Origin of the sequence: Aeromicrobium wangtongii, from assembly GCF_024584515.1 — a bacterium.
In the GTDB taxonomy this organism is placed as follows: Bacteria; Actinomycetota; Actinomycetes; order Propionibacteriales; family Nocardioidaceae; genus Aeromicrobium; species Aeromicrobium wangtongii.
In genome coordinates, this window is sequence record NZ_CP102173.1 from 2,134,542 (window position 1) to 2,192,212 (window position 57,671).

Annotated in this window: 48 protein-coding genes and 1 pseudogene (2 of these 49 cut by a window edge); 19 read left to right on the forward strand and 30 right to left on the reverse strand. The window is 70.0% G+C overall.

Annotation, left to right across the window (positions count from 1 at the left end):
• Window positions 1–1,208: the 3' portion of a geranylgeranyl reductase family protein gene (locus NQV15_RS10605; RefSeq protein ID WP_232399826.1), read on the forward strand. Its footprint begins 40 nt before the window's first position; the window shows 1,208 of its 1,248 coding nt (coding positions 41–1,248); the start codon falls outside the window, past its left edge; its stop codon occupies window positions 1,206–1,208.
• Window positions 1,209–1,258: 50 nt separating this feature from the next.
• Here NQV15_RS10605 and NQV15_RS10610 read toward each other — a convergent pair whose 3' ends face one another.
• Window positions 1,259–1,744 carry a hypothetical protein gene (locus tag NQV15_RS10610; protein WP_257125041.1) on the reverse strand — a complete coding sequence of 162 codons (486 nt, stop codon included), beginning with the start codon at window positions 1,742–1,744 and terminating at the stop codon, window positions 1,259–1,261.
• 148 nt (window positions 1,745–1,892) lie between these two features.
• Here NQV15_RS10610 and NQV15_RS10615 point away from each other — a divergent pair, with 148 nt between their 5' ends.
• Window positions 1,893–3,545: an FAD-binding dehydrogenase gene (locus tag NQV15_RS10615; RefSeq protein ID WP_232399828.1), complete on the forward strand. Its 1,653-nt coding sequence runs from the start codon at window positions 1,893–1,895 to the stop codon at window positions 3,543–3,545.
• Here NQV15_RS10615 and NQV15_RS10620 read toward each other — a convergent pair.
• A complete protein-coding gene (locus NQV15_RS10620; RefSeq protein WP_232399986.1) occupies window positions 3,531–5,654 on the reverse strand; it encodes a putative bifunctional diguanylate cyclase/phosphodiesterase in 2,124 nt (707 codons plus the stop codon). The genes NQV15_RS10615 and NQV15_RS10620 overlap by 15 nt on opposite strands.
• 87 nt (window positions 5,655–5,741) lie before the next feature.
• On the opposite strand from NQV15_RS10620, the gene NQV15_RS10625 reads away from it, so the two are divergent.
• Window positions 5,742–6,557, forward strand: coding sequence for an exodeoxyribonuclease III (locus tag NQV15_RS10625; protein ID WP_232399829.1), 816 nt, complete (start codon window positions 5,742–5,744; stop codon window positions 6,555–6,557).
• Window positions 6,558–6,631: 74 nt separating this feature from the next.
• Here NQV15_RS10625 and NQV15_RS10630 read toward each other — a convergent pair whose 3' ends face one another.
• Window positions 6,632–9,028: an immune inhibitor A domain-containing protein gene (locus NQV15_RS10630; RefSeq protein ID WP_232399830.1), complete on the reverse strand. Its 2,397-nt coding sequence runs from the start codon at window positions 9,026–9,028 to the stop codon at window positions 6,632–6,634.
• Between the two features lie 406 nt (window positions 9,029–9,434).
• On the opposite strand from NQV15_RS10630, the gene cspE reads away from it, so the two are divergent.
• On the forward strand, window positions 9,435–9,638 hold the full coding sequence (gene cspE / locus NQV15_RS10635; RefSeq protein ID WP_232399831.1) for a transcription antiterminator/RNA stability regulator CspE: 204 nt from the start codon (window positions 9,435–9,437) through the stop codon (window positions 9,636–9,638).
• A gap of 61 nt (window positions 9,639–9,699) precedes the next feature.
• Here cspE and NQV15_RS10640 read toward each other — a convergent pair whose 3' ends face one another.
• The 4 genes from NQV15_RS10640 to NQV15_RS10655 form a co-directional block, all read right to left on the reverse strand.
• Window positions 9,700–9,876 (reverse strand): hypothetical protein, encoded by a 177-nt coding sequence (locus tag NQV15_RS10640; protein ID WP_232399832.1) that lies wholly within the window; start codon window positions 9,874–9,876, stop codon window positions 9,700–9,702.
• 91 nt (window positions 9,877–9,967) lie between these two features.
• Window positions 9,968–10,555, reverse strand: a complete 588-nt coding sequence (locus NQV15_RS10645) for a sunset domain-containing protein (RefSeq protein ID WP_232399833.1) — start codon at window positions 10,553–10,555, stop codon at window positions 9,968–9,970.
• Between the two features lie 105 nt (window positions 10,556–10,660).
• A complete protein-coding gene (locus NQV15_RS10650; RefSeq protein ID WP_232399834.1) occupies window positions 10,661–11,776 on the reverse strand; it encodes a PQQ-dependent sugar dehydrogenase in 1,116 nt (371 codons plus the stop codon).
• A gap of 27 nt (window positions 11,777–11,803) precedes the next feature.
• On the reverse strand, window positions 11,804–13,165 hold the full coding sequence (locus NQV15_RS10655; protein WP_232399835.1) for a DUF7669 domain-containing protein: 1,362 nt from the start codon (window positions 13,163–13,165) through the stop codon (window positions 11,804–11,806).
• Window positions 13,166–13,355: 190 nt separating this feature from the next.
• Here NQV15_RS10655 and trxA point away from each other — a divergent pair, with 190 nt between their 5' ends.
• Window positions 13,356–13,733 (forward strand): thioredoxin, encoded by a 378-nt coding sequence (gene trxA, locus NQV15_RS10660; protein ID WP_232399836.1) that lies wholly within the window; start codon window positions 13,356–13,358, stop codon window positions 13,731–13,733.
• A gap of 44 nt (window positions 13,734–13,777) precedes the next feature.
• The gene (locus NQV15_RS10665) at window positions 13,778–14,098 is read left to right on the forward strand and encodes a putative quinol monooxygenase (protein ID WP_232399837.1); all 321 of its coding nucleotides are present in this window, start codon (window positions 13,778–13,780) and stop codon (window positions 14,096–14,098) included.
• Window positions 14,099–14,110: 12 nt separating this feature from the next.
• Here the strand turns inward: NQV15_RS10665 and NQV15_RS18130 are convergent, their stop codons facing one another.
• From NQV15_RS18130 to NQV15_RS10690, 5 genes are read right to left on the reverse strand one after another with little or no spacing between them, the layout of a single operon-like run.
• A complete protein-coding gene (locus NQV15_RS18130; RefSeq protein ID WP_306459341.1) occupies window positions 14,111–14,791 on the reverse strand; it encodes a lytic transglycosylase domain-containing protein in 681 nt (226 codons plus the stop codon).
• Window positions 14,792–14,831: 40 nt separating this feature from the next.
• On the reverse strand, window positions 14,832–15,650 hold the full coding sequence (locus NQV15_RS10675) for a dioxygenase family protein (RefSeq protein WP_232399838.1): 819 nt from the start codon (window positions 15,648–15,650) through the stop codon (window positions 14,832–14,834).
• Window positions 15,651–15,690: 40 nt separating this feature from the next.
• Window positions 15,691–16,152, reverse strand: a complete 462-nt coding sequence (locus NQV15_RS10680; RefSeq protein ID WP_232399839.1) for a hypothetical protein — start codon at window positions 16,150–16,152, stop codon at window positions 15,691–15,693.
• Window positions 16,153–16,180: 28 nt separating this feature from the next.
• Window positions 16,181–17,332, reverse strand: coding sequence for a serine hydrolase domain-containing protein (locus tag NQV15_RS10685; RefSeq protein ID WP_232399840.1), 1,152 nt, complete (start codon window positions 17,330–17,332; stop codon window positions 16,181–16,183).
• Window positions 17,333–17,354: 22 nt separating this feature from the next.
• The gene (locus NQV15_RS10690) at window positions 17,355–17,624 is read right to left on the reverse strand and encodes a DUF3253 domain-containing protein (protein WP_232399841.1); all 270 of its coding nucleotides are present in this window, start codon (window positions 17,622–17,624) and stop codon (window positions 17,355–17,357) included.
• 98 nt (window positions 17,625–17,722) lie between these two features.
• Here NQV15_RS10690 and NQV15_RS10695 point away from each other — a divergent pair, with 98 nt between their 5' ends.
• The gene (locus tag NQV15_RS10695; protein ID WP_232399842.1) at window positions 17,723–20,311 is read left to right on the forward strand and encodes a DEAD/DEAH box helicase; all 2,589 of its coding nucleotides are present in this window, start codon (window positions 17,723–17,725) and stop codon (window positions 20,309–20,311) included.
• 6 nt (window positions 20,312–20,317) lie between these two features.
• Here the strand turns inward: NQV15_RS10695 and NQV15_RS10700 are convergent, their stop codons facing one another.
• Window positions 20,318–21,577 (reverse strand): histidine phosphatase family protein, encoded by a 1,260-nt coding sequence (locus NQV15_RS10700; RefSeq protein ID WP_232399843.1) that lies wholly within the window; start codon window positions 21,575–21,577, stop codon window positions 20,318–20,320.
• Between the two features lie 88 nt (window positions 21,578–21,665).
• On the opposite strand from NQV15_RS10700, the gene NQV15_RS10705 reads away from it, so the two are divergent.
• Entirely contained in the window at window positions 21,666–22,607 is a 942-nt protein-coding gene (locus NQV15_RS10705) for a glycoside hydrolase family 6 protein (protein ID WP_232399844.1), read from the forward strand.
• An 8-nt stretch (window positions 22,608–22,615) separates the two neighbouring features.
• Here the strand turns inward: NQV15_RS10705 and NQV15_RS10710 are convergent, their stop codons facing one another.
• The 3 genes from NQV15_RS10710 to NQV15_RS10720 form a co-directional block, all read right to left on the reverse strand.
• On the reverse strand, window positions 22,616–22,981 hold the full coding sequence (locus NQV15_RS10710; protein WP_232399845.1) for a hypothetical protein: 366 nt from the start codon (window positions 22,979–22,981) through the stop codon (window positions 22,616–22,618).
• Between the two features lie 65 nt (window positions 22,982–23,046).
• A complete protein-coding gene (locus NQV15_RS10715; RefSeq protein WP_232399846.1) occupies window positions 23,047–24,600 on the reverse strand; it encodes a serine/threonine-protein kinase in 1,554 nt (517 codons plus the stop codon).
• Between the two features lie 64 nt (window positions 24,601–24,664).
• The gene (locus NQV15_RS10720; RefSeq protein WP_232399847.1) at window positions 24,665–25,633 is read right to left on the reverse strand and encodes an FhaA domain-containing protein; all 969 of its coding nucleotides are present in this window, start codon (window positions 25,631–25,633) and stop codon (window positions 24,665–24,667) included.
• 89 nt (window positions 25,634–25,722) lie between these two features.
• Between NQV15_RS10720 and NQV15_RS10725 the strand changes: the two genes are divergently transcribed.
• Window positions 25,723–26,460 (forward strand): hypothetical protein, encoded by a 738-nt coding sequence (locus NQV15_RS10725; protein WP_232399848.1) that lies wholly within the window; start codon window positions 25,723–25,725, stop codon window positions 26,458–26,460.
• A gap of 12 nt (window positions 26,461–26,472) precedes the next feature.
• Entirely contained in the window at window positions 26,473–27,039 is a 567-nt protein-coding gene (locus tag NQV15_RS10730; RefSeq protein ID WP_232399849.1) for a tetratricopeptide repeat protein, read from the forward strand.
• A 6-nt stretch (window positions 27,040–27,045) separates the two neighbouring features.
• Here NQV15_RS10730 and NQV15_RS10735 read toward each other — a convergent pair whose 3' ends face one another.
• From NQV15_RS10735 to NQV15_RS10765, 7 genes are all read right to left on the reverse strand, one after another.
• On the reverse strand, window positions 27,046–27,969 hold the full coding sequence (locus tag NQV15_RS10735) for an NADP-dependent oxidoreductase (protein ID WP_232399850.1): 924 nt from the start codon (window positions 27,967–27,969) through the stop codon (window positions 27,046–27,048).
• Entirely contained in the window at window positions 27,966–28,529 is a 564-nt protein-coding gene (locus NQV15_RS10740; protein ID WP_232399851.1) for a hypothetical protein, read from the reverse strand. Before NQV15_RS10740 ends, NQV15_RS10735 begins: the two co-directional genes overlap by 4 nt.
• A gap of 58 nt (window positions 28,530–28,587) precedes the next feature.
• Window positions 28,588–31,869 carry a DEAD/DEAH box helicase gene (locus NQV15_RS10745; protein ID WP_232399852.1) on the reverse strand — a complete coding sequence of 1,094 codons (3,282 nt, stop codon included), beginning with the start codon at window positions 31,867–31,869 and terminating at the stop codon, window positions 28,588–28,590.
• Window positions 31,870–31,878: 9 nt separating this feature from the next.
• Complete coding sequence (recD, locus tag NQV15_RS10750; protein ID WP_232399853.1) at window positions 31,879–33,690, reverse strand: exodeoxyribonuclease V subunit alpha; 1,812 nt, start codon at window positions 33,688–33,690, stop codon at window positions 31,879–31,881.
• A complete protein-coding gene (locus NQV15_RS10755; RefSeq protein WP_232399854.1) occupies window positions 33,687–37,061 on the reverse strand; it encodes a UvrD-helicase domain-containing protein in 3,375 nt (1,124 codons plus the stop codon). The genes recD and NQV15_RS10755 overlap by 4 nt, the downstream gene beginning before the upstream one ends.
• Complete coding sequence (gene recC, locus NQV15_RS10760) at window positions 37,058–40,405, reverse strand: exodeoxyribonuclease V subunit gamma (protein ID WP_232399855.1); 3,348 nt, start codon at window positions 40,403–40,405, stop codon at window positions 37,058–37,060. Before recC ends, NQV15_RS10755 begins: the two co-directional genes overlap by 4 nt.
• An 87-nt stretch (window positions 40,406–40,492) precedes the next feature.
• Window positions 40,493–41,134: a collagen-like protein gene (locus tag NQV15_RS10765; protein WP_232399856.1), complete on the reverse strand. Its 642-nt coding sequence runs from the start codon at window positions 41,132–41,134 to the stop codon at window positions 40,493–40,495.
• Between the two features lie 697 nt (window positions 41,135–41,831).
• Here NQV15_RS10765 and NQV15_RS10770 point away from each other — a divergent pair.
• Both NQV15_RS10770 and NQV15_RS10775 read left to right on the forward strand, forming a co-directional pair.
• Window positions 41,832–43,301 (forward strand): ADP-ribosylglycohydrolase family protein, encoded by a 1,470-nt coding sequence (locus NQV15_RS10770; RefSeq protein WP_232399857.1) that lies wholly within the window; start codon window positions 41,832–41,834, stop codon window positions 43,299–43,301.
• A 73-nt stretch (window positions 43,302–43,374) separates the two neighbouring features.
• A complete protein-coding gene (locus NQV15_RS10775; protein WP_232399858.1) occupies window positions 43,375–44,214 on the forward strand; it encodes an N-formylglutamate amidohydrolase in 840 nt (279 codons plus the stop codon).
• A gap of 133 nt (window positions 44,215–44,347) precedes the next feature.
• On the opposite strand, the gene NQV15_RS10780 is transcribed toward NQV15_RS10775, so the two are convergent.
• From NQV15_RS10780 to NQV15_RS10790, 3 genes are all read right to left on the reverse strand, one after another.
• Window positions 44,348–45,334 (reverse strand): hypothetical protein, encoded by a 987-nt coding sequence (locus NQV15_RS10780; RefSeq protein WP_232399859.1) that lies wholly within the window; start codon window positions 45,332–45,334, stop codon window positions 44,348–44,350.
• Window positions 45,335–45,460: 126 nt separating this feature from the next.
• Complete coding sequence (locus NQV15_RS10785) at window positions 45,461–46,945, reverse strand: MFS transporter (protein ID WP_232399860.1); 1,485 nt, start codon at window positions 46,943–46,945, stop codon at window positions 45,461–45,463.
• Window positions 46,942–48,261, reverse strand: coding sequence for a M20/M25/M40 family metallo-hydrolase (locus NQV15_RS10790; protein WP_232399861.1), 1,320 nt, complete (start codon window positions 48,259–48,261; stop codon window positions 46,942–46,944). Before NQV15_RS10790 ends, NQV15_RS10785 begins: the two co-directional genes overlap by 4 nt.
• Window positions 48,262–48,350: 89 nt before the next feature.
• Between NQV15_RS10790 and NQV15_RS10795 the strand changes: the two genes are divergently transcribed.
• On the forward strand, window positions 48,351–48,845 hold the full coding sequence (locus NQV15_RS10795) for a DUF1990 domain-containing protein (protein WP_232399862.1): 495 nt from the start codon (window positions 48,351–48,353) through the stop codon (window positions 48,843–48,845).
• Between the two features lies 1 nt (window position 48,846).
• Here the strand turns inward: NQV15_RS10795 and NQV15_RS10800 are convergent, their stop codons facing one another.
• Together NQV15_RS10800 and NQV15_RS10805 are read right to left on the reverse strand one after the other, a co-directional pair.
• Complete coding sequence (locus NQV15_RS10800) at window positions 48,847–49,230, reverse strand: DUF805 domain-containing protein (RefSeq protein ID WP_232399863.1); 384 nt, start codon at window positions 49,228–49,230, stop codon at window positions 48,847–48,849.
• 115 nt (window positions 49,231–49,345) lie between these two features.
• Window positions 49,346–50,584: a 13E12 repeat family protein gene (locus NQV15_RS10805; protein WP_257125042.1), complete on the reverse strand. Its 1,239-nt coding sequence runs from the start codon at window positions 50,582–50,584 to the stop codon at window positions 49,346–49,348.
• Between the two features lie 334 nt (window positions 50,585–50,918).
• Between NQV15_RS10805 and NQV15_RS18220 the strand changes: the two are divergent.
• From NQV15_RS18220 to NQV15_RS10830, 6 genes and pseudogenes are all read left to right on the forward strand, one after another.
• Window positions 50,919–51,035: pseudogene (locus tag NQV15_RS18220) on the forward strand (NERD domain-containing protein); the annotation flags it as partial.
• Window positions 51,036–51,175: 140 nt separating this feature from the next.
• Window positions 51,176–51,394 (forward strand): hypothetical protein, encoded by a 219-nt coding sequence (locus NQV15_RS10810; RefSeq protein ID WP_232399865.1) that lies wholly within the window; start codon window positions 51,176–51,178, stop codon window positions 51,392–51,394.
• Window positions 51,395–51,657: 263 nt separating this feature from the next.
• Entirely contained in the window at window positions 51,658–52,692 is a 1,035-nt protein-coding gene (locus NQV15_RS10815; protein WP_232399866.1) for a hypothetical protein, read from the forward strand.
• Between the two features lie 551 nt (window positions 52,693–53,243).
• The gene (locus NQV15_RS10820; protein WP_232399867.1) at window positions 53,244–53,843 is read left to right on the forward strand and encodes a DUF2510 domain-containing protein; all 600 of its coding nucleotides are present in this window, start codon (window positions 53,244–53,246) and stop codon (window positions 53,841–53,843) included.
• Window positions 53,844–54,005: 162 nt separating this feature from the next.
• A complete protein-coding gene (locus NQV15_RS10825; RefSeq protein ID WP_232399868.1) occupies window positions 54,006–54,437 on the forward strand; it encodes a hypothetical protein in 432 nt (143 codons plus the stop codon).
• A 69-nt stretch (window positions 54,438–54,506) separates the two neighbouring features.
• Complete coding sequence (locus NQV15_RS10830; protein ID WP_232399869.1) at window positions 54,507–55,970, forward strand: ADP-ribosylglycohydrolase family protein; 1,464 nt, start codon at window positions 54,507–54,509, stop codon at window positions 55,968–55,970.
• Here the strand turns inward: NQV15_RS10830 and NQV15_RS10835 are convergent.
• Complete coding sequence (locus NQV15_RS10835; RefSeq protein ID WP_232399870.1) at window positions 55,967–56,635, reverse strand: TY-Chap2 family putative peptide chaperone; 669 nt, start codon at window positions 56,633–56,635, stop codon at window positions 55,967–55,969. The two genes, NQV15_RS10830 and NQV15_RS10835, sit on opposite strands and share 4 nt — an antisense overlap.
• A protein-coding gene (locus NQV15_RS10840; RefSeq protein WP_232399871.1) for a nuclease-related domain-containing DEAD/DEAH box helicase crosses the window boundary here: on the reverse strand, window positions 56,632–57,671 show its 3' portion. Its footprint extends 631 nt past the window's final position; 1,040 of the gene's 1,671 nt are visible here — the last part of the coding sequence; its start codon lies beyond the right edge, outside the window; the stop codon is at window positions 56,632–56,634. Before NQV15_RS10840 ends, NQV15_RS10835 begins: the two co-directional genes overlap by 4 nt.

Consider the following 57,671-nt stretch of genomic DNA (forward strand, 5'->3'; position numbering starts at 1 on the left):
CCGGCCCCGCCGGCTCGGCGGCCGCGGCGTGGACGGCCCGCCTGGGGATGGACACCGTCCTGGCCGATGCGGCCACGTTCCCGCGGGACAAGACGTGCGGCGACGGGTTGACGCCGCGGGCGATCGCCGAGCTCGACCGGCTCGGTCTGGACGAGTGGGTCCGCGGCCACGGCACGAACCGCGGGCTGCGCGCCGCCGGCTTCGGCCAGGAGCTGCTGCTCCCCTGGCCCGGAGGGTCCCTGCCCGACTACGGCTCGGCGGTCCCCCGCACCGAGCTGGACGACAAGATCTTCCGCCTGGCGACGGACGCCGGAGCGACACCGTTCGAGGGCGCCCGTGCCGTCGACGTCGAGCGCGACGACACCGGCATGGTCACCGGGGTGGTGTTCCAGGTCGGCGCCGACCGGACCCGGCACACCGTCGCGTGCGAGCGGCTCGTCGTGGCCGACGGCGTCCGCTCCCCCCTCGGCCGGGTGCTGGGACGTGAGTGGCACCGCGACACCGCCTACGGCGTGGCCGGACGCTCGTACGTCAAGTCCGGTCGCAGCGACGACCCGTGGATAGCCTCGCACCTCGAGCTGCGCGGCGAAGATGGCGAGCTGCTGCCCGGATACGGCTGGATCTTCCCGCTCGGCAACGGCGAGGTCAACCTCGGCGTGGGCGCGCTGGCGACCGCCAAGCGTCCCGCCGAGCTGCAGATCCGCCCCCTGATGGAGTACTACGCGACGCTGCGTCGCCAGGAGTGGGACCTGACCAGCGAGCTGCGCGCCCCGACCAGCGCCCTGCTGCCGATGGGCGGCGCCGTGTCAGGGGTGGCCGGCCCGAACTGGATGCTGATCGGCGACGCCGCCGGATGCGTCAACCCGCTCAACGGCGAGGGCATCGACTACGGGCTGGAGACCGGCCGCGTGGCTGCCGAGCTGCTGCACGCGCGTGCCGACCTGGCCTCGGCGTGGCCCCAGCTGCTGACCAGCCAGTACGGCGAGGCGTTCTCGATCGCGCGGCGACTGGCCGGGCTCATCACGATTCCGCACCTGCTGCCGACCGCCGGACCGATCGGGATGCGCTCGCCCGCGCTGATGACCTTCGCGCTGCGGGTCATGGGCAACCTCGTGACCGACGAGGACCGTGACCTCACGGCCCGCGTCTGGCGCTGGGCCGGTCGCCGGTCCGTGCAGCTCGACGACCGTCCACCGTTCTCGTCCTGACGTGCAAAAGGGCCCGGCCGGAGCCGGGCCCTTTCACGGGTGGTGATCGATCAGGCAGCAGGCGGAGCCGGCGGGGTCGTGTGACCGCCGCGGTTGCCCTGCGGCAGCTTCTCGCCCGACGCCTTGGACGACAGGAAGGCGAACGCCGTCAACGCGATGCCCGCGATGAACAGGACCCAACCCGACCAGCCGGGGCCGACGTCGACGCGCGAGCCCAGGCCGCCGTCGGAGTAGGTGAACGCCCGCAGGATGAGCAGCAGCGTGCCCAGACCGGCTGCGCCGGCCGCGATGAGGCTCCACGGCACACCGGCCGGCAGGTTCTCCCCGGCGAACGCCTTGACCGCGATGATCGCGGTGGCGGCGATGAGCAGCAGCACACCGAGGGTGGCGTAGCTGTCCCAGGCGTTGGTTCCGGCGGAGAATCCTCCCGCGCTCACCGTGACGTAGCTTTCGAAGAACGACAAGATGAGGGCGACTGCACCAGCGATCATCGCCCCCTGTTCGAACTTGCCGATTGACTTGAAGTCAGTGGCCATAACGTGTTCTCTCCCAACGATCAATGATGTACGGCCCTGAATGTAGTGGCAACGAGGCACCTGCGACAGTCGATCAGCCCCGTGTCCCGGTATTGTTTACTGGCTGTCACCTGCGGGCGTGGCCGAGCGGTACGCCACAATCGGGCTCATGAATGCAGATGTGATCGTCGTCGGCGCCGGTCTGGCCGGACTCGTGGCCACCGCAGAGCTGGTGCAGGCGGGCCGCAGCGTCGTGCTGGTCGACCAGGAGGGCGAGCAGGGAATGGGTGGCCAGGCCTACTGGTCGTTCGGTGGGTTGTTCCTGGTCGACTCCCCGCAGCAGCGGCGCATGGGCATCAAGGACTCGGTCGACCTCGCCCTGCAGGACTGGGCCGGCAGCGCCCAGTTCGACCGCGACGAGGACCTGTGGCCACGTCGATGGGCCGAGGCGTACGTCCACTTCGCCGCCGGCGAGAAGCAGGCCTGGCTCAAGGAGAAGGGGCACAGCATCTTCCCGGTCGTGGGTTGGGCCGAGCGCGGCGGCGGCCTGGCCGGTGGCCACGGCAACTCGGTCCCCCGCTTCCACATCACCTGGGGAACCGGCCCCGGCATCGTCGAGCCGTTCGAGCGCATCGTCCGTGCGGGGCACGAGAAAGGGCTGGTGCAGTTCGCGTTCCGCCACCAGGTCGACGAGCTCATGGTCACCGACGGGGTCGTGACGGGGGTCAGCGGACACGTGCTGGAGCCGACGGACGCTCCACGGGCGGCGCCCACGTCCCGGACGACGATCGGCCAGTTCTCGATGACCGCGCAGGCGGTCATCGTCACGTCGGGCGGAATCGGCGGCAACCACGACCTCGTCCGCGCCAGCTGGCCCGCACGCCTGGGCACTCCCCCCGAGCACATGATCTCGGGCGTCCCGGAGCACGTGGACGGGCGCATGCTCGCCATCGCCGAGAAGGCCGGCGCCAGCCACGTCAACAGGGACCGCATGTGGCACTACGTCGAGGGCATCAAGAACTTCGACCCGATCTGGCCGATGCACGGCATCCGGATCCTGCCGGGACCGTCCTCGATGTGGCTGGACGGCGGCGGCCGGCGGCTGCCGGTTCCGGGGCTGCCGGGGTTCGACACGCTCGGGACGCTCAAGCTGCTGCGCAACAGCGGCCACGACCACTCCTGGTTCGTCCTCACCCAGGCGATCATCGAGAAGGAGTTCGCGCTGTCCGGTCAGGAGCAGAACCCCGACCTGACCGGCAAGAGCGTCCGGACGCTGGTCAAGGAGCGCCTCTCCAAGGGCGCCACCAGCCCGGTCGAGGCGTTCAAGTCACGCGGTGAGGACTTCGTCGTCGCCGACACGATCGAGGAGCTCGTCGCCGGGATGAACCGGCTGACCCCCGACGCCCCGGTGGACGTCGAGCTGGTGCGTCGCCAGGTGCAGGACCGTGACCGTGAGCTCGACAACGACTTCACCAAGGACCTGCAGATCGCGGCGCTACGCCAGGCCCGGTCGTACCGCGGCGACAAGCTGATCCGCGTCGCGAGCCCGCACAAGCTGCTCGACCCCGCCAAGGGACCGCTGATCGCCGTGCGCCTGCACGTGCTGACCCGCAAGTCGCTGGGCGGGCTGGAGACCGATCTGGACTCCCGCGTGCTCGGCGCCGACGGCACTCCCCTGCCCGGCCTGTACGCCGCCGGTGAGGTGGCCGGCTTCGGGGGCGGCGGCGTCCACGGCTACAACTCGCTGGAAGGCACGTTCCTGGGCGGATGTCTGTTCAGCGGCCGGGCCGCTGGTCGTGCCGCCGCCCTACAGGTCGTCTGACGCGCGCCACGACGCCTCGGAGCCGCCGATGTGCTCGATCAACTCCTCCGGCGGAAGTGCCGCGCTGTACCGGAATCCCTGGCCGACATCGCACGAGCGGGCCTGCAGGTACTCCTGCTGGGCCAGGGTCTCGACTCCCTCGGCCACGACGGTCATGCCCAGGGCGTGCGCCATCAGGATGATCGTGTCGACGATCGCGGCGTCAGTCCCCCCGGCGGCCAGGTCGGCGACGAACGATCGGTCGATCTTGAGCTTGTCGATCGTGAACCGCGACAGATAGGCCAGGCTGGAGAACCCGGTGCCGAAGTCGTCCACGACGATCCCCACGCCGAGCGAGCGGACCGTGTCCATCACGTCGACGACCTCACGGGGGTCCTCCATGAAGATGCCCTCGGTGATCTCCAGCTCCAGCTGCTCGGGCGGCAGGCCCGAGTCGGCCAGCGCGCGGCGCACGACGTCCAGCCAGCCGCGATCCTGGAACTGGCGCGGCGAGACGTTGACTGCCAGTCGCAGCGGAACTCCCGCTTTCGCCGACATCTCGACGACGTCCTCGCAGGCCCGGCGCAGCACCCACTCGCCGAGCTGGATGATCAGGCCATTGTCCTCGGCCGCAGGGATGAAGCGGTCGGGCGAGATGGAGTGTCCGTCCGCGGTCCGCCACCGGGCGAGTGCCTCGACCCCGATGACGTGGCCCTCGAGCAGGCACACCTGCGGCTGGTAGACCACCGACAGCTCCCGGCGGGTGAGGGCGTGCCGCAGCGCCGAGGCCATCTCGAGCTTGTCGTTCGTCTCGTCCAGCATCGAGCCCTCGAACCAGCGGTAGCTGTTCCGCGCCGATGACTTCGCGTGGTACATCGCGGTGTCGGCGTGCTTGAGCAGGGTGGCCGGGTCCTGACCCGCCTCGGGCGACCTCGCCACCCCCATGCTGGCGGTGACGACCAGCTCGTGCCCGAAGCAGATCACCGGTTCGAGGACGACCGACAGCACCTCGTCGATGCGCTTGCCGAGCCTCGCCGGGTCCTGCGAGCCGGTGAACACCAGCACGAACTCGTCGCCGCCGACACGAGCCACCAGGTCACTGGGGTGCATCACCGCGCTGAGCCGGGCAGCCATCTCGACCAGCAGCTCGTCCCCGACGTGGTGCCCGAGGGAGTCGTTGACCCGCTTGAAGTGGTCAAGGTCGATGAGGCCGACCGTGACGCCCACGCCGGTGCGGGCAGCGGTGCGCAGATCCTCGTCCAGACGCTCGAACAGCTTGGAGCGGTTGGGCAGGTCGGTCAGGAAGTCGTAGTCGGCCATGTGCCGGATGAATGCCTCGGCCTCACGGCGCTGGGTGATGTCGTACGCGACCGACAGGACACCCGCGATCCCGTCCTCGCCGTCGATCGGCGCGATCGACTCGTTGACCGGGATCGTACGGCCGTCCTTGCGGTGGTAGTCGACCTCGCGCTCGCCGCCCCCGTCGGTCCTGGCATCGACCAGGGGCAGGTCAGTGGTGTCGGTGCGCACGGCACTGATCGGCGAACCGATGAGCTCGTCGCGATCGAAGCCGAGCAGGCGTTCGGCCGCCGGATTGGCCGTGACGATCGTGCCATCGGGCTCCGAGGCGATGATGCTGAACGGCAGGCTGGCCAGGATCGAGGCGCGCAGGCGATCGGCGGTACGAGCGGACTCGGTGGCCTGGATCTGCAGCCGCTCGGAGATGTCGATGATCGAGGCGAGGACGTGGTGCTCCTCGTTGATCAGGATGGGGTTGAGCCCGATCTCGATCGGGAACTCGCGTCCGCTCGCGTGACGGCCGAACAGATCGCGACCGGCGCCCATCGATCGCGTGTCCGGGCGCTGGAAGAATCCGTCGCGGAATCCCACATGGCGCTCTCTGAAACGGTCAGGGATCAGCCGCTCGACGGTCATCTCGAGCAGATCGGCGCGGGAGTGGCCGAACAGGATCTCCATCTGCTGGTTGACCAGGGTGATGCGTCCCCGGGAGTCGACCATGACCATCGCATTGGGCGTCGCCTCGATGACCTGTCGCAGCATCATGCTGTCGTCGGCCGTCGCGCTGGAGCCCGAGCTCTTGCCGCGGGCAGCGCGCAGCCGGGACATCATCACGCCATCATTGTCCACGCCGCGAGGTCACCCCGCACCCACGCGACACATTCGCGACGCGTCGGAGCCGCCGACTAGGGTGAGCGCGTGCTTCGAATCGCCACCGTCAACGTCAACGGCATCCGTGCCGCCCACAACAAGACCCGCGGTCAGGCGACCGGCTTGAGCGAGTGGCTCGCCGAGCGCGGTGCCGACGTGGTGACCCTGCAGGAGGTGCGGGCACCCGACGAGATCGTGCACCAGATCCTGGAGCACACCGGCTATTCCGTGGTCCACACCGAGGCAGCCGCCAAGGGACGCGCGGGGGTCGCCGTGCTCAGCCGCACCCCGCCGGTGGCGCACCGCGTCGGCAACGGCGATCCGTACTTCGACGACTCGGGCCGCTGGATCGAGGCCGATGTCGTGCTGCCCGACGGCTCGACCCTGACGGCCGTCTCGGCGTACGTGCACTCCGGTGAGGCCGGCACCCCGCGCCAGGAGGAGAAGTACCGGTTCCTGGACCAGATGGTCGTCCGCATGGCCGAGATCAGGGCCACCGGGAACCACGCGGTGGTCACCGGCGACCTGAACGTCGGGCACACCGAGCTGGACATCAAGAACTGGAAGGCCAACCAGAAGAAGGCTGGATTCCTGCCCGAGGAGCGGGCGTACTTCGACCGCTTCTTCGGCGAGCTGGGCTGGGTCGACGTGCACCGCGCCCTCGCCGGACCGGTGCCCGGCCCGTACACCTGGTGGTCGATGCGCGGCAAGGCCTTCGACACCGACACCGGGTGGCGCATCGACTACCAGATCGCGACCCCTGAGCTGGCCGCCACGGCCCGCACGGCGACGGTCGACCGGGCGGTGAGCTGGGCGGAGCGGTGGTCCGACCACGCTCCCCTGGTCATCGACTACGACCTGTAGCCGCACCGCCCTCCTCGCACATGAAGGGAGGGCGTCCACCCCCCGGTGGACGCCCTCCCGATCGTGGGAACGGTCTAGTTGAACTTGACCTTCATGCTGGTGCCGTTCTCCTTCTGGACACGGATCTTGACACCGGCCGCGGGCAGCTTCACACCGTGGTTCGGCAGCTCGGCGTACCAGTACTTCTGGGTGTCGTCGAACAGCGGCTTGGCGGCCTGGCCACGGATGTAGCTGGGCTTGCCATTGGTGTGCAGCGTCATCGAGTCAGCCTTGTGCAGCGAGAACGGCGCGTCGTACATCTGGATGCGCGCTCGCCACGGTGCGCCGGTCGCGATGTTGATGATCGGCTCGGGATTGGCGTCGATGTACAGGTTGCGTCCCGTGCCCGGGTGCACATTGGTGTTGTTGTCCCGCTGGGAGGTGTCCCAGTAGGAGATCAACAGGCCGTGGCCGTACTTGTAGTGCTCGACCCAGTCCGGCTTGGTGTTGGCGAAGCCGAAGTTGTACGGACCCGTCTGCAGGTACTGGTCGTACGAGACGTACGACCGGTGACCGGCGATGTAGTAGTTGTCGTACAGATCGGTCGACGTCGGACCGACGATCGAGAACCCGTCGAAGGTCCACGTGGGGCCACCGTTCTCGGCACCATCGGCCAGCAGCGTCTCGGTGCCGGCCTTGACTGTCACGTCGTCGACGAACAAACCGGCCTCGGCAACGCCGCCGTCGGTCTTGTACAGGAAGCGCAGCTTGATCTTCTTGCCGTCGTACGCACCCAGCGGCACGTTGAGAGCGGCCCACGTCTTCTGCTCACCGGACAGCGCCGCGTTGCCCGAGGGGTCCAGCGGGATCGGCGTGCCGCCGACTGTCCCGTTGAGCGACTTCCACGTCGTCTCGCCCTCGGCCTGCGCCTGGACGTATGCGTAGTCGTAGCCCGCCTCGATCTCGTACCGGACCTTGGCGTCGAGCACGGCCGCGGTCTTGCCGGTCAGGTCGACGCTGGTGGTCATCGAGTTGTTGAGATCGTCCCCCGATCCGGAGAAGAACTGCTTGGTCCCGGAGGCAGGTGCACCGTTCTGCCTGATGATCTGCTTCTTGGGCAGCACGACGACAGCGGCCTGGGCCTTCTTGGTGTTGTACTCCTCCGGCCCGAGGTTCAGCGTCTTCTGCTGCTTGGTCGAGAGCGCCTCGTAGTCGAGCCAGCCGAGCTGCAGCTTGTTCCACGCGCCGAGGTCGCCCGGGCGGGTGCCCAGTGCCTCGCCGGCGGCATTGAGGCGGCTCTGGGCCATCAGGGTCCAGTACTCGTTGTTGTTGTCGCCGCCGCCGGAGGTGTCGTAGTCGTCCGGGAGACCGAGGTCGTGACCGAACTCGTGGGCGAAGACCGACAGGCCGCCGTTCTCGGGCTGGGCCGTGTAGTCGCCCACCCAGATGCCGGTGTTGCCGACCTGGGCGCCGCCGAGACGGTTCTGGGGCGGGCCGGTGAGACCGGCGTCGGTGCCGAAGGCGTACCAGCGGTGCGACCAGATGGCGTCCTCACCCTGCTGCGGATCGCCGTCCGCCTCGTCGCCACCTGCGTGGACGATCTGGAAGTGGTCGATGTAGCCGTCGGGCTCGTTGAAGTCGCCGTCACCGTCGAAGTCGTAGCGGTCGTACTGGTCGTACGAGGCAATGGTCTTCTTGATCTGGGCGTCGGTCCTGCCGGCCGCCTTCTGATCGGCGACCCACGCGGTCAGCGAGTCCTGGATGAGGTTCCAGACCGTCCTGTAGGACTCGTCGCGGCCGTAGCGCGCCTCGTTGTAGGGCACCTTGACCCAGTCCTGGACCTGGCCGTCGACCGTGTAGCGGCCTGAGGACTGCGTCTCGAAGTAGGTCTTGACCGACTCGACGCCGTCACCGCTGCCGAAGTAGAGGTCCTGGTAGTGCTTGCGGTTGTAGTTCTTCTGCCAGACGGTCGAGTTGTCCTTCGTCCGGTCGGGCTGGGGGATCTGGTTGTGCAGCGGGCCGTCGAACGTCGTCGGACCCTCCACGCTCGGGTCCGTGTCCTGGTCGGGGAAGTCGGGGTGACGCTGGTTGCCGAACTCGGTGAGGATCACGAAGATCTTGTCGGCGCGCTCCTGGCTGAGCTCGACGTACTGATCCTTCTTCTGGCTCTTCTGGATCGCCTGGCGCTGGTTCTTCGTGGCGCGCTTGTTGGCCAGAGCCGCAGCCTCGGCCGGGCTGTAGCCCTTGCCGACCTTGACCACCGATGCACCGTTCTTGTCGACGGGGGTGGCCTCACCATTGATGACCGAGGTCAGGCCGCTCTCACGCAGGGCGCGGCGCTTGTCCTCCAGCGGATTCGGCAGATCGTCCTTGCCGACCTTGCTCGGTTGGTCCTGAGCCTTGACCGAGGGTGCTTCGGCGGCCGTTCCCGGTGAGGCATAGGCCAGACCGAGCGACGCCGCGAGGGTGAGGCCCATGAGCCCCGATGTCACACGTTTCACTGTTCCCCCAACTGATTTGGTATCCAGACGTGCGGTCAGACGATCGCCCGCCGCAACCGGGCTCGCCCTTGTGGGGCAATCCCGCGCAACGCAGACAACTTAGGCAACATTCAGGGACGGAGGAAGTCTTGACTTTTGGCCCGATCGGACTATGGGGACTAGTCCGATCGGACCATTTCGCGGGTAAAGCCGTTCACGCAGAATTTTCTTTTTCCCTGCGCAATCTCTTGCCAAAACCGGTTCCGCTTGCCCTAGGCTGCATCCCAGTTGCACGACGTTGGCCGTACGAATGAATGAGTTTCCTCCCGGGGTGTCGAGTTCTTCTCGAAGGTTGGATGTACGTCGCGACGATCGCGCGCGAAGGTCGCGGGCGGCATCTCGCCAAGAGGAGAAGGACATGGCAACAGGAACCGTCAAGTGGTTCAACGCTGACAAGGGCTTTGGATTCATCGCCCCCGACGACGGCAGCGAGGACGTGTTCGCGCACTTCTCGGCCATCCAGACCAGCGGCTACCGCTCGCTGAACGAGAACCAGAAGGTCGAGTTCGACGTCGAGCAGGGCCAGAAGGGCCTGCAGGCCGCGAACATCCGCCCGGTCTGATCCAGGTGACAGCAAGAAGCCCCCGGAGCATCGCTCCGGGGGCTTCTTCGTGCTCGGGGACTCAGTAGTGTCCGCCCTCGTCCCAGGCGTGCCGGCCGAAATCGGCGCCGGCGCCGTCGGCCAGGTAGCTGACGTCGCTGGAGGGCCGGGCCGCGGCAGGCGCCAGGCGCTGCGCCGGGAACCGGCTGGACGTCTCGGCGAGCTGGCGGGAGTCGATCTCGAACGAGGACTCTTCCATTGGCTGTCTCCTTCAGCAGTGATGGCAGTGACATGAGGATATCCTCATGTTTGCCCCGCTGGGAGCCTTACTGACGGGTAGTCTTCGCGAGTCAGACCTTCGACTTGCGGTAGCCAGCCTTGATCGCGTCGGCCTCGTTGGCGAAGCACTGCTCTGGTTTGGTACGGCCGTAGAAGCTGCCACTGGGCACGTGGTAGATGCGACTCGAGGCATTGCCCTTGATGGGCGCGGACGACGGGCAGTTCCAGCCCGACGGCTTCGCCGCCTTCGACCCAGAAGGCTTCGCCGCGGGCCGACTCCGCTGCTTGATCGTCAGTTTCTGCTTGAGCGTCTTCACCTTGGTCGGTCCGTACGTCTTGGTCGAACCGACGCGCGTCCACGTGCGGTAACGCACCGTGGTGGTGACCGCGTACTTGCCGGCGCGAAGCCGCGCCTTCGTTGCGTTGCGGGCGACCGTCCGCTTGCCGCTCTTCACAGTGAGGCGCTTGCTGAGAACTTTGACGTGCCCGCGCGGGGAGACGTGGGGCCGCACCGTCGCTGCCTTGTTGTACGCGACGGTCTTGTCGGCGATCTTCTTGATCGAGACGGTGGCGTCCGCGGCGGACGCCCCGGTACTACCGACCGCGACCAACCCACAGGTGAGGGCAATTGCGATGAGGACGGTGCTGACACGGCTCACGACGGGAGCTCCCTTTGATTCAGATTGTCGATCCGACAACCGTCGGAGGCTACGCCTGTCCAGGCGACCGTGTCTTCGTCTTGGACGAAACTGGCTCGAAAGGATTCAGACCGTGACCCGGAGGATCCGGTCGTCCCCCTTGGCCGGGTCACCGCGACCGTCCGTGTTGCTCGTGGCGACCCACAGTGCACCGTCGGGGGCGACCGCGACGCTGCGGATGCGTCCGTGGTCGCCGGCGAACCAGGCCTTGGGCTTGCCGGTCGACGTGCCGTCCAGCGGCACCGAGTACAGGCACTCCCCCTGCAGCGCGCCGACGTATGCCGTGGACTTCGTGATCGCCAGTCCGGCCGGCGAGCACTCGTCGGTGCCCCAGGTGACCTTCGGGTTCACGAAGTCGCCGTCGTCGCTGCGTCCCTCGACGTCCGGCCACCCGTAGTTGCCGCCGCGCTCGATCAGGTTGAGCTCATCGGCCGACTTGTCGCCGAACTCCGCCGCCCACAGCCGCCCGTCGGCGTCGAAGGCCAGGGCCTCGATGTTGCGGTGGCCGTACGACCACGTGCGGTTGCCGAAGGGGTTGCCCGCCGCGGCTCGGCCGTCCTGGTCGATGCGCAGCACCTTGCCGGCCAGCGAGTCCCGATCCTGCGCCAGCTCACCGTTGCCCGCGTCGCCGGTCGAGACGAACAGCGCACCGGTCGGGTCGAACAGCAGCCGCCCGCCATGGTGCCGCGATCCGATCGGGATCCCGGTCAGGATCTCCTGCGGCTCACCCAGCGAGCCGCCCGACATGCTCATGCGCACGATCCGGTCGTCGCTGCCGGTCGTGACGTAGGCGAACAGGACGCTCTCGTCGCCCGGCGGCGTCGCGATCCCCAGCAGTCCACCCTCACCGCCCGGCCGGCCGGACGCTCCGGGGACCTCCCCCAGCAACGTGACGGTTCCGTCGGTGGCGATGCGGACGACCGTGCCCTCGTCACGCTGCGACACCAGGGCGTCGCCGTTGGCAAGGAACGCCATCCCCCACGGGACGTTGAGCCCGGTGGCGATCGTCGCCGCGATGGTCGGGGTTCCCGCCGCCGACGCTTCAGGGCTCGCGGCCGGCGCCTCCGTGGTGGTCCCGCTCGAGGATGGGGCGGGCTCCGGATCGTCGTCGCTGCGACTGCAGCCCACCAGTGCCATCGCACCGAAGGCCGCCAGACCTGACAGGAGGGCTCGGCGTTCCATGCCCTCGATGATGCCTGCCGCGGCCGGTCAGGCCAAGGCGGTGCGCATCTGCTGCAGCCGGGAGCGGTACTCCGTGGCCGGCAGGTGATCGACGTTCAGGGGGGGGTCGAGCTCGGCGACCAGCAGCTGGGCGAGCTCGCGCAGCCCCTCGCCGTCGGGAACCGCCCAGGTCGAGACCGACAGGTGCTCGAGCATCCAGGTCGTCAGGACGGGGTCGTCCACGGAGGTCATGCCCAGGTGGTCGCTCAGGACGGTGGCCAGCGTCATCCGGAAGGTCGAGGCACGCGTGCGACCGTGCAGCTGGACGGTCTGGATGTGGTCGCGCAGGTTGAGGACGGGGTCGACCAGGGAGTGCCAGCTCGAGCCACCCACCTGCCCGACGAACACCAGCCCGGCCGCGACCGGTAGCCGCAGACAGCGGTTGAGCACGCGAGCGCCGTCCGCGTCGACGACCCACCCGTACAGGCCGGGCGTCCGGGGCAGCAGCTCCAGATCGGTCGACGGCGTCGCCTGCTGGGGATCGGACAGGTGGGCACCGACCGGTGACGACGGCTCGATCGCGGTGACCGGAGCGAGGTCGGCGGCCTCCTCGTCCCAGGTCTCGGGCTCGAGCGGCGCGAGGGACACGACAGGACCCGACGAGACCACCGCCCCCGCGGCCTGCAGGTCGGCGTAGAGGGGCCCGATGACGGCAGCGGGCGCATCCACCCGGACGACCATGCCGTCCAGCGAGCCGACCAGCGACTGGAGACGTGTCACGACCCAGCTGGCCCACACGACCCGGTAGCCCGGGTCCAGCTCGTCGAGGGTCCGCGAGTCCGGCGAGATCCACTCGTGGGGCGCAATGAGCCCGTGCTCGGCCGACAGGACGAACCAGTCGGCACCGCTGCTCTCGGCCTCCAGCCGGGCCAGCTGGAAGCTGACGTCGCGGTAGACCTCCTTGGCGGGAGCCGGGACGTTGACGCGTTCGCCGACGCTTCCCAGCAGCACGACGTGCGGCACGAGCTGCTCGGGGGCGCCGTCGTCGGCCGGCGCGGACTCCACGGCTCCCCCACGTCCCTGCGCCACGGCCCGGTCGCCGGCCAGCGACATCGCGAGCCGGCGCGGACCCGGCGCAGCCGCATGAGGGTCCTCACCGCGCTCGTGCAGAGGGATGCTCTCGTACTCGCCGCGGGCGACCCGGCGGAACACCGGGGAACGCGGCGCGAACTGGACGTGCTTGGCCCGGCCGCCCTCGGTGAGCCCGATCAGGTGGGCGCGGATCGTGGCCTCGTTGACGTCCGGGTAGTACGCCTTGAACCAGCTGCGCACGTCCTCGTACCGAAAGACCGCCGGCATGGCGTCTGCACACTCGTGCATGATCTGCCAGACCGGTCTGTCGTACTTCACGACCCGCTCCGTTCACGACGTCGAGCGGACCCGACCGAGGATTGTTTTCTGTCTCACCCGTGCAGAGTCTGACACCTGCGAGCCATGACGGCGCGGCAATGGACAATCTGTCCGCTTTACGGAACGGGGAATGCGTGACCGGTCCGCACCGTTGACCAACGGGTAGAAGTCTTCCACGAGAGGTAGCCCCATGAGCACCGTCACCCTGACCCAGGAATCGATCGACGACGTCATCGGAGCCGACGGCATCACGCTGGTCGACTGGTGGGCATCGTGGTGCGGCCCCTGCCGGCAGTTCGCGCCGGTCTTCGAGGCTGCCAGCGAGAAGCACCCCGATGTCGTCTTCGGCAAGATTGACACCGAGGACCAGCAGCAGCTCGCGGCCGCCGCGCAGATCACCTCGATCCCGACGCTGATGGCCTTCCGCGACGGCGTCCTGGTCTTCTCCCAGCCCGGAGCACTCCCCGCGGCCGGCCTCGAGCAGGTCATCCAGGCCGTCCGCGATCTCGACATGGACGACGTGAAGCGTCAGCTCGCCGAGCAGGAAGCCAGCGAGCAGCAGGCCTGAACCACCCTCCCGGGCGCCCACCGCGCCCGGGATAACGTGGCGACATGATCTTCATCGTCGTCAAGTTCCGCACCAAGCCCGAATGGACCGATCGCTGGCTCGAGCTGGTGCGTCCGTTCACCGAGGCCACCCGTGCCGAGCCCGGCAACCGCTGGTTCGACTGGTCACGCAGTGTCGACGACCCGAACGAGTTCGTCCTCGTCGAGGCCTTCGACGACGACGCCGCCGAGGCTCACGTCACCAGTGAGCACTTCGCCGCCGCCATGCAGACCATGCCGCAGGCGCTGGTGTCGACGCCGCTGATCATCAGCCAGACCGTCGACCAGGACGGCTGGGGCCAGATGGGCGAGCTGACCGTCGACTGACGGCCAGCCTCCTCAGGTCGCCTCGGCGTACCGGCCGGCGATCCGGGAGACCTTGCGGGCGTACGGGCCGCTGCGGTTGTAGGTGAGCACCGCCTCGGACCATCCGCGAGAACCGCTCAGGTCGCCGCCGGCCCGGCACAGGTAGCGGCCGGCGGCCAGTGCGGCGTCGTCGATGTCGTGCGGATCGACCTTCCCGTCGCCATCACCGTCGGCTCCGTACACGGCCCAGGTCGTCGGGATGAACTGCAACGGGCCGACCGCCCGGTCCCACCGGCGGTCGCCGTCCAGCGCCCCGCCGTCGGTGTCGGCGATCGCGCGGTTGCCGCCCGTGCCGTCCAGCGCGACACCCAGGATCCGCGGCGAGGCGACCCCGCCGGCGTCCAGCTTGGCACCGGCGAACGAGCCATGGCTGCTCTCGACCGAGCCGATGCCGGCCAGTGTGTTCCACGCGATCCGGCAGCTGGGCTCCTCGCGCGCAAGCGTGCGGGCGGCCGCGACGTACGCCGACAGCGCCCGCCGCGGGATGCCGGCGGCCTTCGACACGGCGGTCAGCTGCTTCACCGAGGGAGCCGGCGCGGCCGGTGGCACGGTCGCTGCCGGCGCCGGCTCGTCGCGAGGTGCGACGGCCAGGGTGATCACGATCGCCAGGGCCAGGACGGCTGCGAACGCCAGTGACAGGAGGGGACGTTTCACACCCCCAGTGTCCCGGTGCCGACAAGCGGCGACGTACCGGTCAGACGGTGACGAACGAGCGCATGCCGATCGACCCGTGATCGATCGTGTCGTTGAAGAAGCGGATGTCCTCGTCGTCCTCGAGCAGGCTCAGCGCCGCCACCATCGGCCGGTAGTGGTCATCGGTCGGCACCGCGATGCGGGCCTCGGCCCACGTGCCGTACGGATTGAGCAGCTTGCCGAGCTGGCGCTCCTGCAGGGCGACGGCGGTGTCGGCGTCGAACTGCTCGGCCCAGTCCCAGGCGGCGCCTCCGTCCCACTTGACCCGACCGAGGGCGTGGACGATGTTTCCGCTGCCGATGAACACGACACCGCGGCGGCGCATCGCCCGCAGGCGTCCGTAGAGCTCGTAGAGCTGGGGCAGCGGCATCGTGTAGTCGATGCTGATCTGCAGGACCGGCACCTCCGGCGCGGGCGCCAGGTGCTTCAGGACGCTCCACGTGCCGTGGTCCAGCCCCCACTGCTTGTCGAGCTCAGCCTCGTACTCCACCAGCTGGCGGGCCAGCAGCCGCGCCACGTCGGTGTCGCCGACCGACTCGTACCGCACCCGCGAGAGCTCTGCGGGGAAGCCGCCGAAGTCATAGATGATCGGGTTCTTGGGTGCATCGGTGATGTGGGTCTGCCCCGGCGTGAGCCAGTGGGCGCTGACGACCACGATGGCCTGCGCCTGCGGCAGCTCCTGCCCCAGCTGGTGCCACGTGCGGGTGTAGGCATTGTCCGAGATCGCGTTCATCGGGCTGCCGTGACCCACGAACAGCACCGGCATCAGCGCGCTGGGCGCAAGACGGTTGTCGAGATCGGTGATCGAGTACGTGGCCATGCCGGACATCCTTGCGCTACTAGTTGATGCTTCAACTATATCACCACTGCCAACCCGGCTCCCTGCGAAAGCGCGCCGGGAGGCGGGCGGCCGGGGCCGGTGACTCCGGACGCGCGGCGATCTCCTCCCGCGCGCGCCGGACGTCTGGCGCGGAGGCGCGACCCAGGAGGGCCAGCAAACGGGCCACGACGGTGACCTGGACCCTCGCCTCCTGGGCGCCACCCGGCAGCCAGGGCTCGTGCAGGAAGTCCGGCAGGCAGCACGCCAGCTCATCGGGCCCGAACAGCTGCCAGAACGCGCCGTCGTCGTGCAGCTGCCGCTCGGCCTCCAGCAACGCGGCCCGGTCGCTGCCGAGCACCAGCGTCAGGTCGGCGGTGTCGAGGAAGACGTAGAGCCGGGAGCGGACCCGCGCGTAGCGCCGGATGGTCGCCGAGGCACGCCCGTCGGCGAGCCGGCCGAAGAAGTCGTCGATCAGTGGCCAGCCGGGTTCGTCAACGTCCATGCCTGCACCCAAGCAGCGACGACCGACACTACTGGTCGAGCGCGTCCAGCACGCCGGAGGTGAATCCGTCGAAGCTCACCCGGTCCGGCGCCGCGGGGCGGGCCCCGAGGCGGACGGCGACGACGCCCTCGCTCGGGACGACCGCGATGTACTGGTTGCCGTAGCCGAAGGCCCAGAAGGCGTCGGCGGGCACGTTCGGGGCGAGACGCCCCCGGTACGGCGGCTTGTCGGCGGCGAAGCCCGCCTGGCGGAGCACCTCCACGACCCGGCCCTCGGCATTGGTCCACCACAGCAGCCCGTACGCCGCGTTCAGGTCCGACGACGGACGCGTCGCCTCCCGCACGTAGTCGCCGGGCACGATCTGCCGACCCCGCCACGAGCCGGTGTTGAGCATGAGATGGCCGACCCGCGCGAGGTCCAGGCACGTCGACTGCATGCCGGAGTAGGTCAGCGCATTGCCGACCGCATCGCGACCCCAGACGGTGTCGCGCATGCCCAGCGGGTCCAGCAGGCGCTCCTGCGCCGCGGCGCCGACGTCCGCACCGACCGTGTCGTCCAGCACCGACTCGAGCGTCTGCACCGCTGCGTTGTCGTAGACCCACCGCTCCCCCGGCGCAGCGTCCTGGGCCAGGCCGGCCGCGTACGACGACTGGTCGCGCACGGCGCGGATCATCTGGCGGTCGGCGGCATCGGACCAGCGACGTCCCGACGTCATCGACAGCAGCGACCGCGCCGTGACCTGCCCGGCTTCGGTCCCACGCCACTGTTCGACGTGCTCGCCGGCGGGAGCGTCCAGGTCCAGCGTCCCGTCACCGGCGGCCATCCCGACCAGCAGCGAGCTGAGCGACTTGGCGATCGAGTAGACCTTGTGCGGGGTGCGCGCAGATCCCCCGTTCCAGTACGCGTCGTGGACCAGACGGCCGTCCTTCACGACCGCCACGCACGTGGATCCGTTCGCGGCCAGATCGGCGTCCAACGCCGTCCAGTCGCCGCGCTCCGCCCGCGGCCAGCTGGTGCCGGGAAAGACCGGCGCCGGGGTGGCAGCGGGGCTCGGCGTGGCCTCGGGCGCGTCGCGCGTCGGCGCGGGCTGTGGTGAGCTGTCCGGCTGGACGTCCGCCGATCCCGAGCACGCAGCAACGGCGAGCAGCGCCCCGGTGGCCAGCGCAGCTCGGATCCTCACGGGTCCACCCTGCCAGCCCGGCTCAGCGCGTCTCGCGCGGCAGACGGATGCGGATGGGACCGCGGGCTGCCGCGAGGTCGATCACCTCACCGCGCTGGGTGATCTCGACCTCCCCGCGGTCGACCAGCCGGGCCGCGGCGTCCCGCACCGGTTGCATCAGCGGACGCCAGTCATCGGGGGCCGCCGCACGGGCCACGTCCGAAGGGCAGATGGTCGAGGTGCGGGCGCGCGACCGGAGCAGCTCGAGGATGCGCCGCTCGAGATCGGCACCGGGATGACTGGCGTCGGGCACCGGACCAGCGTCCCTCCGCAGGAGGTCGTCCACAACTGGTGACGCATCCCACCGGACCTCGACGTTCGCTTGTTGGGATCGTGAGCGACAATAAAGGGATGCCCACCTCGTCGGATCTGCGCCTGTTGCTGCGCCATCCGGTGGAGTTCGTGGTCGGCGAGACACCGGCGGAGTCCCGGTTCGTCTTCCACACCCCCGATGGCGACCGCACCGCCACGGCCAACGAGGCGATCGGCCCGCTCAGCCAGGGCATTCGCGTCATGTCCGCCGACAAGTCGGTGCGTGCCTGGGCGACCCCGGCGATCCTCGCGCTGCGCATCATGGCCCGCGGCGCGCTCGGTGCCCCGAACCCCAACGAGCTGAGCCAGCTGCAGAGCGCCGGCGCCGCGATCGGTCCGAACCCGGGCGCCGGTCAGGCCGCCATCATGGGCTTCCTCAAGGCACTGGAGGTCGACGCACCCCCGGCCGCGTCCACCCCCCAGCGGCAGCCCTACGTCGCCCCGCAGGCCTCGAGCCAGCGGCCCCGTGAGACGACGTTCTCGTGGTCGCTGATCGTGACGTTCCTGGAGAACCCCGCCCCCGACCAGGCGGCCGTCGTCCGGCTGCGCGTGCATCCGCGGGCCAGCTCGTGGGGCGCCTTCGACGCGAACGACCTGTTCAACGGGTCGACGCACCCCATGGCCGAGGACGCGAAGGAGCCCACCGCCGCGATGCTGCGCCGGCTCGAGGCGTGGTGGCAGCCTGCTGCCGCGCTGCGCGACCCGCACTCGCGCGGCGCCGTCACCGTCAGCCCCGACTCGCTCGCCCGCCTCGGCGACCGCAGCCTCGCCCCGACCTTCATGGCCAACCGCATCGAGGTGCGCTGGCCGCCTGAGCTCGTCCGTGAGCTGTCGACGTCCGCGATCGTGCGCCGTCAGGAGACTCCCGGGTCCGACCGGCCGTCCGCATTCACCCAGGGCCAGCTGTTCACCTTCGACTGGCAGGTCGCGCTGGGCCAGGACGTCCTGTCGCCGACCGAGCTGGACCAGCTGGCCGCCTCGCAGACCGGACTGCTGCGGCTGCGCGACCGCTGGGTGTTCGTCGACAAGGCCAAGCTGCACCGGGTGCTGGAGAACCGCACCCACCACATCTCTGCGCTCGAGGCCCTGCGGGCCGCGGTCACCGGTGAGATGGAGATCGACGGCCGCAAGACCGAGGTCGACACCGTCGGCTGGCTGGAGGAGGTCCGCCGCAAGCTCGCGGTGCAGGACCGCGACATCGCCCCGGCGATCCAGCCGTCCGACCTCGACGGCCACCTGCGCGACTACCAGCTGCAGGGACTGCGCTGGATGACCCAGCTGGTCGACCTGGGCCTCGGCGGCATCCTGGCCGACGACATGGGTCTGGGCAAGACCGTCATGCTCATCTCGCTGCACCTGCAGCGTGCCGTCGACACGACCGCCCCCACGCTCGTCGTGTGCCCCGCGTCCGTGCTGGGCAACTGGGAGCGCGAGATCAAGCGCTTCGCCCCCACCGTGCCCGTGCACCGCTATCACGGGCCGGGGCGCAGCCTCCAGGACGTCAAGGACGGCTTCCTGGTCACGACCTACGCCACGATGCGCGCCGATGTCATCGAGCTGTCCGAGCACGAGCCCGGATGGGGCCTGGTCGTCGCCGACGAGGCGCAGAACATCAAGAACCCGCACGCGCGCACCGCGCAGGCGATCCGCGACATCCCCGCGGTGGCCCGCCTGGCGCTCACCGGCACCCCGGTGGAGAACAACCTCTCCGAGCTGTGGGCGATCCTGGACTGGTCGACACCCGGTCTGCTGGGCACCTACGAGCAGTTCCGCCGCACCTGGTCGCGGGACATCGAGGCGCGCCGCGACCCCGAGAAGGCCAACGGGCTCTCCCAGCTGATCCGGCCGTTCGTGCTGCGCCGCCGCAAGTCCGATCCGGGTATCGCCCCCGAGCTGCCGCCCAAGATCGAGACCGATCACCGGGTCAACCTGACCCGCGAGCAGGTCGGGCTGTACGAGGCCGTCGTGCGCAGCACGATGGCTCAGATCCAGGAGGCGCAGGGTATCCAGCGCCGCGGCCTGGTCGTGAAGCTGCTGACCCAGCTCAAGCAGATCTGCAACCACCCGGCGCAGTTCCTGCGCGAGCCGGAGTCCAAGCTGCTGGGACGTTCGGGCAAGCTCGGCGTCTTCGACGAGCTGGTCGACGAGATCGTGGCAGAGGAGGGCGCGACCCTCGTGTTCACGCAGTACGCCCAGATGGGTCGGCTGCTGACCCGCCACCTGGACGAGAAGAAGATCGCCAACCAGTTCCTGCACGGCGGCACCACGGTGCGCGGCCGCGAGAAGATGGTCAACGAGTTCCAGGCCGGGCGGATGCCGGTGTTCGTGCTCTCGCTCAAGGCGGCCGGCGTGGGCCTGAACCTGACCCGGGCCGATCACGTCATCCACTACGACCGGTGGTGGAACCCTGCCGTCGAGGACCAGGCCACCGACCGCGCCCACCGCATCGGCCAGACCAAGAACGTCCAGGTCCACCGGCTGATCAGCGAGGGCACGATCGAGGAGTCGATCGCCGAGCTCATCCGCTCGAAGCGATCGCTGGCCGATGCGGTCGTCAACGGCGGCGAGGGCGCGCTGACCGAGCTGTCGGACGCCGCACTGGCCGACCTCGTGCGCCTGCGCCGCTGACCGGGCTCAGCCCAGGCAGCTCTTCAGCTGCGAGACCCGGTAGAAGTACGGGTTGAGCGCCGACGGCGTGCAGGAGGCGTTGAACTGCACGGGCTGCTCGTTGTAGCGCATCGTCACCAGCACCTCGCCGGACGCATTGCGGAACGCAGTCCACTCCAGGTTGCCGGCCAGCCGTCCTGCGACGAAGCCGCGCCAGGGATTGCTGCCGTACGAGAACGCCCGGGACGCCTGCTTCTGGCTGCGGGGCGCCTTGATCAGGGCCGCGAACGGCATCGTCACCTCGCCGTGGGCCAGACGGAAGACCGCTGCGGTGCTGCCACCCGCGATGCGCGCGTCGAGGGCCCCGAAGAAGTCCTTCAGGACGGGCCGCGCGCCCCGATACGAGCTGGTCTGGCCCTTCACGCCCGGGCCGAACCGGTAGAACGTGCGGGCGTCGGTGGCCTCCGCGAGGTGCTTGGCCGCGGAGACCGGCACGTAGTCGGCGAACGTCACCCGGGTGTCCTTCGCCAGGCCGGGGGCCGTGGAGTAGAGCTGGTAGACGTCCAGCGCCTTGCCGACCGGGTTGCTGAGCCGGTTGACGTACGACTTCTTGTACAACCGCAGCAGGACGGTGCGGGCAGCGGCCTTGACGCTGGAGCGGCGCAGGACCTTCGCGGTCGCGGCGCGGCCGGCCTTCGTGGACCCTTCCGGGATCAGCAGATCCTTGTTGACCTTTCGCGAGGGCGACGGGATCGACGGAACCACCGACTGCAGGCCGCGGCGGAAGTAGTTGGCGCTCTGCTTGGTGCGGTACACCGGGCTGGTCTGGGCCGCGATCTTCTCGCCCCGCAGGCCCACGGCGGTGAAGAAGCCTTGGTACGTGCTGGCCGTGCGGCGTCCGATGCTGCGCCACTCGTCCTTGCCGACGGTGCTGAGATTTCCGTAGCCGAGCTTCTTCTCCGCGCGCTGGAAGGCGCGCAGCTGGTCGTCGAACTTCGTGCCGCGGGTGGTGAGCGCGTTCTTGCGCCGGGCGCCCTTCCAGACCGCGAGGGCGCGCTTCTCGGTGCCGGGGCCGGTCAGCGACCGGGCCCCGTGGCGGCCGACGTTCTGGACGAAGAACAGCTCGTACCCGGCCGGCGGTGCGACGACCGACGTGCCCGGATCTCCGTACGGCGTCTGGTTGGCGTAGAACCGGTCGTTGCTGATGTCGGCGTGCGCGCCGCTCATCGGCAGCGACAGCGCCGCCACGACGACGGTGGCCAGGGTGAGGGGGCGCCGGGATCTCATCGTTCCACTGTAGGACGGATCTTTCTGCGTCTCGGCCGCCCGAGCAGCAGAAATGCAGAAAGATCCGTCCACCCCCTAGGATCGGGCGGTGCTCCGACCGTCCCGCGCCGCGCGGCTGCTCAGCGTCGTCATCGCGTGCCTCGTGGCCGTGGCCGTCCTGACCCCCGTGCAGGCCTCGGCCAAGACCGATCCGCGCCTGACCCGCCCGCTGTTCGCCGACCCCACGTCGACGGCGGCGGTCGCTGCCAAGCGCGACAAGCGCTTCGCGTCCCTGGCCCGGACGCCCCAGGCGTTCTGGGCCACCGACGGTCTGCCGACCAGGACGGTTCGCAGGTCCGTGGCCGCCTACACCAAGCGGGCCGCGAAGAAGAAGCGCACGCCGGTCATCGCGGTGTACGCGATCCCCGCCCGCGACTGCGGCAGCCACTCCGCCGGCACCTTCGACCCCCGGACGTACCGGCGCTGGATCGCCCAGGTCGCCGCCGGGCTCAAGGGAGCCAAGGCCATCGTCGTCCTGGAGCCTGATGCCCTGGCGATGCTCGGCCAGTGCGATCAGGGCGATCGCATCGGGCTGATCCGCTACGCGGTCGGCAAGCTCAAGCGCGCCGGGGCGTGGGTCTACCTCGACGCCGGCCACTCCCGCTGGATCGCTCCGGACGTCATGGCGCAACGGCTCAAGGCGGCCGGTATCTCGTCCGCCCGGGGCTTCGCGACCAATGTGGCGAGCTTCCAGGCCACCGCGGACGAGAAGGTCTACGGCGACGCCGTCGTGGCCTCACTGCGCACGCGGGGCGTCACCGGCAAGCGCTACGTCATCGAGACCGCGCGCAACGGCGCCCCCACGGCTGCCGGCGACTTCTGCAACCCGGTGGCGGCGCGGGTCGGCGCCAAGCCGCGCATCGTGCGCCGCGGGGCGATCGACGCCTACCTGTGGGTCAAGCACCCCGGCGAGTCCGACGGCGCGTGCAACGGCGGACCGAGGGCCGGCGCCTGGTGGGCCGCCGGGGCGCTGACCCTGCTCGGTCGCTGAGGGCCTCCTCAGCGGGCCTTGCGGTCCGCGAGGATCGCGGCGACGTTGAGCGACGCCCACGACAGCGTCGCGCCGAGCACCTTGGCCTTGGCACCCTTGGCCCGACCCTCCGGGGTGAGCAGCACAGCGTCCGCCAGATCCAGCGCGACCCGCGCCCACATGGCCTGCTCCCGGGCGGCTGCGGAGGGGGCGAGCAACGCGAGGGTGCTGACGGCCAGGTCGCGCGGACCGAACAGCCGGGCGACGAGGTCGTAGCGCTGCTGCTTGACCGGGTTGTTCGTGAGCGCGGCACCGAGGTGCCGGGGCTTGACGAGGGCGAAGGCCGCGTACCCGGCCGTCGCTGCGGACATGATCTTGCTGTAGCTCGGTGTCATGGCACCCGACGCTAGTTCCGGCGCCGTCACCCCGCACCTCAGAATTGCGGCGCCCGGCCCGGCGACTACTGCACCAGCGGATAGGCGACGAACAGCGCGGCCGCTGCGGCGGCCCCGAAGGCGTAGGTCGTCGACTTGAGCACCGCGCCGAACCGCAGGCGCAGCTTGGTCACGCTCTGCACGCCCAGGAAGACGCACGCCAGCGGCATCAGCAGCCAGCACACGCCCCAGCCGGAGAAGACGTCGTCCGGCCACGCGACCCCGCCGGTGTCGGCCACCGCGGCGACCAGCACGACATAGGCCGGGAACAGCATCGGCAGGGATCCGCGCAGCGCGGCCCCGGCGGCGACCCGTATGCCGGAGCGCATCTCGCCATCGACCAGCCTCTCCGCACGCGGCTCACCGACCGGCGGACCGCTGAGGGATGAGAAGAACGCGCGCCGTCGCAGCAGCAGGATCGTGGTGGCCAGCACGACCGCGAGCATCCACCAGGCCCCCGCGTCGGAGTCCTGCATCGCCGGCGGCCGGTACTCGTACGGCACGAAGTCGTTGGTGAACCAGATCAGCGACGGCACGAGGGCGACGACGAAGGCTGCCAGCGCCAGGCCGATCGCCAAGGTCTGCAGCTTGGTCCAGCGGGTGACCACGTCGTCGGCCGCCACGGCCTCGGTCGCCGGCTCACTCACCGGCTCGTTCACCGGCAGGGGCCGGACGACTCCGGGCGCCGCGGCAGCCACGGGCCGGGGCCCGGCGCCGATGTCGGGCGTCGTGCTGATCCCGGTCAGCGCGGCGCGCATCTCCTGCACGCTCTGGTATCGGTCAGCAGGATCGATCGCCATCGCCTTGCGCACCACGTCGGCAAGGGCGGCGGGCACCTCGGGCGTGATGGCACGGGGATCGGGTCGGGGGTGGCTGCGGTGCGCCAGCAGCTGGGAGGCCATGGTGCCCGCGAACGGCGGGGTGCCGGTCAGGCACTCGTACAGCAGGCAGCCGACCGAGTAGATGTCGCTGCGCTCGTCGGCACGTCCGTCGAACTGCTCGGGCGCCATGTAGTGCGGCGTGCCAGCGACCGTCGCAGTGGCGTCGGAGGCGGCCCGGGCGATGCCGAAGTCGACGATCTTGATGCCGCCGTCCTGGGTCACCAGGATGTTCGCGGGCTTGATGTCCAGGTGCAGGATGTCGGCGGCGTGGCAGGCGGCGAGCCCCTCCAGCACGCCCCGCACGACGATCACCGAGCGCAGGCTCGGGCCGCGCAGGGCCAGCAGGTCCTTCAGGGACGTCCCCTCGACCAGCTCCATGACCAGGTGCGGCGTGATCTCGCCGTCGCCGTCGGCCATGTGCACCAGGTCGTGCACCGTCACGACATGGGGGTGCGAGACCCGTGCCAGGGTCGCCACCTCACGGGTGATGCGGCGCATCGCCCGCGGGTCGTCCGCCAGGAAGTGCGAGAACCGCTTGATCGCCACCTCGCGCTGCAGCTGGCTGTCCCGGGCGCGGAACACGACACCGTGGTTACCGGCCCCAATACGTCCCAGCAGCTCGAAACGCTGCTCGACCGGGACGGTCTGGGGAACCCCGATCGGGACGATCGGGGTCGTCGCAAGAGGATCGGGGGCCACGCTCATCCTCCTGATCCGGGTGCGGGCGGGACACTTCGACGGTACGCCGTCCATCCCATTGTCCCTACTGACCGGTGACGCCCTGCAGATGGACGGTTCCGGTGGTGTCCAGGGCGACGGTGACGGTGACCCCGGCCAGCTTGATCACCGCTCCCCCGCGCAGCGTGACCCAGTCGCCGCTGATGGGCTCGCCGTCGACAGTCGTGCCGTTGGTGCTGCCCAGGTCCTTGATCTGCCACGTCGGGCCCTGCTGCCGGATCGCGGCGTGCCGGTACGACACCTCCGGCTCGGGGAAGGTCACCGGGCTGGCGGGCAGGCGCCCCAGCACGGCGCCGTCCGCGCCGACGACGCTGGCCCGTCCGCCCCGCGCCAGACGCAGGACGCCGGCCACGTTCATGGTCGGTGCCGGGTCGTGCAGGTCCGGGACCAGCGCAGGGAAGTTCATCGTCGCATCCGGGTCGATCGCGGCCCGCGGTGCGGACGGGACGGGCCGCGGTCGGGCGGCCCTCGACGGCGACTCCGAGACGGCGTCCCACCCGATCGGCTGCGCCGTGGGCTCCCGGCGGACCGGCTCGGCCCGGCCCGTGCCCCGCGCCGGCGGGATCCAGCCCGATCGCAGGCCGGGATCCACCTGGACGGTGACCCTGACCTCGGCCGGCAGGGCCCAGCCGACCCGCTCGGCGTGATCGCGGTAGAGCACGGCGCCGTCCTCGCCGAGGCGCTCGAGGTCTCCGTCGGGGTCGAGCCGTTCGAGGTCCTCCGGCGCGATGCGGACGGCCAGCTCGCCGAAGGCCAGCCGTTCGCCGCTGGGCATGATGACGTGCTGGCCGGTCAGCGCCCGGGCGAACCGGCGGCGCAGCACCGCGGCCGAACCGGTCGGGTACGACACCAGCTTCGCGGCGATCTCGGTGGCGGCGGCCTTCTTGGTGCTGGTGCCGAAGATGCTCTGCGCGATCCGCAGCCCGCCCAGGATCACCACGACGAAGACGACGAGGATCAGCAGGTTGGAGGTCAACGTCGACAAAAGGCCCATGGCATCATCGTCAGGGTCGCCCGTGCAGATCGACGAATCCGTGCGGAACGCGTTCCACCCCTCGATCCCCGTCCCCGCAAGGAGCCCCGGTGCTGCACATCGCCTGGTCTGCCGGCGAGCACTCCGGTCGGGTCAGCCTCGACGCCGGGTCGACGTTCATCCTGGCCCGGCGCATGAACCTGCCCGAGCAGCTGCCGCTGGTCGCTGAGGAGATCGACGGATCGGCGTACGTGTTCGTGCGCCTGCCCTATGTCAGCGATCCGGCGCTGGTCATCACCGCGACCGCGTCCCAGCCGGTCGTCCACCGCGGGCAGCGTGACAACGGGGCCGTCGTCGAGATCACGACGCCCACCGGTGCCGCCACGACCCCGGCGCCCGGCCAGAAGGTCTCGCTGACCGACACCGGCAGCCGCGTCGAGCTGCGGTTCCCCGATCTGACGTTCACCGCGGTGGTCGAGTTCACCGCCCCCGCCGTGCCCGACGGCTCGGGCACCGTGCAGCTGGGGGTCGACTCGCTGCAGCACGACGACGCATGGCTGGTCGCCGCGATCGCCGTCGCCCTCTCGCCCGAGAACGGGGTCGTCGGGCACGGCGACCTCAAGCAGGCGTTCGCCCGCTGGCGCGGCGTCGAGGAGCACAGCGACGGTGCCTTCGACCGCAACATCCTCCGCCCGGCGCTGTCGGCCCGCGGTATCGAGGCGGGCCCACGGATGAACAAGATCGTCCTGCTGGTGGAACGCTGCCGGCGGACGGCGGAGTTCCCGGCGCGCCTGCTCGACGACGTCCGCACGCGCCTACGGGCCGTGGGGTTCCTGCTCGACACCTGAGAGACTCGACCCATGAACTGGGACGAGCTGGGCGACGAGCTGGAACGGATCGGCAGCACACCGGATCTCGCGTACCGGGTGGGCGAGTACCGGCGCCTGCTGGACGACTACTCCCCCGGCCAGGAGGGGCGCGCGGAGGTGCTGGCCAACCTGGCCGACGATCTGACCGCCGACGGGCAGCTCGACGAGGCCGAGTCGCTCTACGAGCAGGCCATCGCCGACGGGGGCCGCACCGTGCTGAACCCGCACGTCGGGCTGCTGTCGGTCGCCCTCGAGCGGGTCGACGACGCGCGGGCCGACGAGCTGTTGGCCGTCCTGCTCGCCGAGAGCCGCGCCGACCGACTCGTGGTGGGTGACTACGAGTGGATCGGCGAGACCCTCGAGGAGGCCGGCCGGCTGCGGGCGGCGCTGCGCTGGTTCACGATCCCGCTGCGCGACATCCAGCCGGCTGACATCGACCTGATGCCGGTCCTCGCGCTCAACGGCCGGTGGCGCGTCCGCCGCGCGCTCGACCTGCCCATCGACGCCTATGACGAGGCCTACGAGGTCTGGCACGAGGTCAACGAGAGCAAGCCCTGACCGCAGCTACGGCACGGTGATGACGATCTTGCCGCGGGTGTGGCCGTCCTGGCTGAGCTCCCACGCCTGCTGGGTCTCGGCGAGCGGGAACTTCGCCGCGATCTGGACCGTGATGGTGCCGTCGTCGAAGAGCTCGGCCAGCTCGGTCAGGTCGTCGACATCGGGTGTCACGAAGACGTACTGACCGCCCATGTCGTTGACCCCGGGGTCGATGATCGACGCGATCCGCCCGGCGGACGACTCGGCCAGCAGCTCAGGGCTCACCGCCAAGTCACTGCCGTGGAGATCGAGCACCGCGGTCACGCCGTCGGGGACGATCGCCCGCACCCGCTCGACGAGGCCGTCGCCGTACTCGACGGGTTCGGCCCCGAGATCGCGCAGGTAGTCGTGGTTGCCCTCGGACGCGGTGCCGATCACGCGGGCACCCAGGGACACCGCGATCTGCACCGCGAACGAGCCCACGCCGCCCGACGCGCCGTGGATCAGCACCGTGTCGCCGGGCGCGACCTCCAGCGTGTGCACGAGGCACTGGAACGCGGTGAGCCCGGCGAGCGGGATCGCGGCCGCCTCCTCGAAGCTGGCGTTGGCCGGCTTGCGGGTGACGGTGCGGACCGGGGCGGCGACCTTCTCGGCGAGCGTGCCGCCGTGCACGGCGTCCTTGCGCAGGTAGCCGAACACCTCGTCACCCGGCTCGAGGGTCGTCACGGCGGGCCCGACCGCCTCGACCACGCCCGACACGTCCCAGCCCGGGATGACCGGGAAGAACGTGTCGAGCAGGGGCTCCAAGCCGCCGGCGGCGACCTTCCAGTCGACCGGGTTGACCGATGAGGCCAACACCCGCACCAGCACCCAGTCGGGCCCGACCTTCGGCTCGTCGACCTCGGTCAGCTCGAGCGGCCCGCCGAAGGAGGCGTAGGTGACTGCCTTCACTGCCGGTGCGGCTCGTCTCCTGTGAGCTCCTCGACGCTCTCGTCGATGTCCGGGCCGGTGCTGTAGACGACGGTCTCCTCGAGGTCGATGTGCTCGTCGGCCAGCAGCGGGTTCACATCGGAGCTGTCGGTCGTCGCGGTCGGGCTCGGCGGCGTCGGGACGGGCGCGGACGACTGGGCACCGAAGCTGCTGCCGCTGTCCGCGGTGCTGTCGGAGCCGGAGTCGCTGTCGGTCGCCGCGTGCTTGGCCGTGTCGACCTTCTCCTTCGCGGAGTCCACGGCCTCCTCGACCTTGTCGGCGTTCTGGTGGGCGACGCTGCCCACCTTCTCGGCGACGTCCTTGATGCGGGGATCGTCCTTGACCTTCTCGGCGGTCTCCCGGACGAACTCCTGCGCCTGGGCGGTGGCCTGCTGGACGCGCGGATCCTCGGCGACCTGCTGGGCGGTCTCGCGGATCTTCTCGTACCGCTCGCGCCCGGCCTTGGCGCCGAGCACGTAGCCGCCGCCGAACGCGGCGAGGAGGGTCAGCTTCTTGATGGGGTGGCTGAAGATGAGGCTCATGCGCTAGGGACTACCCCAACTTGGAGAACGCAATCGCCCGGCCGTGCGCGACGCGGGATCAGACGCCGAGCAGGCCGCGGATGTCGTCGGTGGTCAGGGCACCGGAGAGCGCAGCGTCCTCGTCCATCACGGCGTCGAACAGGGCGGACTTGCGGGCCTTGAGCTCCATGACCTTCTCCTCGATCGTGTCGGCCGACACCAGCCGGTAGACCATGACCGGGCGGGTCTGGCCGATGCGATGGGCACGATCGACGGCCTGCGCCTCGGCGGCCGGGTTCCACCACGGGTCGAGGACGTAGCAGTAGTCGGCCTCGGTGAGGTTGAGCCCGAAACCGCCGGCCTTGAGGCTGATCAGGAACACCGACCGCTCCCCCGACGTGAACTGCTCCACCGCGGCCTGGCGGTTGCTGGTGCGCCCGTCGAGGTAGGCGTATCCCATCCCGGCGTCGTCCAGCCGCTTGCGGACGCGCGCCAGGTACTTGGTGAACTGGCTGAACACCAGCGCCCGATGCCCCTCGGCGGTGACCTCCTGCAGGTGCTCCATCAGGACGTCGATCTTGGCCGAGCCGACATCGTCGTACTCCTCGTCGAGCAGACCGGGGTCGAGGCTGAGCAGCCGCAGCTGGGTCAGCGATCGCAGCACCTCGAAGCGGTGGTCGGACGACTCGTCGGCCAGCAGCCCCATGACCTTCTGCCGCTCGCGCTGCAGGTGGGTCTGGTAGATCCGGGCGTGGCGGGGGCTGAGCGCCACCTCGAGGACCTGCTCGGTCTTCGGTGGCAGGTCGGCGGCCACCTCGCCCTTGGTGCGGCGCCGCATGAGGGGGCGGATCCGCTTCTGCAGCAGGGCCAGCCGGTCGCGGCCGTGCCCGGTCTCGATGGGCTTCTGGTAGCCGGCGACGAAGCGCTGCGGGTCGGGGTAGAGCCCGGGGGCGACGATCGACAGCATCGACCACAGGTCCATCAGGGAGTTCTCCAGCGGCGTACCGGTGATCGCCAGCTTGAACGGTGCGTCCAGGCGCCGGGCGCACTGATAGGTCTTTCCCTGGTGGTTCTTGACGAACTGGGCCTCGTCCAGCAGCAGGCCCGCCCACGACGCCGCGGTGTAGGCGTCGTTCTCGATGCGGAACAGCGCGTACGAGGTGATGACCAGGTCGGCGCCGGCGATCTCGTCGGCCAGCTCGGTGCGGCGGCGCGCCCGCGTCGCCGAGATGGTCGCGACCTTCAACCCCGGTGCGAACCGCTGCGCCTCCCGCGCCCAGTTGCCGACGACGCTGGTGGGCGCCACGACCAGGAACGGGCCGCTGCCGCGCTCCACCTGCCGCACGATCATCGCCAGCGCCTGGACGGTCTTGCCCAGGCCCATGTCGTCGGCCAGGATGCCGCCGAGGCCGTGATCGGCCAGGAAGCTCAGCCACGCGAACCCGTCGCGCTGGTACGGACGCAGCTCGGCGTGCAGGCCCGCGGGGACCTCGGGCATCGGCACCTCGTCGAGCGAGCTGATCGCCGCGACGGACTCCTTCCAGCGGCTGGACTGCTTCTCGACGACCCCGAGGGCCATCAGCTCGTCCCACAGCCCGGCGTGAAAACGGTTGACCCGCAGCTTGTCGCTGCGGCGATCGGTCAGCTCGCGGGCCTCCTGGATCAGCTCACGCAGCTGCACCAGCTCGGGCCGGTCGATCGACAGGTAGGTGCCGCTGAGCAGCACGACGTGCGACTCCCCCGCCGCGAGGGCCGCGAACAACGGCCCGAAGTGGACCTTCTCGCCCTCGATCGTGACGGTGACCGCGAGGTCGTACCAGTCGCTGCGCGGATCCTTGCCGTCCTCGAGCGAGATGTGCACGACCGGGGCCACCTCGGCCCGCCGGTAGTCGGGACGATCGCCGACCACCTCGACCTCGACGCCCGCGGCGGTGAGCGCCGGCAGCACCTCCTCGCTGAGGACGACCGCGGCGTAGCCGTCCAGCGTGGCCTTCGGGACCAGCAGCGCGCGACCCGTGGCGTCGCTGGTGACCGGCAGGCCCGGTGGCGGGACGAGGTCGTGGACCAGGTCCTGCTCGGCGGAACGGTCGCGGAACGACTCGGTCCCGCCCCAGCCCGTGCGCACCGGTGCGCCGTCGATCTCGTACACGAACCCCCACACGACCTGTGCCGACAACCCGTCGTGGGTGACGGTCAGGGCCAGCCGGGGCGGGACGATCTCGGGCACGTCGATGCTCGGGTCGACCCGCACCGACCCGAGCGCCCGCTGCAGGCGGGGATAGAAGTCGCGCAGGAACTCGGCCGCGTCGGCCTCGGGCACCCGCACCCCGTGCCGGTTGACCACCAGCGTGCGCAGCGACTGGTCGAGCGGCTCCTCCAGCGGCGCCAGCCACAGCCGGGCGGGGTGCTCGTCGTCCCAGGCGGCGATGCCGTGCGCCGGGTGGCCGATCAGCATCGTGCGGTCGTGGGCGTGCGCGTCGGCGATGTCGGCGTCGGAAAGGTTCGCCGACACCAGCAGTCCGCCGTCCTCGTGCGGGCTGACGTCCAGGGTGACCGCCACCGGCTCGCGGAGGATCGTGACGGTTGCGTTCTCGGGGCCGAGCAGCGCGACACCGGACTCCTGCAGCGCGTCGAACACCCGCCAGGCGTCACGGGTCAGACCGCCGAGGTCGATCGTCCCGTCGGACCGGCGGATGTGCGAGTAGTGGCTCCTGACCGCGACCTGCAGCTCGGCCAGGGCGTCGATCTGCGGATCACCGCCGCGTCCCCGGGTCGCGGCCTCGACGTCCGGCCAGGTCGCCCCGGTCTTGATCCACTTGCCCTTCGCGCCGCGGCGCAGCGGCCGCGCCGACAGCAGCGCGTCACCCTGGTAGTACGAGGGCACCAGGTCGATCCGCAGGGCCCAGTCGGTGCGCCGGCGGGACGTGTCGCCGACCAGCGGGGCGAGGGCCGAGCGCCACTGCGGCTGGGTCGGACGCGCGGTGGCCCGACGGCGCCACGCGTCCTGCGGCAGCGCGACGACCGGCTCCGTCGACTCCTCCACGGCGGGCTCCAGCGCCCCGATCGACCCGCGCAGCGCGATGATCACGGCCACCACGTGCTTGCAGTTGAACCCCACGAAGCACGTGCAGGTGCCGGCGATGTGGGTGCCACCGGCCCGTGTCTCGCGGACCTCGACGGTCGTCGAGTACACCTGCGGATCGGTGCCCCGCACCTCGGCGGTCGCGGCGGATCCGTCCTCGTCGACGCTGAGCACCGTGACCCGTCCGGCGTGCGCATAGGCTTTGCCCCGCGAGAACGAGCCGGCGTCGAAGGCGCGGCGCAGCTCCCCATCGGTCAGGGAGTCGATCGTCGGTGCCACGTGGCGAGACTAGTCCGCGGTGCCGACAGCCCCCGGCGCGCTGTCCAGAGCAGCGGCGAGGCGCTCGGCCAGACCGCTGGCGCGCAGCACCCGGGTGCCGATCGCGGCCCGGACCGCCTGCTCCGAGCCGATCAGGGTCACCGACGACTGGGCGCGGGTCAGCGCGGTGTAGAGCAGCTCGCGGGTCAGCAGGCGCGAGTCGTCATCTGGCAGCAGCACCGACACGCGGTCGAACTGGCTGCCCTGGCTGCGGTGGACCGTCATCGCATAAGCGGTCTGCACGGCACCGAGGCGGGACGGGGCGAACCGTCGGCGCTCCTCCTCGGCCACGAAGACCGCCAGCCCGTCCCCGGAGGGCACGGTGATGCCGGTGTCACCGTTGTAGAGCCGCAGTCCGCGGTCGTTCTCGGTGACCAGCACCGGGCGTCCGGCGAACCAGGGACGCCCGAGGGTGTGACCGGCGTCCTCGTCGAGCCACCGCTCGACCTGGACGTTCCAGGTCTCGGCGCCGAAGGGTCCCTCGCGGTGTGCGCACAGCAGTCGGTGGCGGTTCAGCTCTGCCAGCGCGTCCTCGACGTCGCCGCGCTCGGCGGCGGCACGCATCGCCCGGGCGCCGGGCAGCACCAGCTGCTGGACGGTGTCGGCCAGGTGGTCGCCCTCGACCAGGCGGACGCTCGGATGACCGGCGCGCAGCACCTCGATCGCCCGGTCGGCGTCCCCGTCGCGGACCGCGGCGGCCAGGGTGCCGATCTCGTCGCCGAACCGGTGCTCGCTGACCAGGTGGGCCACCGGGGACGCGGCCTGGCCGGTCCAGCCGCCGACGAGGTCACGCAGCACGGTTCCGGCCTCGATGGAGGCGAGCTGGTCGGGGTCGCCGACCAGCAGCAATCGGCTGTCGGGGCGGACCGCCTCGACGAGTCGGGTCATCAGCGTCAGCGACACCATCGAGCTCTCGTCGACCACCACGACGTCGTGCGGCAGCCGGTGCCGGCGGTCGTGGCGGAAGCGGGTGGAGTTGTCGGGTCGGAAGCCCAGCAGCCGGTGCATCGTGGAGGCCTCGAGGCTGCGCAGCCAGGCGCGTTCCTCGGCGGTGAAGCCCTCGGCCTCGGACACCGCCGCGACGGCCTCCTTCATCCGGGCGGCCGCCTTGCCGGTGGGCGCCGCCAGCGCGACCCGCAGCGGTGGGGCGCCGGCGGCCGTGGCCTGGGAGGCCAGGACGGCCAGAAGCCGGGCCAGCGCCGTGGTCTTTCCGGTGCCCGGCCCGCCGGTCAGGATCGTCGTCCAGCGACGGGCGGCCCCCTCGGCGGCGGACCGCTGCTCGGCATATCCCTCGCCGGGGAACAGGCGCGTCAGGTCGGCGGCGAGCAGGGCGTCGTCGGGAGCGGGCGGTGCGAGCCGCGAGCGGTCGACCAGGTCGCGGGCCAGCTCGGTCTCGAGCTCGAAGTAGCGGTCGAGGTAGACCAGCCGGTCGTCGACGCGCAGCGCCGGGACGTCGGCGACGACCAGCTCGCTGCGGGACACCTCGGCGTGCCAGGCGACCGGGTCGGCCGGCCACGGCAGGTCGGGGGTCTCGGCGCCCAGCTCGTCGGCGAGCTCGGCCAGCTCGACGGCGGTCGATCCGTTGCGCACCGCCCGGACGGTCAGCGCGAACGCCAGCCGCACCGCCTCGGAGGTCTCCCCCACGACGTCGGACACCCGGGCCGCGATCCGGACGTCGGCCGAGGTCAGCACCCCGGCGCGGTTGAAGTCGGCCAGCACCCCGGTGACACCCAGCGCCAGGCGCCGGTCGAACGGATCGTCGATCACCAACAGCTCGGTCATCGCTCGCCCCTTGAGCTTGTGTCGCCCCTTGAGCTTGTCGAAAGGGAGCTTGTCGAAAGGGAGCGTGTCGAAAGGCCGTCCAGCAGATCCGACATCGCCAGCACCAGCGACGTCGGCGGACGCCACGCGAACACCCCGTACGCCTGCCCGTCGGCACGCGGCGCATCCGGCCCGGCCATCCCCCGGACGTACAGGTACGCGATGCCGCCCAGGTGCACGTCGGGGTCGTAGCCGGCCTGCCGCCAGCGCAGGAAGCGGTGCACGACGACGGTGTACAGCAGCGCCTGCAGCGGGTACGTGCCCGACAGCATCGCCGCGGTCAGCCCGTCCGGGTGGTAGCCGTCGAGCGTCAGCGGGGTGTCGAAGTCGCCGAGCCAGTTGGTCTTGTAGTCCACGACGAGCACCCGGCCGTCCGGCAGGCGCAGCGTGAGGTCGATCGAGCCGGACAGGTAGCCGCGCAGCGGCTGGTCGGCCAGCGCCGGTGACCGCAGCCGGTCGGCGAAGGCTCGCATCGGGTCGTCGGCGTCCAGGTGCTGCTCCAGCAGCGTGGCCAGCCCGCCGAGGCGGGGCTCGTCGGCCGACGGCCGGTCTCCGCCGGCCAGCGGGATCTCGAAGTCCAGCTCGCGCAGCTGCTTGGACGCCAGCAGGGTCTCGAGGGTCAGGTCGTCCGCGAGCGGTCCGAGTGGTGTGCGGTACACCGCCAGCAGCGCCTCCACCAGCGTCTGGACATCGGCCTCGACCGGCCAGAAGTCCAGCTCGTCGGTGAGGACGGCGGTGAGCTCGTCACGCAGGTCGCCGTGCGTGACGTCGACCTTCTCCAGCACCCCGTGCACGAGACTGCCGAAGGCCGCACCGGTGGGCAGGTCGGCCATCGGCGATAGCACCCCGGTCGGCGCGGCCGGCACGATCGAGGCCGACTCGTCCTCCTCGTCGTCCTTGCCGACCTCGGGAGCCTCGGAGCCGACGGCGTGCGCGTCGTAGTCGTCGCGCGTCAGGCCGGTGTACGACGTGCGGCGCCAGGCGAGGTCGACCTCGCGGTCGAACGTCCGCACGGCCAGACGGTCGGCCGCCTGCTCGACCGGAGCGACCGGTGCCGGGCGGGCCACGACCCGTTCGACGACCGGGCCGCCGATGCGCTGCCACTGCTCCAGGATGCGCAGCGAGTCCGCATCGTCCAGCGGGGTGCAGACATCGGGCACCGCCGACTCCCCCGGGCGCCGGCCGAACAGCACCCGGTGCAGCCCGGCGTTCTTGGCATTGGTGGTCGGCGCCCACCAGGCGACGACCTGGGACTGCGCGCGGGTCGCAGCGACGTAGAGCAGTCGCAGCTGCTCGCCGCAGTCCTCCAGTGCGGCCTGCGACCGGCTCGCCCGGAACGTCGTGCCGTCGCGGCCGCCCAGGTCGATCACCCGGTCGGTGCCGTCGTGCAGGCGCAGCTCGTTGTCGTCGGGGATCCACCGGTCGTACAGGAACGGCAGGTAGACCACGGGCCACTGCAGGCCCTTGCTGGCGTGAACGGTGACGACCTGCACGGCGGCTGCGTCGCTGTCGAGGCGGCGGGTGCGCTCGACGGCCGCGGCGGTGGAGTCGTCACGCTGGGCGCGCAGCCACGCCAGCAGCGCGGCCAGGCCGAGCCGGTCGCGCTGCACGACCTCCTGCATCGTCTGGGCGATGTGCCGCAGATCGGTCATCCGCCGGCGGCCGTCGGGACGTTCGAGCACGCGCCGCGCCAGCTCGCCGTGCCCGGACGTGGCCTCGAACACCGCCGCGACGCCCCGGTCGCGCAGCAGGTCGGCGAGATCGCGGATGCGGGTGGCGACCCGGTCGGTCAACGTGTCCGCCTCGGCGACCAGGTCGGCGGGGCTGGAGCCGAAGAAGTCGGTCAGCGCCGCGGCGCGCACGCGGGCGCTGCTCTGCGGACGCTCCATCGCCTCCAGCAGCGTCAGCCAGGCATCACCGGCCGGGCTCTTGAAGACATTGCTGCCGCCGGCGAGCACCGACGCGATGCCGCGGGCGGCCAGCGCCTGCTGCACCAGCTCGGCGTGCCGTCCGGTCTGCACCAGGACGGCCACGTCACCGGCCGTGAGCGGCTGGTCGTCGAACGTCGTGCCGGCGGCCAGCAGCTCGCCGATGTCAATTGCGAGGTCGGCGGCGATGCGGTCGCGCGCCTTGGGCGCCGAGACCAACTTGGTGACGCCGAAGTCCCCGCGGGTCAGCACCCGCAGCCGCAGCGGCGCGCCCGACGGCGCCCCGCTCAGGCGGCTCTTGGCCTGCGAGGCCTCCACGGGATGCACCACGATGCGCGGGTCGCCGAGCGCGGCGCCGCCGAGGGTCACCCGCAGGGCGTCCACGAGCGGGGCGTCGCTGCGCCAGTTGGTCGACAGGGTCGCCTGGTGCGGGGCGGTGTCAGCGGCGGCCAGGTACGTGACGACGTCGCCGCCACGGAAGGCATAGATCGCCTGCTTCGGGTCGCCGATCAGGATCAGCGTCGCCCCTTCCGCCCCTTGAGCCGCCTCCGCCCCTTGAGCCTGTCGAAAGGCCCGGTCCAGCACCTCCCACTGCACCGGATCGGTGTCCTGGAACTCGTCGACCAGCACGATCTTCCAGCGGCGGCGCATCTGGTCGCGCGCCGGGGCGTCGTCACCCTCCAGCGCCGAGGCGAGCCGGCTCAGCAGGTCGTCATAGCTCAGCAGACCGAGGGCGCGCTTGCGCCGGTCGAGCTCGGCGCGGGCCTCGCGCGCGAAGGTGACCCGGTGGAACGCCTCGGTGGCGGGGTCGGGATCGTCCGGGATGATGCGCGCCTGGGGATCGTTGACGGCGCGCCGAGCCAGGTCGAGCGCCTGCACCCGGCTGAACGGCACGGCAGCGGCGAGCCGGTAGCGGGCCAGGTACAGGTCGTCCACGACCTCGACCAGCACATCGTCGAGGCTCTCGACCAGCTCGGCGCCCGCGTCGGCGTCGCCGGCGGTGCCGAGGCTGCGCAGCACGATCTGGCAGAACTGGTGGGTCGTGGCGATGGTGGCGCCGTCGAAGTCGGCGAGGGCGGTGCGCAGCCGGACCCGTCGCTCGGCGACTTCCGCGGCATCCCCTTCGGCGAGCAGGCGGATCAGCTCGTTGTCGTGCCCGGCCGCGGCGGCCGGGTCGGCGAGCGCGCTCTCGGCCTGCACGAGCTGCTCGCGGACGCGTTCGCGCAGCTCGCGGCTGGCAGCGCGTCCGAAGGTGATGATCAGCAGCTCGTCGAGCGTCGCGTGCCCCTCGGCGACATAGCGGGTGACGAGGGCACCGACCGTCCACGTCTTGCCGGTGCCGGCGCTGGCCTCGAGCAGCGTCGTGCCGGACGGCAGCGGGTCCCGGATGGAGAACGGCCTCACAGCGGGCTCACCTCCTGCGCGGCCAGCAGCGGGTCCCACAGCCGGTGGGCCAGTGTCGCGAACCGGGACGTCTGGTCATCGGTGTCGAGCAGGTCCTCCAGCGGGGCGTCCTGGCCCCAGATGAGGACGTGGTGGGCGTCGTCGCGCTCGCCGGGGATCATCGTGCCGCGGAAGTCGCGCGGGTCCCACTCGCGGCGCGCGACCGAGATCGCGGTGACGTGCGGCTGCCGTGCGCTCGACTCGGCATAGGCCAGGGACGTCTTGAGCGGCAGCGGCAGCGGCTCGCGCAGGCCCGCGTCGCGCAGGGCGATCAGGTCGGCCAGCAGCTGCGGCGCTGCGGCACCGACCGGGCGGATGTGCGCGTGGGTGCCGCCGGCCTTGTGCTTGCCGACCGCGTGCGCCTCCCAGGGCGTGCCGGGATGCGCGGCGGTCAGCGCGAGCAGGTCGACCCAGGAGCGCAGTCGGTGCTTGGCCGCCAGCGACGAGTAGGTCACGGTGACCAGCCGCTCGGAGTAGACGTCGTCGACGCTGCCGACCAGGCGCCGGCCGTCGGGTAGCTCCACGTCGATGTCGACGGCGCGGGAACCTCCGTGCCGCAGGGCGGCGGTGTTCATGACCAGCGGGCCGACGGCGGCGCGGATCTCGTCCAGCAGGCGGCGGCCCAGCTCGCCGGGCGGCACCAGTCCGCGGCGGTACTCGCCCTGCACGGCCGCGCCGGGATCGGCGCCGGCGAGGGCGTCGCGCAGGATGCGGTCGCCGACACCCCACTTCTGCAGGGCGTCCAGCTCGATGGGCACGTCGTCGGCGACGGGATCGTCCTCGCTGAGCACCGACACGTCGAGTCGCTGACGCAGGAACGCCTTGACCGGATGGGCCAGGAACGCGACCAGGTCCGGCAGTGCGATCTCGCCGTCGCCGGCGGGCTCGAGCGGACGCGCCAGGAACGACCGCTCGGTGACCGCGACCGGCCCGGCGGTGGCCTGGGCGCCGGCCAGCGCGGCGGGGTCGAAGGTGAACGGCTGGTCAGGGATCAACGCACCGGGGATGACGTTGCGCCGGTCGAAGGGCTGCAACGGGTGGTGGGTCACGACGTCCGCACCGGCGGCGGTGCGGTGGACCTGGTCGATCAGCTCGCCGAGCGGGACGGCCGGCGGTCGGGACTGGCCGGTGCGTTCGTCGGCGCCGGTGTAGGTCAGCACGAGCGTCTCGGTGGCGGCCATGATCGCGTCGAGGAACAGCTGGCGGTCCTCGCTGCGGACGTCCCGTTCACCGGTCATCGGGTCGCGGGCCAGGACGTCGTCGCCGTGCACCGCGCCGACGCGGGGAAACTCGCCGTCGTCCAGCCCCAGCAGGCAGATGACCCGGTGCGGCACCGAGCGCATCGGCACCATGGTGCAGACCGTCAGGGTGCCGGTGCGGAAGTTGGCGCGGGTGGGGCGCGAGCCGAGCCGGTCGCCCAGCAGGCTGGCGACCTCGGCGAGGCGCAGCGGTGTGCTCGAGCCGCGGGCGGCGTCGTCGAGGCGGGCAAGCTCGCGCTCGAGCTGGTCGACCTGCCACTCGTCGCGGTACGGCACGGACGCCAGCCCCAGGACGCCGTGGCGCAGCGTCTGGACCCACTGCGAGACGGGCTGCTCGAGGGTCATCTTGTCGATCGTGTCGCGCAGGCGGTCGACGATCTCGGCCAGCCGCCCGGCCAGGTCGATGTCGCCGCTGCTGACGTCGTCCAGCGGCAGCACGGTCTTGATCCAGCGGCCGCGCTGCTCGGCGACCGCGGCGCCGACGAGCACCCGGTCGACGCCGAACTGCCAGGTGTTGGGCACCAGGTCGTCCAGGCCGAACGGTTCACGGTGGACGGCGTCCAGCCCCCACCTGACGCCGGACCGGTCGACCCAGCGGGCGATCTGCTCGAGGTCGTCGTCGGACAGCCCGAAGCGGTGCCGGACGGGGGCCATCGCGATGAGGTCGAGCACCTCGGTGGCGGTCAGCCGGCCGCTCCCGGCGAGGGTCAGCAGCGATGTCGCGACCTGCAGCAGCGGGTTGGTGCTGGCCGAGCCGCGGTCGGCGAGGCGGACGCGCAGCTGGTGCGCGGGGTGCCCGTCGTCGATGACGCCGGCCAGCCCGAACGCGGCGTGGATCAGCGGGGCGTAGGTCTCGATGTCGGGGCACATCACGAGGATGTCGCGCGGCTCGAGCGTCGGGTCGTCCTCCAGCAGGCCGACCAGGACCTCGCGCAGCACGTCGACCTGGCGGGCCTTGCCGTGGCAGGCGTGCACCTGGATGCTGCGGTCGCGCGCGTCGTGGACGCGGCCGTCGGCGCCGCTGCGGTCGCCCACCAGATCGTCCTGCAGCCATCCCAGCAGCGTGTCGGGACGCTGCTCGGTCGCAGGCAGGTGCTCGTCGTGGACGTCGCCGGCCAGGTGCAGTGTGCGCTGCAGCTCGCGGGAGTCACGGCCCAGCGAGATCAGCAGCGGGTTGGGCGCGTCGATCGGGGCGGGGTCGTCCGCCCGCCGGACGGGCCCGGCCGCGGCGGCCGGGGCCAGCGCGTCCCACAGTGACGGCGACGGGTGCGGCAGCCACAGGTGGATGTCCCGGTGGGCGGCCAGCGCGTCCAGCAGCAGGACGTCGGTGGTCGCCAGCCGGGTGTGGCCCAGGAACGAGATGCGCTCGGCTAGGTCGAAGGCGCGGGGCTCGGCGCGCAGCCGCTCGATCGTCGCTGCCAGGCGGACGTCCGGCGCCGGCGCGTCCACCCGCCTCAGCAGCCGCCGGTACAGCTCGGCCTGCCACGCCAGATCGCCCCTTGAGCCGCCCTCGCCCCTTGAGCTTGTCGAAAGGGAGCTTGTCGAAAGGGAGCCTGTCGAAAACCCTGCCCACTCCGCCAGAATCCCCGGCCGCTGCGCCGCATATGCCGAGAACAGCCCGGCGATCCGCCGCGCCACCCCGTACCGGCGGCCGCGTCGCAGCTCGCGCTCGACGCCGGTGTGCTCCTCGCCCAGGTGGCGCGCGAGCGTCCGGCACCACGGTTCACCGAGCGAGGCGTCGATGACCTCCAGCAGCGGCCAGACCAGCCGGTCGGGGTCCCACGGGTCGTCGTCCTTGGTGCCCAGCAGCTCGGCCATCAGCGAGCGCGGCGACGTGAACCGGACGCCCGCACAGACGCCGTCCTCGCGCCCGGCGCTGACACCCAGCCGGTGGCCGAGCTGCTGCGAGAGCCACCGCTCGATGCCGCGGGCCGGGACGATGACCAGCTCCTCGTCGAACGGGTCACCGGCCGGCCGCACCAGCAGGGCGGCCAGTCCGCCGACGAGCCGGTCGGCGCGCTCGGCGCGATGGACGTGGAAGGGCACGGGACGACCCTACGGCCTGGCCCGGACACCTCGTGGCCGCAACCGCTGACCGAGTGATGCAACCGCAGTCCCGTTGGCGCTCGTCCCCTAACGCATCGAGAGCCGAGGCAGCGCAGACTTGCCCGTGATAGACGGTCCAACCTGCGGGCCGGGCCCGGTCACCGTTGATATCTCTATGGCGTGCAGATGGGCCGCCTCCAATTGATATGTAGCCTCGCCGGATAGGCATCCGATATACACAACAAACGTTCCGAATCCACTCTTTGTGTACACATGCTCGGTGGTGACACTCGCGCGCCCGGCGATGCTGTCCTGCGCGAAATCGTCGATCTTGTTGTCGCTAATGAGCTGGCACTGCATCGCATCCGTGACTGGGCTCAAAGCGGTGACACCGGATGAGACCAGATAGTTCTTGTTCCGGTCAAGGGTCAGAGACCCGAGAACCACCCCTTCCGGGCCGATCGACTGGCCGGCGGAAATCGTGGCGACGCGAGCGTTGGTGATCCCAGCGGGACCCGTAGCGCCAGCTGCTCCGGTGGCACCGCGCTCACCCTGAGGCCCAGCAGCACCCGCGTCGCCCTTTTCGCCCTGCTCGCCCCGGGGACCGGCTACACCGGGCTCACCTCTGTCACCCTTCTCACCCGCGACGCCCTTCTCGCCGGGATCACCCTTGGGACCGGCCGCACCAATGGCACCCGCAGCACCTGTCGCACCGGTCGCACCGGTCACGCCCTTCTCTCCCTGAGGCCCTGCGGCACCAGCCTCACCCTTGGGACCGGCCGCACCAATGGCACCCGCAGCACCTGTCGCACCGGTCGCACCGGTCACGCCCTTCTCTCCCTGAGGCCCTGCGGCACCAGCCTCACCCTTGTCACCTTTCGCGCCCGCGACACCCTTCTCCCCGGGATCCCCCTTGGGTCCGGTCGCACCAATCGCGCCTGCAGCGCCTGTCGCACCGGCCGCTCCAGCAAGGCCCCGCTCACCCTGAGGCCCGGCAGCACCCTTCTCGCCGCGATCGCCCTTCGGTCCCGCGCTACCCATGGGGCCCGCAGGGCCGGCCGGGGCCTTCGCTGCGAGGTAGAGCGTTCGCTCCGAGCGCTTGCACTTCGACGACGAGGACACGATCCGGGCTTGCTTCGTGGACTTGTGGACGCACGCCTTGTACGACGAAGGAGCTGCCTGCGCCGGGTGCAAGCCCGAGCCCGCAAGCATGAATCCTGCGGCACCGCAGAGGCACAGGAGTAGACGGAAGCGCATTGGTTCCCCGATCCGAGCAGAATGGAATGCCAGAATCTATCGGCGCCGAGCGGGCGTCAGGGTGGAATTCGCAGATTCCCAGGGTTCTCGAGCGCGGACATCCCCGAGTGGCAGTCTGTCCATGGGGCTTGTGCCGCCTCCAAAGGACTACAAGAACGCAGGAGAGCCGATGACTGTGCATCTCGACCGCGCGGCCGGCGTGCTGCTGGGTCAGGCGTGCGGTGACGCTCTGGGCGTCCCGTACGAGTTCGGCCCCGCGCTGCCGGACTCGGTCGAGCCGGTGATGAGCGGCGGCGGGCCCTGGAACTTCGACCCCGGCGAGTACAGCGACGACACTGCGATGGCGGTCTGCATCGCCGAGGTGTCGGCCACCGGTGCCGACCTGACCGGCGACGACGCCCTGGACGAGATCGCCCAGCGGTTCCTCGACTGGGCGGCCGACGCGAAGGACGTCGGCGCGCAGACCCGTCAGGTCTTCGCCGCTGCCCGACACGGCAGCGGCTCGGTCGGGCGCCGGATGCTGGACGCCTCGCGGGCCCACGCCGCCGCGCATCCGGGCCGGGTCGGCAACGGCGCCCTGATGCGCACCGCGATCGTCGGCCTGACCCGCCTGGACGACCGTGACGCCACCGCGGCCGCGGCCCGTGCCGTCGCCGAGCTGACCCACGCCGATCCCCTCGGCCCGGAGTCGTGCGTGCTGTGGTCCGATGCGGTGCGCCGGGCCGTCAACGGCGACGAGCTCGACCTGCTGGCGGGACTCGACCTGCTGCCCGCCGACCGTCGCGACCAGTGGGCGGCGTGGATCGACGAGGCCACCGGCGTCGACCCACGCACCTTCGCCAGGAACGGGTTCACGGTGTGGGCGTTGCAGGCCGCGTGGGCCGCGATCACCTGGACGCCCCAGGTTGAGCCCGACCCGGCGCAGGGCCGCTTTCCCGCCCAGCACCTGGCCGAGGCGACCAAGAACGCGGTGCGCGCCGGCGACGACACCGACACCGTCGCGGCGATCGCCGGGGGTCTGCTCGGCGCGTACTGGGGACAGTCCGCGATCCCGCTGGAGTGGACGCGGCGGGTGCACGGCTACGGCGGGCACCGGGCGTCCGGGCTGGTGTCATTGGCCCACCGGACGGCGCTGCGTGGCGGGTCGGCGCACGAGTGGCCGCTCGCGGAGCGGATGGCGAACCCGGAGTACACCTCGGCCAGGCCGGTGCGGGCGGTCCACCCGCATGACGAGGGCGTGATCCTGGGCAGCTATGGGGTGCGCGACCACGGCTGCGACGCCGTCGTGTCGCTGTGCCGCATCGGCACCGCCGACTTCGCCGCCGCCGGCGTCGAGCCGCAGGACCACGTCATGGTGCGAATGGTGGACCGCGAGGACCCCGCCGAGAACCCGCACCTGGACTTCGTGATGGCCGACACCGCGCGCACCATCAAGACGCTGCGCGACGAGGGCAAACGGGTCTTCGTCCACTGCGTGGCGGCGCACGCCCGGACACCGGCCGCCGGCATCGCGTACTCCCGACTGCTGGGGGTCCCACTGCAGAAGGCGCGGGCCGACATGGCGCGCGTCCTGCCGGGCATGCGTGGCAGTGGCGTGCTCTGGGACTCGACCGAGCGGTTGCAGCCTCTGAAAGAGTGACCGCAGCACCTCTGGCTCGTTGAACCCGATAACAGCAAGTATGGAAGCTCCAGCTGTCCTGGAAGGGGACTACATGACGATGAGCGCCACGTCCCGCGGCGACCAAGCCTCTCGATCCTTCGGGATCATCCCCGGCGATCCCGAATCGACGGTCATCATCCACGTACCGCACGCCTCACGCCTGATCCCGGACGCCGTGCGCGCCGGCATCTTCCTCGACGACGCAGCGCTCGACCGCGAGCTCGATGTCGTCACCGATGCCTGCACCGACGTGATCGCCATGATGACGGCGGCCCGCGCCCCGGTGCGGCCATGGGTGTTCGTCAACAGCTGCTCGCGGCTGGTCGTCGACCCGGAGCGCAACCCGGACGGACACAAGTACCTCGACGCGGCCGGGCTCGGCGTGGTCTACACCAGCACGTCGGACGGCTTCGTGCTGCGTGATCCTTCGGACGACGAGGTCTCGGGGCTCCTCGTCCAGTACTTCGAGCCCTATGTCGCGGCGCTCACCGAGCTCGTCGACCAGCGGGTGGCGGCAGCCGGCCGGGTCGTGGTGATCGACCTGCACTCCTATCCCCTGGACGCCGTCAAGTTCGAGCCGATCACTGCGATGGTGCGCCCCGAGATCGGCCTGGGGACCGATGAGGCCCACACCCCGCCGGAGCTGCTGGAGGCGGCGCGCACCGCGTTCGCGCCGTTCCACATCGACCAGGACACCCCCTACGAGGGCTGCTACGTGCCACCGGCGCGCAACGAGGTGCGCAACCACATCCAGGCGCTGACCGTCGAGCTGCGCCGCGACCTGTACATGGACCACGACCTGTCATTCGTCGAGCCGGCGGTCGAGCCGATCGTGGCGTCGCTCAGCGCGCTGGTCAACGACATCGACCAGCACGCCGCCATCCGCCGCTGACCGCGTGGGACGTCGGCGCGCGGCCGAGCTGCGCGCCGACCGGGTTGCAGCAACAGTCGTGGCGGTGGGCACCGTCGGGACGCTGGGTTGGGCGATCGTCGGCTTCTGAAGACGCAACCGGCTCACGCCTGCCTCAGGTCGCGGGCGGCCAGTCGATCTCCCAGTTCGCAAGCCGGTCCCGCTCGATGAGAAGGTCCTGCGGACTCAACCAGTCCGGCGGCTGGCACAGCGCAGCAAGAAGACGCGCCAGCTGATCGATCAGGGATCGGCCGCCCCGGTAGCCGAGGTCGTCCAGCAGGCCAGGGCCGATAATCTCCGCCAGCGGCGGAGGCGACGCCGCACGCACCAAGGTGCTGCCGATCAACCGGTGCCGGATGGCTTCGCGGTCCGGGTCGTCGGGGGCCAGAACCGCACTCAAATGCCACACGAGCGCGTCCTCGTCCATGTCGGCGAAGAACCGTCGCAGGGTGGCCGCGGTGGCATCGGTGCACCTCCACTCGGCGCCGGGGTCGTCCTCGGTGACGGAGGTGATGCACCGCCACGCGCCCAACGACTGCAGCCGGAGCGCAGGCGTCATGACGTCCTCGAGCGCGCACGCGACGAGGACCCGCTCGACGAAGGCGTCGAGGTGGTCGGCCAGGTACTGGCGCGCGGCACGACGCGACAGGCCGAGGTCGTCGGCACGACTCTCGACCTCGCGGCGCCAGTGACGGCGCTCCTGCAGCCGCGCGCTCACCCGGGTCGCCAGTGCCAGTGTCGCCTCGAGAGCGTCCGACCGCCCGACGCCCGCGGCGGTCATCCGCAACGCTGTTGCAGTCACGATCGGAGGATCGGCGTGCGCGACGAGCTCCATGTGCGCGGCGAGGATGTCCAGGTGCGTCAACCGCACCGCTGCCCGTGCGTTCGTCACCACCCACGGCGACATCGGGCCGTAGGGCTGGTCGTGGTCGAACCGAGGCTCATCGACCCGGTCGAGCCCTGGCATGGACACGCAGCGCGTGGCGGCTGCCTCAAGAGCCAGGATCTTGAGGCCGATCTCGACGGCCATCGCAGGGCTCACGTCGACCGTGCGTGCGCTCCGGCTCGGGGGCGTGGTGGGTTCTTTGTCTGCGTTGCGCATGTCAGCTCCTCGTCCGGGCGACTTCCCAGATCCATGCTGGTCGCCAGAGGCAGGAATCGGCGGGTCTCGCGGGCCGCCTGTGGACGGCGAATGGTCACGGACGAGCCTGTGTACAACGCGCAGGTGTCAGGCGTCGTCGCTGTGCTGCGCGAACGCCACCCGCGGCGCCATCAGCAGCGCGACCGCCGCCAGCAGGGCGGCGCCGGCGCACACGCCCCACACCACCAGATAGCCCGACAGCGGGGCGTTGGTGGACTCCTCGCCGAGCTTGTCGATCGAGCCGGTGGAGGCCAGTGCGATCGCGAAGATCGACGAGGCGATCGCTCCGCCGATGACCTTGGTGCCGTTGGTCATGCCGGTCGCGATGCCGGTGCGTTCCGGCGGCGCGGCGGCCGCAGCAGCTGCTGGCAGGGACGCCACGAGGGCGCCTGAGCCGACGCCGGCGATGGCCATGTTGATGAGGGCCTGCATGGTCGAGTCATGGAATGGCAGCCACAGGGCGTAGCCCGCCGCGACGAGCAGGCAGGCGCCGATCAGCGTGCGCCGGACCCCGAACCACCGGGTGGTCAGCGGCAGGGTGAACGCGCCGATCGCCAAGGTGATGACGTAGACGCCGATCAGCGTCGAGACGAAGCCGGAGTCGGCGCCCAAGCCGTACCCACGGACGTCCGGGTCGGCCTGCGCGAACGTCGACAGCGGGATCTGGCCGCCCAGGACCGGGATGCCGAACAGGAATGCGGTGACCTGGATGGGCCACTGACTGGGGCTGGCGAGCAGGTCGACGTCCACGATGGGGTCGGTCACGCTGCGCTCGTGCCGCACGAACGGGACGAGCACGAGAATGCCCAGCAGGATGACGATCCAGGCGCGGACGCTGCCGGCGCCGTCGAGGCGGATCAGCACGAGCCCGGCCATGACGAGACCGAGCGCGGCGGTGATGAGCGCCAGGCCTGTCCAGTCGATGCCGCCGGTCGACTCCCCCGGCGTGTCCTCGATGCCGGCCCAGACGGCGAAGAACACGACCGTCACGACGATGGCCGGGATCGCCAGGACCCACCTCATGTCGAGGCTGTCGACGAGTGCGCCGCTGGTCAGGGCGCCGATGATGACGGCCAGCTCGAGGGCGCCCACGAGCACCGCGGCGCCGCGACGGGTCAGCAATGACTGGCGTCCGGAGTCGCGGGTGCGGCGATGGATGATCGCGATCTCCAGCGGCAGCCAGATGATCGACGCGCCCTGCAGCGCCCAGCCGATCAAGAAGGTCGTGAACGAGGGGGCGACGACGGTGATCCACGAGCCGAGGGCGGTGACGGCCGTGGCGATCAGCAGCACCTTCTTGTGCCCGATCAGGTCGCCCAGGCGCGCGAGCAGCGGGATCGCGAGCGCCGAGACGATCAGCTGGGCGGCCTCGAACCAGTTGATGTCGCCCTCGGGGATGGCCAGGTGCTCGGCGATCTGCGGGTAGATGGGCGTGTAGTAGCCCTGCAGCACGCCGCTGGCGATCTCGACGGCGACCAGGAAGCCGACGATCGCGCCGAGGCCCTGCAGCGCCCGCCCGCCGGTTGAGGAGGCCGAGGGACGAGGCCGTCTCGAAACCCTGCGTGTGCTCATGCCGGCAGCCTCTCGATCAGTCGTCGGTACCACCGCACTCCGTCCAGGAAGGCGTCCACGCCGAGGTGCTCGTCGTAGGAGTGGATCGACTCGCGCTGGGCCTTGGTCATCCGGAACGGGGCGAAGCGGTAGACCCGCGGGCAGATCGTGGTGAAGAACCGCGAGTCGGTGGCGGCCATCATGACGTACGGAGCGGGCACCGCGTCGGGAAACAGGTCGGTGATCGTGGACTCGATCAGCCCGAATGCGTCGTCCATCGGCGAGATGGGGCTGGGCTCGTTGTGCTCGACGACGTCGATGTGCACTTGGTCGTCGTTGATCGTCTTGCGCACGTGCTCGAGCACGCCGGCCACGGTGTCGCCGACCATGATGCGGATGTTGACGCCGGCCTTCGCGGTGGCGGCGATGACGTTCAGCGCCGGCGACCCGGACAAGGTGGTGATCGCAAACGTCGTGCGGGTCATCGCCGCGGGCTCAGGACCGGCGGCGATCAGCGCCCTGGTCAGCAGCGGCTTCATGCGTCCGGCGTTGATCATCAGCGGACGCAGCGCGAGCGGCGCGTGGCGGCCCATGCGGCGGAACAGCTCGATCGTCGGCTCGGGGACGCTCGCGGGCATCGGTGAGCGATCGATGCGAGTGATCGCGCGAGCGATGCGGGCCGTCGGGCCCATCCTCGCCGGTGTGGACGCGTGCCCGCCGCGTCCCTCGACGCGCAGCTCGACCGACGTGACGCCCTTCTCGGTGACGCCGATGACACCGATCGGCGCGGCGACGCCCGGGAACGCCTCGCTCGCGATCGCGCCGCCTTCGTCGAGGACGAACCACGGCTGGACGCCTCGGCGCGTCAGCTCCTCGACGGCCAGGACGGCAGCCGTGCCGGACACCTCCTCGTTGCACCCGAACGAAAGCCAGACATCCTGCGCCGGGACGAAGCCGGCCTCGAGCAGCCGCTCGACCGCGGCGCAGATGCCGACCAGGCTCCCCTTGTCGTCCAGCGTCCCGCGCCCCCAGATGCTGCCATCGACGATGTCGCCACCGAACGCGGGATGCTGCCACTCCCCCTCGACCGGCACGACGTCCAGGTGCGCCATCAGCACGACGGGCTTGGCTTCGCTCGCCCCGGCCCAGCGGAACAGCAACCCGTGGGTGTCGACGCGCGTCAGCTCGAGATTGTCGTGCAGCAGCGGGAACCGGCGGGCCATCTCGGCCAACAGCTCGTCGAACGCGGCGGTGTCGACCTTGTCGGGGTCGCGATCGCTGACCGTCGGGATGCGCACCAGCGCCTGCAGTGCAGCCACCGCCGCGTCGTCATTCATGATCGGCAGACTACGTGTCACCGCGGTCACGAAGCGGCTCTTCGGTCGTGCGAGGATCGGGGAGTCATCGCGAGAGCGTGGAGGTCTAGTTGTCCCATCTGACCTACCCCGAGGTGGGCGCGACGGCCGGCGACCTTCCGGGCGGCTACCACCACATCCGGGCATCCCGCGTGATCGGGCAGGGGCAGGCTGCGTTGAGCAACGCCGCCGCGGCGCTGCTGTCGTGGCAAATGCATGAGCGCGCCGGCGTGCGGAAGATCTCCGGTCCAGCTGGGGCCGTCGAAGGATGCGATCTCGCATTCCGCTGGTTGGGTCTGCGCTTCGAGTGCCGCGTCGTCTCGGTCTTCGACGAGCCGGATCGTCGAGGCTTCACCTACGGAACCCTCCCGCGGCATCCCGAGTGTGGTGAGGAGCAATTCGTCGTCGAGCTCGACCCGCAGACGCAGGCGGTGACTGCCACCATCACTGCGTTCTCGAAGCCGTCGTCGTGGATCGTCCGTGCGGGCGGGCCCGTGCCGAGGATCGTGCAGGCGCACATGACCCAGCGCTATCTGCGGGCGCTGGACGTCACGCGGCCCTCGTGAGTCAGGCCGCTGCAGGCGGCGTGCCGTACGGGGCCAGACCGTCTGCGCCCTTCGGGTTGGGGCCGTACTTATTGTCGGGTGTGCTGTCTGTCGCGAAGAAGACGATGAGCACGATCCAGCCGATGATCGGGATGATGCCGATCAGCTGCAGCCAGCCGGACCTGTCGGTGTCGTGCAGGCGGCGGGCGCCGACGGACAGGCTGGGCACGATGGTGGCGACGATGAGCACCCACTCCAGGATGCTGTTTCCGATGATGAAGTCGATGATGCCGACGACGAACGAGACGATGATCACCGCGAGGGTGAAGAACCAGTACTCCGAGCGGCGGGCGCGCCCCGAGAAGTTGGCGTACTGCGACAGGACGCTGCGTACTGCTTCTTGCATGTTCATCAAAGGGCTCCGGGTGCTGACGGGGACGAGTCCGAGACAACGTAGCGTCACCGACCGCTGCTTCGCGGTGTTTCAACAAACGCCGCGGAGCCCGATGAGTCGTACCGCGTCAGTCAGGTGAGTCCCAGTCCGCGACGGGAAGCGGTTCGGGGGTCCTGGTGTAGGTGTGCCCGGTGCGCGTGGTCCATTCGAAGACCCCGGGCGCGGGTTGTCGCACCCTCAGGTGGCCTTCTGTCTTGAGATTGTGCGCCCGCCGGTTCAATGGTCCGGTGTTGGCGGCGCAGGTCGGGGCTGGCCAAGGATCGCTGTGGTCGGTGTCGCACATGCGCGCCGGCACAGAGCTTGTCGGGAAGACCGACGTTCCGTCCCGGAACTCCAGCACCTGGTCGAGACGGGCCGGAGAGAACCGTCCCAACCACGACACCGTCATGAGGTTGCCGACGTCATCGGTGACCAAGCGGTACAGCAGGCTCTTCTCGTCGACCATCGCGGCTCGGACGATGTGTGCGGGAATCGTGGCCGAGCGGTCGGTCAGCTCGGCGGGAGCGTCGCTGAATCCCATCAGTGATGACAACGGAACCGTGATGCCGACGACCGCGCGGTAGCCCAGGCCTCCTTCGCGCCGATCGAGCAGGGTGTCGACCAGCAAGTCGGCCCGAGCCTGGTCGATCGTGCGGTCGTCCGTCGCTGGTAGCTGGTGCGCTGCCCCAGACAGCCGTTGCATGATCGCGGCGGCGTCGGCGGAGGTGATCTCAGCGGTCATCCGGGTCATGCCATCGCCCAGCGGCCGCAGACCAACCTTGCGGTCACGGTGCGCGATCTCGTGCCGCCGGCGGGACTCTTCTGCTTCGGTGCGCCCGACCCACCTGTCCAGCCATCGGGTCGCCTGGCCCGGAGTGAGGCGAGCGATGCGGTCGACCACTATGTCGTCGAGGGCGGCCACCGAATCGGGATGCACCAGCCGGAAAGCCGCGCGGTCGACGGCGTTCACCGCGTCGGTACTGATCCGACCCTCATGCCAAGACCGCCACACGTTCGGCATGCTCGAGCGCAGCCGGCGGGCCCGCGACACGCGACGTTCGATCGTCGGGACCGGCAGCGTCATCGCCAGGGACAGCTCGTGCACCGCCGACTCGGCCCGCCGACGCCCCTGCGCCGCCCCGCCTATCCGCTCGCCAGCCACCCGCGCCCTGTCGACGTAGTGCAAAAGCTCCTCAGCTTCGGCCGCCTCCATCGACGCCAAGGCCTCGCGGCGCAGCACGATCTGATCGATCACCTGCCGGTTATCCAGTGCCATGGGCTTGCTCCCGATCGCCTTTATTTTCAGTCTAAAGACGACCTCTGACACCCCTTTGAAACCGGGTGAGCCCGCTCAACAGCTACGGTCTCGCCATGACTGAGTAGCCGGTGCAGGACGAAAAGCGAATGCGCCTGCGCTATGCCGGGGCGTGCCGCGTGTGCGGGATCGAGATCCCTGCGAAGGCGGAGGCGATCTACGAGAGAGCCACCAAGACAGTCCGCTGCGCAACGCACGATGTCGAGGTCGGGGTCGACATCGCACCCGAACCAATCGCTGACACGGTGCTCGATCCCGGCACCCCGGGCGCGTCAGCACGACGGAAGTTTGACCGCCGCAGGGCGAGCCGCAGTCAACCGCCGCCTGGGACACGGGCGCCGTTGGCGAAGAGCGACTCGGCGGCCGTCTGAGCGAGCTCAGCTCTGACCGTCTACATGTCCTGCACGATCGCCGGGTACCTGCTTCCCGCGCCAACATCGACCACGTTGCGATCACCCAAACCGGCATCTATGTCCGCCAAAAGTACGCCGCCCGGCCGCACCTCAAGATCGAGGACGGCCTCATTCGTGCCCGCACGGAAAAACTGCTCGGCGGCACGCGTTACTGCGCAAGCTCATCGACGGCGTCCTCAAGCATGTGGAAGTGGTGTCGAAAGCAATCGACGACGACATCCCTGCCCATCCCGTGCTGTGCTTCGTCGAGGCGGATTGGCCGCTCATCGGCTGCTCCTTCAACACCTGCGGTGTGGACGTGCTCTGGCCCAAGAAGCTGTACCCAAAGTTCGTTGCGAAGGGACCGGCCGAGGCCGAGATGCTCGGCGATCTTCACCGGCGCCTCGCTGGCGCACTGCCGCGCGCGTAGCGGCACCTCATCGCTGGGAGCCGCACTCACCAGCTTGCCGTCGCAGACAAAAACGCGGTCCGCCACCGGGCGTGGGGCTTCGTTTCCCGATAACCCCTCTAGTGGCCGTTAGGCAATCTAAAGTCCTTCGAGTGTCCCGCCAACTGATCAAACCGCACGAAGGTCGTTCTTCGGACGCCCGCAAGACGAGCCGCCGTGTGCTATTGACAGCGGGTTTGACGGGAGCCTTGATTTCGTCCGGCGCCCTGCTCGGCGCCAATTATTTGCACGCTGATCCCGCGCGGGGCACTCAAACGGAGGGACTGTTTGCCGACGCACACACCGACGCTGACAACGACGGGCTTTCAGCGCGGGCCGAGCGGCTGGGCTTCACCACTGCGTCTGGCGCCACGTACGTTACCGATCCCGACGTCGCAGACAGCGACCGCGACGGCTTGACGGACGGCGAGGAGGCTGGCGCACGCATCTCCAAGAGCGACACGAGCCTCAGGTATCACGGCATCTCGGATCCTAGAGAGAAGGATACGGACGAGGACGGCGTCACCGACAGCGACGAGTACTTTCTGGGAACAGATCCGTGGTCCGACGACACAGACGACGACGGATTGCAAGACGACGAGGAGTTGGAGTTTGCGTCCGATCCCGTAGTCGACAATCCGGACGCCGATATCTACTCAGACGAGGAGGAAATGGAGCGGGGATCCGCTCCTATGACGTACGACAAGTCCGGGTGGCGAGCCAAACTCGGTGCAGGCCTAACGCTCTTAAAGGTCGCCGTTTCGACGGCCGACAAGCACGCAGCAGGCGGTAGGCTTCGACAAGTCACCACTGCAGTCAAGGTTGCCAAAGCTGCTGGTGTCGCTGCGCCCCTGATTTGGGATGTCCTCAGGAAGCGGGACATGTCGGGCGTCGACACCGACAAACTCCACGATGCCGTCTTTGGCAATGACATGGACGAGCTGGGAGCTGTCCTTGAGGGCGGCCGAAGTTCCTATGTCGCCTTCGTTGGCCGATCATCTGCAGGAAGCCTCGTTTATGTCGGCATCACGAACAACTTCAACGAGTTGTCTGCCAACCACGGCGGGTCGATCACCTTGGAGGTCGTAGGTGGGCGTGGGACTCTGCCACTGGGCCAGGCCAGAGCTGTCGCGGAGGCAGTCATAGGTGGCGCCCATGACCGCATGAGCCACAACGATCTGAAGAATTCTCGGCATGTGATCGACCCGGCCAACAACCTCTACACGCCTGCGAGGCGATGGGGAAGCCAGCAACTCAAGCGCACCGGGTTCGAGTGGTGATCGTTCGGTTGCGTAGCGAGCCTTGCGGCGAGAAGAACACATCCGGTGCGTCGAGCCCCACCAGGTCAACGAGTTGAAGGCTGTCGCCGCCTTCCGTCGCGATGGGACGCGCCGATCTTGACGATCGCGATCGGGGCGTACCACCGGTTGCCGTCACGTCACTTGCGCCTGGATCCAGTGGATGCGGTGACCCTGGACGTAGCCACCGCAGTCGTGGACGGGCGGAATTCCATTCAGTCATGAAGTGCTCGTCTTGGCGTTTTCAGGCGCCGGCCGCATGCCGCCGTCGGGTCCCGCCGACCGCTCCCCTCTGGGCCCCACGTGAGGGACTGCTGGCCAGCCAGCCAAGTGTTTGCCGCTGTCGCTCTTGAGCGCCCTTGTGACCCCGGCAGGAGAATCAGACACACCGCCGGCGTTCACCCTGCTCGAAGTGACCACGTCTCTGGCCCGCTGTGATCACGTCCACTGGGCAGGCGATTTTTAGGGCTGATCGTGCTCGATGCTGGCTCGGCGGGCGGCAAGAGGTGCTGCCCAGCATCGGAGGGACTCCCATGACCGACCACACTCCCAGCGGCTCGACACGGCCCGGCTTCTACCCTGACTCGTCCGGCACCATGCGCTGGTGGGACGGCAGCACCTGGACCGAGCACACGCAGCAGGCTGCTGCCGTCCAGGTCGCACCGGCCAAGAAGAGCCACACCTTCCGCAACGTGATGCTCGGGATCATTGCCGCGGGCGTGTTGGTCATCGCCGGCTGCACTGCTCTGCTCGGAAGCGCGGCCAACGAGGTCGGCGAGTCGATCGAGAAGGAAGAAGCCAAGGACCAGCAGCCGGGTGGGCCCGACAACCCGCTCACCATCGTCGAGGGCAAGAAGTTCTCCGTGCTCGGATTCGACTACTCGGGCGGTTGGAGGATCACCGACGATGGTCTCGGCAGCCCGGACATCAAGGGGCTCAAGGTCACCAACAATCGCGGCAAGAAGGACTCGGCGCTCGTGGAGATCAAGTTCATGAAGGGCAGCGAAGTGCTGGCCGTTGCCAATTGCACGACCGAGCCGGTCGCCGTCGGTGAGACCACCACCCTGTCGTGCTTCAGCGCGGACGAACTGCCGAAGGCGTACGACCGCATCACGATCAACGACTCGTTCTGAGTGCCGATGACTGAGCCCGATCCCGCGACCCGCACCACACGGGTCTGTCGCAAGTGCAGCGTCGCCACCAGCTTGGCCGGTGACTTCTGCCCGAGCTGTGGCGCTGGGTACGTCCGGCGCTCGCGTCGGTCGTCGCGCAGGACCACGCTGGTCACTCTCTCCGTGCTGGTGCTCCTGGGCGCTGCCGGTTCCGCGCTTGCCGTCAAGCAGCATCGCGACGACCTCGCAGCCGACCGCGCGGCTGCAGCTGCTGAACGCCAGGAGAACCGCGCGGCCAATGCTGCCGCTGATGCTCAGGAGGAGGCGAACGAGACCGAGCGCGCGTCGCGCCGCGACCTCATCGAGGCCCTTCAGGAGCAGATCACGAAGGATGCCAAGAAAAAGGTCGCCGACGACCTGCTGGACGGCCCGATTCTCTACTCGAGTTGCACGGCAACGGGTGGCGGCTCAACGGACGACCTCACCGCGCTCACCGGGACGTTCGAGTGCATCGCGGTCAACAAGGAGAACGACGACGGCACCGCGTCGGGGTACCGGTACGCCGGAACGGCCGAGTGGGACAGCGGTTCGATCACCTGGAAGCTGGGCGGGTGAGCAAGCGGGCCTTCCTTTTCTGTCTGCACCGGACCTTATGGTCGAAATGACTCGAAGGAGGTGGTGCGAATGAAGATCTCATTCCACCCCGATCGTGCCGCGGGCGTCCTGCTCGGACAGGCGTGCGGCGACGCACTCGGCGTGCCGTACGAGTTCGGACCCGCCCTGCCGGCGTCGTTCGAACCTCGGATGGAAGGCGGCGGCCCGTTCGGCTTCGACCCCGGCGAGTACAGCGACGACACCGCAATGGCAGTCTGCATCGCCGAGGTCGCCGCCACCGGCGCTGACCTCACCAGCGGCGCCGCGCTCGACGAGATCGCTCATCGGTTCCTGGACTGGGCCGCGGACGCCAAGGACGTCGGATCGCAGACGCGAGCCGTGTTTGGCGCAGCTCGCAGCGGCACCGGATCGGCTGGCACCCGTATGCTCGAGGCCTCCCGCGCTCACGGCGCTGCTCACCCCGGTCGGGTCGGCAACGGCGCCCTCATGCGGACGGCGGTCGTCGGACTCTCCAGGCTCGACGACCGAGAATCCACCGCTGCCGCCGCCAAGGCCGTCGCCGAGCTGACCCACGCCGATCCGCTCGGCTGGGAATCGTGCGTGCTGTGGACCGAAGCCGTACGACGTGCCGTCAACGGCGACGGGCTTCACCTGCTCGACGGCCTGGACCTGCTCCCATCCGCACGTCGGGACCGGTGGGCCGCATGGATCGAGGAGGCGACCGATGTCGACCCCCGCACCTTCGCCAAGAACGGATTCACCGTCTGGGCGCTCCAGGCGGCATGGGCAGCAATCAGCTGGATACCCCAGATCGAGCTCGACACCTCCAGCGGCGCCTTCCCCGCCCAGCACCTGGCCGAGGCCACCAAGAACGCGGTGCGTGCCGGCGACGACACCGACACGGTCGCCGCGATCGCTGGCGGCCTACTCGGCGCCCACTGGGGACAGTCGGCGGTGCCGCTGGAGTGGACGCGGCGCGTGCACGGCTACGGCCGTCACCGCGCCTCCGGGTTGGTGTCGATGGCCCATCGGACAGCACTGCGCGGGACGTCCCCAGCGGACGCCTGGCCGTTGTCCGAGCGGATAACCACGCCGGAATACGTCTCCGCCCGTCCCGTCCGTGCGGCGCACCCGCACGACGACGGCGTCATCCTTGGCAGCTACGGCGTACGCGACCATGGCTGTGACGCGATCGTGTCCCTCTGCCGGATGGGCACGGCTGACTTCGCACCAGCCGGGGTGAACCGGGAGGACCACGTCATGGTCCGCCTGGTGGACCGCGAGGACCCGGACGAGAACCCGCACCTCGACTTCGTCATGGCCGACACCGCCAGGACGATCAAGACGCTGCGCGACGAGGGCAAGCGAGTCTTCGTCCACTGCGTCGCCGCCCACGCCCGGACGCCCGCCGCCGGCATCGCCTACTCCCGGCTGCTCGGCATCCCGCTCGAGCGGGCGCGGACGGACATGGCACGCGCTCTGCCGGGCATGCGCGGCAGCGGCGTGCTGTGGGACTCGATCGAGCGCTTCTAGTTCATCCACCGCGGCATGGTGCGAAGCAGCAATGCGTTGATCGACCCCGCCTCCAGATACTCATTCTGGAGATCGAACGCCTTGTCTGCCGTCCACATATGCCCCGACGGCGAAAGGGCGGCAACTGGGCGATGCTCATCTCGCTGGCCGATGAATAGGGGCTCGATCGGATACGGTCGGGCATCGTCGCCGGTCCACCGGGCACCTGCCGGGATGAGACGATCACTGCCTTTCCATCTCCTTGGCCCGCCCGCGATCCACGCATCCCGCGCCCCAATCGAACTAACGAGAAACTGGCCCACAAGCCTAAGTGCCAAGCTTGACGGCGTGGACGCGGGAAGCCCGCCGACCGTTGATTCCAGGCCGATCATTTGCTCAAATCGGATCAGCCAGTCCCGAGGGTCTCGTCCACCCTCGTAGGCTTCACGCCACGACATATCAGCTTCTGCGCCGCCGACCCATGACCGCGCGGTAGAGCCGGGGAGTCCGATGATCCCCAAAGGCGCACTCGAGGGGTCTTGCAGGTTGATCAGAAACGCTTGCTCACTTCCGACACTGTGCTTTTCAGTTCGTACCCACAACTGGCCCGGGTGCCGCCGAACCAGTTCAGCGATAAGCCTCCAAGCCATCGCCTCCCTGACATGCTCCTCGAACTCGCCACTCACAGTGAGCTCCCGCGCAGTCTCTTCAACACAGCCGGCCCTCCGACGTGCTCGATGTGCGTCGGGTCGCCGCACACCACCAGCAGATCGCGGGCACGCGACAGTCCGACGTAGAGGCGCTCCTTGGCACGATCGCGGTCCGGCGCCTCGTTGACGGCAAGGATCACGGCGGGGCGCTCGAGCCCTTTGAAGCCGGAGACGTGACCGTAGAAGACCTGGTCCTTGTCCCAGAAGGAGTCCCAGTAGGTCTCCCAGCCCTCCTCCTGACGCGCCTTCTGCTCAGGATGGCGAGGTCCGGTGGTCAGCACCGCGATGTCGGACGGCTGCCAGCCCTCGTCGATCAGCTGGTCGACCATGTCGTCCGCGCGGTCCAGCGCGTCGTCATAGGTGCACTCGATGAACCGAACCTCCTCGCCATCGTGCTCGCTGACCCGCAGGCGGTTGGGCGCCATCGGCGAGAAGGCCTTGGATATCTGCTTGGTGTTGCGCAGGTTGCGGTCGAGGATGAGCGGCACGAGTCCCGCCGGTGAGTCGCCGAAGCGCTGGAAGATGCGCTGGCCCTCGTCGGTGAACACGTAGAGCCCACTGTCTTCGTACTTCAGCGCCTCGAGGACGACGGGCCACCAGGAGTCGGCGAAGTCCTGCGCCTCGTCGATGACGATGGCGTCGAAGAGCTCTCCCCACTCGCGCTGCCGGACGAGGTCAAGCATCTCGAGCGGCAGTCGGGTCTCCCAGAAGTCCGAGTCGTTGTCGTCGCCCTCGGTGGCGCCCCACTCGGCGCCGAGCCCGTGGAACGTGCCGACGTAGGCGGGCTGCTCCTTGTGGCTGAACGTGCTGAGCCGCCGCTTCATCCAGACCGACAGCCCGCGCGAGTAGCTCATCAATGCGACCCGCTGCCCCTGCTTCGCGAGCCGCCTCGCCTGCTCGACCGCGAGCCACGTCTTGCCGCTGCCCGCTCCCCCGCGGATCTCGACCTGGTCGACGTGCGCGATGAAGTCCAGAATGCGTGACTGCTCGAGACTGAGCCGTTCGATGACGT

Coding starts and splice junctions, on each gene's coding strand:
- NQV15_RS10610 (WP_257125041.1), bottom strand. CDS start 1,744: ATGGCCACTGACTTCAAGTCAATCGGCAAGTTCGAACAGGGGGCGATG.
- NQV15_RS10615 (WP_232399828.1), top strand. CDS start 1,893: ATGAATGCAGATGTGATCGTCGTCGGCGCCGGTCTGGCCGGACTCGTG.
- NQV15_RS10620 (WP_232399986.1), bottom strand. CDS start 5,654: ATGATGTCCCGGCTGCGCGCTGCCCGCGGCAAGAGCTCGGGCTCCAGC.
- cspE (WP_232399831.1), top strand. CDS start 9,435: ATGGCAACAGGAACCGTCAAGTGGTTCAACGCTGACAAGGGCTTTGGA.
- NQV15_RS10640 (WP_232399832.1), bottom strand. CDS start 9,876: ATGGAAGAGTCCTCGTTCGAGATCGACTCCCGCCAGCTCGCCGAGACG.
- NQV15_RS10650 (WP_232399834.1), bottom strand. CDS start 11,776: ATGGAACGCCGAGCCCTCCTGTCAGGTCTGGCGGCCTTCGGTGCGATG.
- trxA (WP_232399836.1), top strand. CDS start 13,356: ATGAGCACCGTCACCCTGACCCAGGAATCGATCGACGACGTCATCGGA.
- NQV15_RS10665 (WP_232399837.1), top strand. CDS start 13,778: ATGATCTTCATCGTCGTCAAGTTCCGCACCAAGCCCGAATGGACCGAT.
- NQV15_RS10675 (WP_232399838.1), bottom strand. CDS start 15,650: ATGGCCACGTACTCGATCACCGATCTCGACAACCGTCTTGCGCCCAGC.
- NQV15_RS10680 (WP_232399839.1), bottom strand. CDS start 16,152: ATGGACGTTGACGAACCCGGCTGGCCACTGATCGACGACTTCTTCGGC.
- NQV15_RS10695 (WP_232399842.1), top strand. CDS start 17,723: ATGCCCACCTCGTCGGATCTGCGCCTGTTGCTGCGCCATCCGGTGGAG.
- NQV15_RS10700 (WP_232399843.1), bottom strand. CDS start 21,577: ATGAGATCCCGGCGCCCCCTCACCCTGGCCACCGTCGTCGTGGCGGCG.
- NQV15_RS10710 (WP_232399845.1), bottom strand. CDS start 22,981: ATGACACCGAGCTACAGCAAGATCATGTCCGCAGCGACGGCCGGGTAC.
- NQV15_RS10720 (WP_232399847.1), bottom strand. CDS start 25,633: ATGGGCCTTTTGTCGACGTTGACCTCCAACCTGCTGATCCTCGTCGTC.
- NQV15_RS10730 (WP_232399849.1), top strand. CDS start 26,473: ATGAACTGGGACGAGCTGGGCGACGAGCTGGAACGGATCGGCAGCACA.
- NQV15_RS10740 (WP_232399851.1), bottom strand. CDS start 28,529: ATGAGCCTCATCTTCAGCCACCCCATCAAGAAGCTGACCCTCCTCGCC.
- recD (WP_232399853.1), bottom strand. CDS start 33,690: ATGACCGAGCTGTTGGTGATCGACGATCCGTTCGACCGGCGCCTGGCG.
- NQV15_RS10770 (WP_232399857.1), top strand. CDS start 41,832: ATGACTGTGCATCTCGACCGCGCGGCCGGCGTGCTGCTGGGTCAGGCG.
- NQV15_RS10775 (WP_232399858.1), top strand. CDS start 43,375: ATGACGATGAGCGCCACGTCCCGCGGCGACCAAGCCTCTCGATCCTTC.
- NQV15_RS10780 (WP_232399859.1), bottom strand. CDS start 45,334: ATGCGCAACGCAGACAAAGAACCCACCACGCCCCCGAGCCGGAGCGCA.
- NQV15_RS10785 (WP_232399860.1), bottom strand. CDS start 46,945: ATGAGCACACGCAGGGTTTCGAGACGGCCTCGTCCCTCGGCCTCCTCA.
- NQV15_RS10790 (WP_232399861.1), bottom strand. CDS start 48,261: ATGAATGACGACGCGGCGGTGGCTGCACTGCAGGCGCTGGTGCGCATC.
- NQV15_RS10800 (WP_232399863.1), bottom strand. CDS start 49,230: ATGCAAGAAGCAGTACGCAGCGTCCTGTCGCAGTACGCCAACTTCTCG.
- NQV15_RS10820 (WP_232399867.1), top strand. CDS start 53,244: ATGACCGACCACACTCCCAGCGGCTCGACACGGCCCGGCTTCTACCCT.
- NQV15_RS10830 (WP_232399869.1), top strand. CDS start 54,507: ATGAAGATCTCATTCCACCCCGATCGTGCCGCGGGCGTCCTGCTCGGA.